Source organism: Paenibacillus sp. plas6 (genome assembly GCF_057221655.1).
Map to the genome: position 1 here is coordinate 1737501 of NZ_CM170151.1, position 57671 is coordinate 1795171.

Annotated in this window: 67 protein-coding genes and 1 pseudogene (1 of these 68 only partly in view); 6 read left to right on the forward strand and 62 right to left on the reverse strand. The window is 39.7% G+C overall.

The features are described 5' to 3' along the window. Window positions 1–24: 24 nt before the first annotated feature. On the reverse strand, window positions 25–657 hold the full coding sequence (locus AC2TDL_RS07730) for a stage II sporulation protein M (protein ID WP_484699933.1): 633 nt from the start codon (window positions 655–657) through the stop codon (window positions 25–27). A gap of 122 nt (window positions 658–779) precedes the next feature. Here AC2TDL_RS07730 and pdaB point away from each other — a divergent pair, with 122 nt between their 5' ends. Next, on the forward strand, window positions 780–1544 hold the full coding sequence (pdaB, locus tag AC2TDL_RS07735) for a polysaccharide deacetylase family sporulation protein PdaB (RefSeq protein WP_484699935.1): 765 nt from the start codon (window positions 780–782) through the stop codon (window positions 1542–1544). A 78-nt stretch (window positions 1545–1622) separates the two neighbouring features. Here the strand turns inward: pdaB and AC2TDL_RS07740 are convergent, their stop codons facing one another. Next, window positions 1623–2243 (reverse strand): KinB-signaling pathway activation protein, encoded by a 621-nt coding sequence (locus AC2TDL_RS07740; protein WP_484699937.1) that lies wholly within the window; start codon window positions 2241–2243, stop codon window positions 1623–1625. A 163-nt stretch (window positions 2244–2406) separates the two neighbouring features. Here AC2TDL_RS07740 and gerD point away from each other — a divergent pair, with 163 nt between their 5' ends. Continuing rightward, window positions 2407–3105: a spore germination lipoprotein GerD gene (gerD, locus tag AC2TDL_RS07745; RefSeq protein WP_484699939.1), complete on the forward strand. Its 699-nt coding sequence runs from the start codon at window positions 2407–2409 to the stop codon at window positions 3103–3105. A gap of 115 nt (window positions 3106–3220) precedes the next feature. Here gerD and AC2TDL_RS07750 read toward each other — a convergent pair whose 3' ends face one another. From AC2TDL_RS07750 to cysD, 4 genes are all read right to left on the reverse strand, one after another. Further along, window positions 3221–4321: a P-loop NTPase gene (locus tag AC2TDL_RS07750; protein ID WP_484699941.1), complete on the reverse strand. Its 1101-nt coding sequence runs from the start codon at window positions 4319–4321 to the stop codon at window positions 3221–3223. Window positions 4322–4408: 87 nt separating this feature from the next. Then, window positions 4409–5167 (reverse strand): N-acetylmuramoyl-L-alanine amidase CwlD, encoded by a 759-nt coding sequence (gene cwlD / locus AC2TDL_RS07755; protein ID WP_484699943.1) that lies wholly within the window; start codon window positions 5165–5167, stop codon window positions 4409–4411. Between the two features lie 231 nt (window positions 5168–5398). Further along, window positions 5399–7000, reverse strand: a complete 1602-nt coding sequence (locus tag AC2TDL_RS07760) for a sulfate adenylyltransferase subunit 1 (protein WP_484699945.1) — start codon at window positions 6998–7000, stop codon at window positions 5399–5401. After that, window positions 7000–7896 carry a sulfate adenylyltransferase subunit CysD gene (gene cysD, locus AC2TDL_RS07765; protein ID WP_484699947.1) on the reverse strand — a complete coding sequence of 299 codons (897 nt, stop codon included), beginning with the start codon at window positions 7894–7896 and terminating at the stop codon, window positions 7000–7002. The genes AC2TDL_RS07760 and cysD overlap by 1 nt, the downstream gene beginning before the upstream one ends. Before the next feature lie 291 nt (window positions 7897–8187). Between cysD and AC2TDL_RS07770 the strand changes: the two genes are divergently transcribed. Next, window positions 8188–9207 (forward strand): LacI family DNA-binding transcriptional regulator, encoded by a 1020-nt coding sequence (locus AC2TDL_RS07770; RefSeq protein ID WP_484699949.1) that lies wholly within the window; start codon window positions 8188–8190, stop codon window positions 9205–9207. A 205-nt stretch (window positions 9208–9412) separates the two neighbouring features. Here the strand turns inward: AC2TDL_RS07770 and AC2TDL_RS07775 are convergent, their stop codons facing one another. After that, window positions 9413–10108, reverse strand: coding sequence for a phosphoadenylyl-sulfate reductase (locus AC2TDL_RS07775; RefSeq protein WP_484699951.1), 696 nt, complete (start codon window positions 10106–10108; stop codon window positions 9413–9415). 194 nt (window positions 10109–10302) lie between these two features. Here AC2TDL_RS07775 and AC2TDL_RS07780 point away from each other — a divergent pair, with 194 nt between their 5' ends. Continuing rightward, window positions 10303–10803, forward strand: a complete 501-nt coding sequence (locus AC2TDL_RS07780) for an NUDIX hydrolase (RefSeq protein WP_484699953.1) — start codon at window positions 10303–10305, stop codon at window positions 10801–10803. A gap of 148 nt (window positions 10804–10951) precedes the next feature. Beyond that, window positions 10952–11485: a hypothetical protein gene (locus tag AC2TDL_RS07785; protein ID WP_484699955.1), complete on the forward strand. Its 534-nt coding sequence runs from the start codon at window positions 10952–10954 to the stop codon at window positions 11483–11485. Window positions 11486–11623: 138 nt separating this feature from the next. Here the strand turns inward: AC2TDL_RS07785 and AC2TDL_RS07790 are convergent, their stop codons facing one another. From AC2TDL_RS07790 to rplM, 10 genes are all read right to left on the reverse strand, one after another. After that, on the reverse strand, window positions 11624–12292 hold the full coding sequence (locus tag AC2TDL_RS07790) for a DUF4956 domain-containing protein (protein WP_484699957.1): 669 nt from the start codon (window positions 12290–12292) through the stop codon (window positions 11624–11626). 34 nt (window positions 12293–12326) lie between these two features. Further along, entirely contained in the window at window positions 12327–13037 is a 711-nt protein-coding gene (locus tag AC2TDL_RS07795; protein ID WP_484699959.1) for a polyphosphate polymerase domain-containing protein, read from the reverse strand. Then, on the reverse strand, window positions 13038–16145 hold the full coding sequence (pelG, locus tag AC2TDL_RS07800; protein ID WP_484699962.1) for an exopolysaccharide Pel transporter PelG: 3108 nt from the start codon (window positions 16143–16145) through the stop codon (window positions 13038–13040). Next, window positions 16120–17559, reverse strand: coding sequence for a GT4 family glycosyltransferase PelF (gene pelF / locus AC2TDL_RS07805; RefSeq protein WP_484699966.1), 1440 nt, complete (start codon window positions 17557–17559; stop codon window positions 16120–16122). The genes pelG and pelF overlap by 26 nt, the downstream gene beginning before the upstream one ends. An 8-nt stretch (window positions 17560–17567) precedes the next feature. After that, the gene (locus AC2TDL_RS07810; RefSeq protein ID WP_484699968.1) at window positions 17568–19409 is read right to left on the reverse strand and encodes a DUF2194 domain-containing protein; all 1842 of its coding nucleotides are present in this window, start codon (window positions 19407–19409) and stop codon (window positions 17568–17570) included. Continuing rightward, window positions 19399–20307 carry a hypothetical protein gene (locus AC2TDL_RS07815; protein WP_484699970.1) on the reverse strand — a complete coding sequence of 303 codons (909 nt, stop codon included), beginning with the start codon at window positions 20305–20307 and terminating at the stop codon, window positions 19399–19401. The genes AC2TDL_RS07810 and AC2TDL_RS07815 overlap by 11 nt, the downstream gene beginning before the upstream one ends. 4 nt (window positions 20308–20311) lie before the next feature. Then, complete coding sequence (locus AC2TDL_RS07820) at window positions 20312–22492, reverse strand: NAD-dependent epimerase/dehydratase family protein (RefSeq protein WP_484699973.1); 2181 nt, start codon at window positions 22490–22492, stop codon at window positions 20312–20314. Window positions 22493–22593: 101 nt separating this feature from the next. After that, on the reverse strand, window positions 22594–25344 hold the full coding sequence (locus AC2TDL_RS07825) for a hypothetical protein (protein WP_484699975.1): 2751 nt from the start codon (window positions 25342–25344) through the stop codon (window positions 22594–22596). A 473-nt stretch (window positions 25345–25817) separates the two neighbouring features. After that, entirely contained in the window at window positions 25818–26210 is a 393-nt protein-coding gene (gene rpsI, locus AC2TDL_RS07830; RefSeq protein WP_484699978.1) for a 30S ribosomal protein S9, read from the reverse strand. Window positions 26211–26230: 20 nt separating this feature from the next. After that, the gene (gene rplM, locus AC2TDL_RS07835) at window positions 26231–26668 is read right to left on the reverse strand and encodes a 50S ribosomal protein L13 (protein WP_484699981.1); all 438 of its coding nucleotides are present in this window, start codon (window positions 26666–26668) and stop codon (window positions 26231–26233) included. 311 nt (window positions 26669–26979) lie between these two features. Between rplM and AC2TDL_RS07840 the strand changes: the two genes are divergently transcribed. Beyond that, the gene (locus tag AC2TDL_RS07840) at window positions 26980–27924 is read left to right on the forward strand and encodes a DUF4097 family beta strand repeat-containing protein (RefSeq protein ID WP_484699983.1); all 945 of its coding nucleotides are present in this window, start codon (window positions 26980–26982) and stop codon (window positions 27922–27924) included. Between the two features lie 14 nt (window positions 27925–27938). On the opposite strand, the gene truA is transcribed toward AC2TDL_RS07840, so the two are convergent. The 45 genes and pseudogenes from truA to rpoC all read right to left on the reverse strand — a co-directional run. Beyond that, on the reverse strand, window positions 27939–28685 hold the full coding sequence (truA, locus tag AC2TDL_RS07845; RefSeq protein ID WP_484699986.1) for a tRNA pseudouridine(38-40) synthase TruA: 747 nt from the start codon (window positions 28683–28685) through the stop codon (window positions 27939–27941). Between the two features lie 339 nt (window positions 28686–29024). Continuing rightward, window positions 29025–29390: a 50S ribosomal protein L17 gene (gene rplQ / locus AC2TDL_RS07850; RefSeq protein ID WP_484699991.1), complete on the reverse strand. Its 366-nt coding sequence runs from the start codon at window positions 29388–29390 to the stop codon at window positions 29025–29027. A 50-nt stretch (window positions 29391–29440) separates the two neighbouring features. Then, window positions 29441–30385, reverse strand: a complete 945-nt coding sequence (locus tag AC2TDL_RS07855; RefSeq protein ID WP_484699995.1) for a DNA-directed RNA polymerase subunit alpha — start codon at window positions 30383–30385, stop codon at window positions 29441–29443. Window positions 30386–30510: 125 nt separating this feature from the next. Continuing rightward, window positions 30511–30906 (reverse strand): 30S ribosomal protein S11, encoded by a 396-nt coding sequence (gene rpsK, locus AC2TDL_RS07860; protein ID WP_484699998.1) that lies wholly within the window; start codon window positions 30904–30906, stop codon window positions 30511–30513. Between the two features lie 19 nt (window positions 30907–30925). Continuing rightward, window positions 30926–31294 (reverse strand): 30S ribosomal protein S13, encoded by a 369-nt coding sequence (rpsM, locus tag AC2TDL_RS07865; RefSeq protein WP_484700000.1) that lies wholly within the window; start codon window positions 31292–31294, stop codon window positions 30926–30928. A 20-nt stretch (window positions 31295–31314) separates the two neighbouring features. After that, entirely contained in the window at window positions 31315–31428 is a 114-nt protein-coding gene (gene rpmJ / locus AC2TDL_RS07870) for a 50S ribosomal protein L36 (RefSeq protein WP_015253313.1), read from the reverse strand. Between the two features lie 41 nt (window positions 31429–31469). Then, window positions 31470–31685, reverse strand: coding sequence for a translation initiation factor IF-1 (gene infA / locus AC2TDL_RS07875; protein ID WP_015847200.1), 216 nt, complete (start codon window positions 31683–31685; stop codon window positions 31470–31472). Between the two features lies 1 nt (window position 31686). Then, entirely contained in the window at window positions 31687–31962 is a 276-nt protein-coding gene (locus tag AC2TDL_RS07880; RefSeq protein ID WP_484700003.1) for a hypothetical protein, read from the reverse strand. A gap of 14 nt (window positions 31963–31976) precedes the next feature. Beyond that, window positions 31977–32735 carry a type I methionyl aminopeptidase gene (gene map / locus AC2TDL_RS07885; protein WP_484700005.1) on the reverse strand — a complete coding sequence of 253 codons (759 nt, stop codon included), beginning with the start codon at window positions 32733–32735 and terminating at the stop codon, window positions 31977–31979. Then, window positions 32735–33385 (reverse strand): adenylate kinase, encoded by a 651-nt coding sequence (locus AC2TDL_RS07890; protein WP_484700007.1) that lies wholly within the window; start codon window positions 33383–33385, stop codon window positions 32735–32737. The genes map and AC2TDL_RS07890 overlap by 1 nt, the downstream gene beginning before the upstream one ends. A gap of 89 nt (window positions 33386–33474) precedes the next feature. Further along, window positions 33475–34776 carry a preprotein translocase subunit SecY gene (gene secY / locus AC2TDL_RS07895; RefSeq protein ID WP_484700010.1) on the reverse strand — a complete coding sequence of 434 codons (1302 nt, stop codon included), beginning with the start codon at window positions 34774–34776 and terminating at the stop codon, window positions 33475–33477. Beyond that, window positions 34777–35217, reverse strand: a complete 441-nt coding sequence (gene rplO / locus AC2TDL_RS07900) for a 50S ribosomal protein L15 (RefSeq protein WP_484700015.1) — start codon at window positions 35215–35217, stop codon at window positions 34777–34779. A 52-nt stretch (window positions 35218–35269) separates the two neighbouring features. Next, on the reverse strand, window positions 35270–35449 hold the full coding sequence (gene rpmD, locus AC2TDL_RS07905) for a 50S ribosomal protein L30 (RefSeq protein WP_484700017.1): 180 nt from the start codon (window positions 35447–35449) through the stop codon (window positions 35270–35272). Window positions 35450–35462: 13 nt separating this feature from the next. Further along, a complete protein-coding gene (gene rpsE / locus AC2TDL_RS07910; protein WP_484700019.1) occupies window positions 35463–35960 on the reverse strand; it encodes a 30S ribosomal protein S5 in 498 nt (165 codons plus the stop codon). A gap of 25 nt (window positions 35961–35985) precedes the next feature. Further along, the gene (gene rplR / locus AC2TDL_RS07915; RefSeq protein WP_484700021.1) at window positions 35986–36354 is read right to left on the reverse strand and encodes a 50S ribosomal protein L18; all 369 of its coding nucleotides are present in this window, start codon (window positions 36352–36354) and stop codon (window positions 35986–35988) included. Between the two features lie 50 nt (window positions 36355–36404). After that, window positions 36405–36947 (reverse strand): 50S ribosomal protein L6, encoded by a 543-nt coding sequence (gene rplF, locus AC2TDL_RS07920; RefSeq protein WP_484700023.1) that lies wholly within the window; start codon window positions 36945–36947, stop codon window positions 36405–36407. Between the two features lie 31 nt (window positions 36948–36978). Then, window positions 36979–37377 (reverse strand): 30S ribosomal protein S8, encoded by a 399-nt coding sequence (gene rpsH, locus AC2TDL_RS07925; RefSeq protein ID WP_484700025.1) that lies wholly within the window; start codon window positions 37375–37377, stop codon window positions 36979–36981. A 33-nt stretch (window positions 37378–37410) separates the two neighbouring features. Further along, window positions 37411–37596: a type Z 30S ribosomal protein S14 gene (locus tag AC2TDL_RS07930; protein ID WP_062490520.1), complete on the reverse strand. Its 186-nt coding sequence runs from the start codon at window positions 37594–37596 to the stop codon at window positions 37411–37413. Window positions 37597–37622: 26 nt separating this feature from the next. Beyond that, the gene (gene rplE, locus AC2TDL_RS07935; RefSeq protein WP_484700027.1) at window positions 37623–38165 is read right to left on the reverse strand and encodes a 50S ribosomal protein L5; all 543 of its coding nucleotides are present in this window, start codon (window positions 38163–38165) and stop codon (window positions 37623–37625) included. Window positions 38166–38195: 30 nt separating this feature from the next. Beyond that, window positions 38196–38546 carry a 50S ribosomal protein L24 gene (gene rplX / locus AC2TDL_RS07940; RefSeq protein ID WP_484700029.1) on the reverse strand — a complete coding sequence of 117 codons (351 nt, stop codon included), beginning with the start codon at window positions 38544–38546 and terminating at the stop codon, window positions 38196–38198. A 50-nt stretch (window positions 38547–38596) separates the two neighbouring features. Further along, window positions 38597–38965 carry a 50S ribosomal protein L14 gene (gene rplN, locus AC2TDL_RS07945; protein WP_484700031.1) on the reverse strand — a complete coding sequence of 123 codons (369 nt, stop codon included), beginning with the start codon at window positions 38963–38965 and terminating at the stop codon, window positions 38597–38599. Between the two features lie 45 nt (window positions 38966–39010). Next, on the reverse strand, window positions 39011–39274 hold the full coding sequence (rpsQ, locus tag AC2TDL_RS07950; RefSeq protein ID WP_484700033.1) for a 30S ribosomal protein S17: 264 nt from the start codon (window positions 39272–39274) through the stop codon (window positions 39011–39013). Window positions 39275–39321: 47 nt separating this feature from the next. Then, the gene (gene rpmC, locus AC2TDL_RS07955; protein WP_484700035.1) at window positions 39322–39522 is read right to left on the reverse strand and encodes a 50S ribosomal protein L29; all 201 of its coding nucleotides are present in this window, start codon (window positions 39520–39522) and stop codon (window positions 39322–39324) included. Continuing rightward, the gene (rplP, locus tag AC2TDL_RS07960; RefSeq protein ID WP_484700037.1) at window positions 39512–39946 is read right to left on the reverse strand and encodes a 50S ribosomal protein L16; all 435 of its coding nucleotides are present in this window, start codon (window positions 39944–39946) and stop codon (window positions 39512–39514) included. The genes rpmC and rplP overlap by 11 nt, the downstream gene beginning before the upstream one ends. A 2-nt stretch (window positions 39947–39948) precedes the next feature. Further along, window positions 39949–40611 (reverse strand): 30S ribosomal protein S3, encoded by a 663-nt coding sequence (gene rpsC, locus AC2TDL_RS07965; protein ID WP_484700039.1) that lies wholly within the window; start codon window positions 40609–40611, stop codon window positions 39949–39951. Window positions 40612–40624: 13 nt separating this feature from the next. Next, the gene (gene rplV, locus AC2TDL_RS07970; RefSeq protein WP_484700041.1) at window positions 40625–40960 is read right to left on the reverse strand and encodes a 50S ribosomal protein L22; all 336 of its coding nucleotides are present in this window, start codon (window positions 40958–40960) and stop codon (window positions 40625–40627) included. A 38-nt stretch (window positions 40961–40998) separates the two neighbouring features. Next, window positions 40999–41280 (reverse strand): 30S ribosomal protein S19, encoded by a 282-nt coding sequence (gene rpsS, locus AC2TDL_RS07975; protein WP_484700045.1) that lies wholly within the window; start codon window positions 41278–41280, stop codon window positions 40999–41001. 67 nt (window positions 41281–41347) lie between these two features. Continuing rightward, window positions 41348–42178 (reverse strand): 50S ribosomal protein L2, encoded by an 831-nt coding sequence (gene rplB, locus AC2TDL_RS07980; protein WP_484700048.1) that lies wholly within the window; start codon window positions 42176–42178, stop codon window positions 41348–41350. Window positions 42179–42195: 17 nt separating this feature from the next. Further along, window positions 42196–42489, reverse strand: a complete 294-nt coding sequence (gene rplW, locus AC2TDL_RS07985; RefSeq protein ID WP_484700051.1) for a 50S ribosomal protein L23 — start codon at window positions 42487–42489, stop codon at window positions 42196–42198. Next, window positions 42489–43112 carry a 50S ribosomal protein L4 gene (gene rplD / locus AC2TDL_RS07990; RefSeq protein ID WP_484700056.1) on the reverse strand — a complete coding sequence of 208 codons (624 nt, stop codon included), beginning with the start codon at window positions 43110–43112 and terminating at the stop codon, window positions 42489–42491. The genes rplW and rplD overlap by 1 nt, the downstream gene beginning before the upstream one ends. A 27-nt stretch (window positions 43113–43139) precedes the next feature. Beyond that, window positions 43140–43763: a 50S ribosomal protein L3 gene (gene rplC, locus AC2TDL_RS07995; protein WP_484700059.1), complete on the reverse strand. Its 624-nt coding sequence runs from the start codon at window positions 43761–43763 to the stop codon at window positions 43140–43142. 46 nt (window positions 43764–43809) lie between these two features. Next, on the reverse strand, window positions 43810–44118 hold the full coding sequence (gene rpsJ / locus AC2TDL_RS08000; RefSeq protein WP_005544556.1) for a 30S ribosomal protein S10: 309 nt from the start codon (window positions 44116–44118) through the stop codon (window positions 43810–43812). 280 nt (window positions 44119–44398) lie between these two features. After that, window positions 44399–45157 (reverse strand): hypothetical protein, encoded by a 759-nt coding sequence (locus AC2TDL_RS08005; protein WP_484700061.1) that lies wholly within the window; start codon window positions 45155–45157, stop codon window positions 44399–44401. After that, window positions 45151–45640: pseudogene (locus AC2TDL_RS08010) on the reverse strand (ATP-binding cassette domain-containing protein). The gene AC2TDL_RS08005 and the pseudogene AC2TDL_RS08010 overlap by 7 nt, the downstream one beginning before the upstream one ends. Beyond that, window positions 45640–46032, reverse strand: coding sequence for a GntR family transcriptional regulator (locus AC2TDL_RS08015; protein ID WP_484700064.1), 393 nt, complete (start codon window positions 46030–46032; stop codon window positions 45640–45642). The pseudogene AC2TDL_RS08010 and the gene AC2TDL_RS08015 overlap by 1 nt, the downstream one beginning before the upstream one ends. Before the next feature lie 40 nt (window positions 46033–46072). Beyond that, complete coding sequence (locus tag AC2TDL_RS08020; protein ID WP_484700069.1) at window positions 46073–46831, reverse strand: ABC transporter permease; 759 nt, start codon at window positions 46829–46831, stop codon at window positions 46073–46075. Next, the gene (locus AC2TDL_RS08025) at window positions 46824–47774 is read right to left on the reverse strand and encodes an ABC transporter ATP-binding protein (RefSeq protein ID WP_484700072.1); all 951 of its coding nucleotides are present in this window, start codon (window positions 47772–47774) and stop codon (window positions 46824–46826) included. Before AC2TDL_RS08025 ends, AC2TDL_RS08020 begins: the two co-directional genes overlap by 8 nt. Before the next feature lie 239 nt (window positions 47775–48013). Then, complete coding sequence (locus AC2TDL_RS08030) at window positions 48014–48808, reverse strand: ABC transporter ATP-binding protein (protein WP_484700075.1); 795 nt, start codon at window positions 48806–48808, stop codon at window positions 48014–48016. After that, a complete protein-coding gene (locus tag AC2TDL_RS08035; RefSeq protein WP_484700078.1) occupies window positions 48809–49717 on the reverse strand; it encodes an ABC transporter permease in 909 nt (302 codons plus the stop codon). Window positions 49718–49824: 107 nt separating this feature from the next. Further along, a complete protein-coding gene (locus AC2TDL_RS08040) occupies window positions 49825–50907 on the reverse strand; it encodes an ABC transporter substrate-binding protein (RefSeq protein ID WP_484700082.1) in 1083 nt (360 codons plus the stop codon). A gap of 170 nt (window positions 50908–51077) precedes the next feature. After that, a complete protein-coding gene (tuf, locus tag AC2TDL_RS08045) occupies window positions 51078–52268 on the reverse strand; it encodes an elongation factor Tu (protein ID WP_484700085.1) in 1191 nt (396 codons plus the stop codon). 96 nt (window positions 52269–52364) lie between these two features. Continuing rightward, on the reverse strand, window positions 52365–54443 hold the full coding sequence (gene fusA, locus AC2TDL_RS08050; RefSeq protein WP_484700087.1) for an elongation factor G: 2079 nt from the start codon (window positions 54441–54443) through the stop codon (window positions 52365–52367). A 30-nt stretch (window positions 54444–54473) separates the two neighbouring features. Beyond that, window positions 54474–54944 carry a 30S ribosomal protein S7 gene (rpsG, locus tag AC2TDL_RS08055; protein WP_484700090.1) on the reverse strand — a complete coding sequence of 157 codons (471 nt, stop codon included), beginning with the start codon at window positions 54942–54944 and terminating at the stop codon, window positions 54474–54476. Window positions 54945–55017: 73 nt separating this feature from the next. Continuing rightward, window positions 55018–55437, reverse strand: coding sequence for a 30S ribosomal protein S12 (gene rpsL, locus AC2TDL_RS08060; protein WP_484700093.1), 420 nt, complete (start codon window positions 55435–55437; stop codon window positions 55018–55020). Between the two features lie 291 nt (window positions 55438–55728). Next, window positions 55729–57671, reverse strand: the 3' portion of a protein-coding gene (gene rpoC, locus AC2TDL_RS08065) for a DNA-directed RNA polymerase subunit beta' (RefSeq protein ID WP_484700096.1). 1684 nt of this gene lie beyond the right edge of the window; the window shows 1943 of its 3627 coding nt (coding positions 1685–3627); the start codon falls outside the window, past its right edge; its stop codon occupies window positions 55729–55731.

Here is a 57671-nt window from a genome sequence, read left to right on the forward strand (position 1 = left end):
TTTTAATACGTTTGATTGATGATTTTATTTTATTGTTGTCGCTAACCATGCTGTAAATGTGCTCTCTATAATCGCTGCAACAAAAAGTAAAATTGTTGCATAGACTGCCATTACTCCGCAACGTTTCAGCGTTTGTACATAGTTTTTACCTACAGTATCTAATTTGTCATGATTAAACATTAACGCTCCCAATGTACTAAAGAGCAGCTTTCCTAAACGTAGACCATATGCTGTAACGATAATTAAAACTGGTATTTCTAAAATACCGTGCGGAAGCAGCAACTTGAAAATTAGATCAAATAAGGAATAGGTCATCGTTCCGTCTAGCGTCAACTTAACAATAAAGCCAATCACTAAGCCATTTACAGCTATAAAAAATATTGGATATACGCCGAAAAACGCACCAAGAAACATTGTTAAAACCGATTTAATGGCATTATTCAAAAAAATAAAGATAAAAATCGTAAATGTAGGATTGCTGCTTTGATCAAGGGTTTCTGATAATTCTTTAATTGCAGAGAGCTGCATATTTAAAAAATTCGAAAAACCATCATTCGTCATTCCCATATAAATGCTAACGGCAAAAATAATTAACGTCACTCCTATAAAACGCGAAGTGCTTACAATATCTTGCCAAACTGCACGAACTTTAAACATTTTGTCCACCTCAACCATAAACCTAGAATAACTTTTTTGTACGAGCATAGATTGTACTAAACCACTTCTGACAAGCCCCATCATCACCAATTAGCAAAATATTAGAGAGGAGAAGAAATAGTATGAATTCCTTTTTTGTATTCTCAGCAAAAAAAATAAAGAAATATTTTTTTCTTGCGATTGCCCTTGTATTTGCCATCGGAGTTATTTACACGGAGCGTGACAATATTTCAGTATTTGCGCCCCAACAACCTGTTGCCATTTACAACGTTCCAACTGACCGCAATGTAGTAGCCTTAACCTTTGATATTAGCTGGGGAGATAAGCGACTTGAACCGATTTTACAAGTGTTGAAAGAAAAAGACATTAAATCAGCTACATTTTTTGTTTCTTCCTTATGGAGTCAACAACATCCTGAGCTTGTGAAAAAGATTCAAGAAGCTGGCTATGAGATAGGCAGTCATGGACATAAGCATGACAACTATTCTACATTAACTGATGAAGAAATACGCAGTCAAATCGAGACAGCACATAGCATCATTTCTGATGTTACAGGAACTAGCCCGAATTTAATTCGACTTCCTAATGGAGACTTTGATAAACGAGTGCTAAAAATAGCTAGCGAATTGCAATATCAAGTCATTCAATGGGATACCGATTCCATGGATTGGTTAGGCATTGGTACAGAAAAAATCGCAGAACGCGTAATATCACGAGCACATCCAGGAGATATTATTTTAATGCATGCTAGCGATTCTGCAAAACAAACACATCTCGCATTGCCAATTATTATTGACCAGTTGCGAGAAAAAGGGTACGACTTCCTGTCTGTATCCGAGCTGCTTACGCAAACAGAAACGCAAGGAAAATCGGTAACAAGCTCATAAGTTAATACTCCGAACTGAAAAGAGCATGCTAGTCAATCCCCTTGCGTTTACCATTTCTGTATAGTTACATAGCTTGTCTTACACAGCCGTTTTTGCTGATAATTGAGCAGAATCGGCTTTTTCTCCTGTAAGCTTAGCCATTTGATAATTTTGATAAAAATTACATGCAAAAAGTGGTACAAGCATAAATAAAACTGTAGGAATGTTATTGTCACCTTGCAAAGCAGGATATCCTTCAATCGCAGTAATGACGAACATTAGGAACATCGTCGGTATAAATGCATTAGAGTTAGTCTGCTTCACCTTAATCCAAGCAGCAATAAGCGAGGAGATAAGTAACCCTAATGGCAATATCCAGTAAAAGTAGTTATTTGCTCGTCCCTCGTATAACAAATAACCAAGCAAAAACACTGCAAAGATCGTCGTATATCCTTGTAAGGCATACCATAAATACTTTTTGCGAAATACACTTAAAGCTATGTAATTCAAGGTTAAATAAGCAAAAAAGCACATATGACTAAACGCTCCTATCGTAGCGCCTGCCAAAAACATCATAAGTAAGTTATACCCTGTAGCTTTAATTCCTAGATAACCAAACTCCTGATCAGTAAGTAACATAATGAGTCCTAAAACCATACTGACCACAGTGCCAGTAGCAATCGTACTCCAAAACAAGAAAAACCATTTTTTAAGTGTCACTGCTATTCGTCCTCCTGAAATAGATTTCAAACCTGACTACTATAAAATGATACATTCTTCTGTATTTTACCACGTTCCCTCAAAAATGCTAACAACATGCATGATAAATCTGAAAACATTGCACATGCTATATATACAATCTTTATCCCAAGGAGGGGGTTTAGTGAAGCAACAGTTATTACGTTTAAGTTTACTTGTGATTTCAACGCTTATTTTATCCAGCTGTGCCATGGGCGGAGGAAGTAGTGAATCCTCTGGTATGACATATAAAGATATGAAATCAATGGTTATCGACATCCTAAAAACAGAGGATGCACAAAAAGCTTTACAGGAATCGATGAGCTCTCAAACCGGTTTAACTGCACAAAGTGCTACAATGCTTACTCCGCAAGACCAAGAGCAAGTTAGGATGGCTGTAAAAGACGTACTGCTATCTCCAGATTACGATGAAGTATTAAAATCATTAATGACTGACACCAAATTCGCTGGAGAATTTGCAAAAGCAGTAAATAAAATGAACAAAGATATTCATATAGAGCTAATTAAAGATCCTGAATATCAGAAAGGATTGGTAGAGGCATTTGGATCAGAGGACTTAAAAAAAGTCATTTTAGAGGTTGTAAAAGGCTCTGATTATCGTAAGGAATTAATGAGCTTAATGCAAGACTCATTAAATAATCCAATTTTTAAAATGCAACTGCTTGAGTTAATGAAAAAAGCTGTAGCGGAAGAGTTATCTGTAAAACCGCAAAAACAAAGCGACAGTGGCGGTGAGGAATCAGGATCTTCAGGCGAAGAATCCAGTTCAGGCGAAGAATCCAGTTCAGGCGAATCATCCGAAGGCGAAGAGTCTTCCTCTTAAAATGTGCTTCATCAAGTTAATGAGCTTCATCAAATTAGCTCAATAAACAGGCTCCTAACCATTATTGTTACGTTAGGAGCCTGTTGTTTTCTTCTAAGGCTTGTTTGGTCAAAAATTAAGCATCTAGATCAGCTTCACAATGTTGAATCACTTTTTGTGCTAATTCTAAATATAATTGTCCTACCTTCGTATCTTCTGCAAACACGCTTGGAGAAAAGTTTGGATCTAATGGGTGATTATCTGGAGAATCCAGCGGAATTTGTGCTAATAGATCACAATGCAATGTTTCAGCCAACTTACCGCCTCCACCACGTCCAAAAACATATTCTCTTTCACCCGTTAGCTTCGACTCAAAATAAGCCATATTTTCAACAACCCCGATGATTTCGTGGCTTGTTTTAATCGCCAAAGCTCCAGCACGTGCCGCTACAAATGCTGCCGTCGCATGCGGAGTGGTGACGATGATTTCTTTGGATTGAGGAATCATTTGATGAATATCTAAGGCAACATCTCCTGTACCTGGAGGCAAGTCGAGTAACATATAGTCAAGCTCTCCCCATTCGACCTCTTGAAAAAAATTACGCAGCATTTTGCCAAGCATCGGACCTCGCCATACAATTGGGCTATTGTCCTCAACAAAAAATCCCATAGACATAACTTTTACGCCAAATCGTTCAATTGGGATTATAAAATTATTAACGACCTCGGGACGCTCTTCGATTCCCATCATATCAGGAACACTAAAGCCATAGATGTCTGCATCAATTATTCCAACTTTCTTTCCGCTTCGCGCTAAGGCTGCCGCCAAGTTAACTGTTACTGTTGATTTACCAACTCCACCTTTACCTGAAGCGATCGCAATAAAAATCGTTTTGCTTTGCTCACTAAGTAAGGAGCTTTGCAATCCTGCTCCATGCCCCTTCACCTGATTAGGTTGCTGCGAAGAATTAGATTGAGCTTGCGGACGCTCATTGCTGGCAGCAGCTACTATATGATCTCTGAAGCGACAATAAACAGCAGAAGCCCCCGCTTCTTTTAAGGCATCGAATAATAATGTTTCAATTGCAGGCTGTTGCTCTTTAGCAGCCCCTACAACGGTAACAGATACTTGCCCGTTACGTACCATCACATCACGAAAGCTAATGTTTGCAGCACCATATTGCGAGGCAAGGATAGTTTCAATATGTTGTATTGCATCTTCACGTGTAATTGACATCGACATTCCCACCTTTTCTATTCTGTCCCACTCTCTATAGCATAGGCGGTTTGCTTTCAGAAGTGAAGCATTTCAATTATATTTTTTCTAATTTTGCTCTAACTCTGCATTCGTCACAACATGCTGAACGATTCCTTTGTAAATCGAAGCAGCAACCATCCGTTGATACTGAGCATCAACAAGTAATTGTGATTCTTGTGGGTTAGATAAAAAACCAACCTCAACTAAAGCTGCCGGTATATCGCTCAACGCTTTTAAAATGTAAATCGTTTCTACAGTCGCAGCCTCGCGCTTTGTATTTTGTAAATTTTCCTTTAGCTGCTTTTGAATGGCTTTAGCTAATTGCTCGCTTTGCTTAATAGCAGTTTTGTGATAAAAAGTTTGTGCCCCAGACCATTTTGCCGAAGGAATACTGTTCATGTGAATGCTAATCAGCATTTCGGGAGACGCCTTTTGTAAAATTTCCACTCGTTTTAATAAATCCTCGGTTTTTCGCTTGCTATAAGAGCGTGTGTCAGCATTAGCGAGGTCATAATCCCCCTCTCTCGTCATCACCACAAGCGCTCCTGCCTGCTGCAAATAATCTCTCAAATATAACGCGATGGATAGACTCAAATCTTTCTCAATCGCTCCGCTTTTACTCACTGCTCCTCCATCGACTCCACCATGTCCTGCATCAATTGCAATCGTCATTCCAGATAGAGGTAAGCTCCAGGTTGACCAAGTGTAACTAACTGGAGTCTTTCTAGTTAAAATCATTGCAGCGATAATCACTAGACAACAGCCAATCAAAAGACGCAGCTTACTTTTAGGCGAAAGCCAAATCACTATTCGTTTTTTACGCATAAAACCACCTCATCGCGTTTTACTCAAATGTACATGCCTAAACAAGCAGGTCTCTCTAAATATATGGGACGAGGTGTTGTTTTATGATTTGATTTATAAGATTTACTGAACAAGTTCGACTTACTCATGAAAATTAAAAAACCTTCCATTCACTTAGGTCAATTCAAAGCATGAGCCTAATAATGAATAGAAGGTTTTGTTATTTACTTATAATGATGTAGTACAAAAAGATTAGGCATTGGTACGAACTAAAATGTTACGATACTTTCCAAAGGCAGCTGCTGGCTCGAGATCGGTAGCCAATCCATTTACATCAACTAACGGCAATTCATAATCATGATCGCCAAAGCCTGCAAATTTGCCTTCCCGTATATTCGCATAACCATCTTCCAGCTCAATATCAAAATTTGCAGGGTAGCTATGATATTCGCTTTGCAGCGGTAATACATCTCCCATAGTAAAGACAGTAGCTGGATAAGTTTGTCGAAGTACCATATTTACAGTTGGATCATACCAGAAGCTATCAAATAAAGTTACCTTTACCTTCGTATGACCATCCTCTAAAAATACGCCTTCTTCGTTATCATCAGAAATTGTAGCCACAACTCCGCATGCTGCTGTAGCATGTGTAACGCGATCAATAAGAATAAGTCCTCCCATTGTTTTATGACGCTTAAATTCATCAACAACAAAAGGTTCAGCGGCAACGATTTTACAACCAACAAGCTCGTTTTTATGTGCAGTAGTCGCTGGAAGTAAAGTGCCATTATTTACATCTACTTTGTGATCAATTTCAGTAACTATCGCAGTTAACAGCTTCGTTCCTACTTTGATCCAGTACTCCTTACCTGGAACAAGCTGTTGCTCATCCATCCATAGTAATGTTGCTGAAATCGTAGTTGCAGTTTGTAAACCGGCATTGCTCGTAAGCACACATCCACGTGAAACATCGACCTCACGATCGAGCTGAATCGTAACTGGTTGCCCCGCTATGGCCCGCTTACTATTGCGATCTCCAATAAGAATTGATTTGACAATGGCTGTCTCACCGCTAGGCAATACAGTTAATGTATTACCAACTTCAATTTCGCCGGCTTCAATTTGCCCTTGAAAACCACGGAAACTATGATCAGGACGACATACGCGTTGTACTGGCATATAGAAGCCTTCTTCTGCTTCTGTAGTAATATCAACGGTTTCCAAATGACCAAGTAATGTTGGACCATCATACCATGGCATATTCGTGGATAGCTTTGTTACATTATCGCCTTCTGTTGCAGACACAGGAATGATTACAACATTTTCTAAGGAAAGCTCATTGCTCAGCTTATCAATATCTTTTTTAATCTCTAAAAAGCGCTGCTCATCATAGCCCGCTAAATCAATTTTATTAACTGCAAAAACAAAGTATTTAATACCCATCAATGCACAAATTCGAGCATGGCGACGAGTTTGAATTAATACACCCTGAGTAGCATCAAGCAAAATAATTGCTAAATCAGCAAAAGCAGCTCCAACCGCCATATTGCGGGTATACTCTTCGTGCCCAGGAGTATCAGCAACGATAAAGCTACGCTTTTCCGTATTGAAGTATCGATATGCTACATCTATCGTAATACCTTGCTCTCTCTCAGCCATCAAGCCATCTAGCAATAAAGAATAGTCAATTTTCCCGTTTCGACTGCCAACTTGACTATCTAAGATAAGCGCTTGCTCTTGGTCAGCGTATAGCATTTTTGAATCGTATAATATATGACCGATAAGTGTTGATTTTCCATCATCAACACTACCACATGTAATAAATTTTAGAAGACCATTTTCTGTATGACTCATTAGAAATAACCCTCCCGTTTACGCCGTTCCATACTACCAGCAGCCTCCTTGTCAATGACACGGCTTGTGCGCTCGGAAGTTGTTGCCGACAATGTTTCTGCAATAACTTGATCAAGTGTGTCAGCCTCTGACTCAATTCCGCCTGTAAGAGGATAGCAGCCTAATGTACGAAAACGTACTTTTTTCATTTCAGGCTTTTCTCCCGGTAATAATCTCATACGCTCATCGTCCACCATAATAATATTGCCATCTCGATAGACGACAGGACGTTCAGCAGCGAAATATAACGGAACAATTTCAATATTCTCTCGTTTTATATATTGCCAAATATCCTTCTCCGTCCAATTGGAGATTGGAAATACTCGCATACTTTCTCCCTTATGAATGCGCGTATTGTACAGCTTCCACATTTCTGGACGTTGATTTTTAGGATCCCACGTATGCTGCTCATTGCGGAAGGAAAAAATCCGCTCTTTCGCACGAGACTTTTCTTCATCTCTCCGTCCGCCGCCAAACGCAGCAGTAAATTGATATTTTGTCAGTGCATCTTTAAGAGCCTGTGTTTTCATAATATCCGTATAAGCTGCACCATGATCAAACGGATTAATCCCTTCAGCAATTGCAGCTTCATTGCGATGAACAATAAGTTGAACACCTAACTCTTTCGCTTTGCGATCGCGAAAGCTTATCATATCGCGGAATTTCCACCCTGTATCAATTTGCAGCAACGGAAAAGGTGGTTTTTCAGGATAAAAGGCCTTCATCGCCAGATGAAGCATCACCGACGAATCCTTCCCAATAGAATAAAGCATGACTGGACGCTCACATTCAGCGGCAACCTCACGAAATATATAGATTGCCTCTGCCTCAAGTTTATCCAAGTGTGTCAGCGACATCTGTATCACTCCTATATTGTCAATTAAATTAACGGTCAACATCATCAAGACTGCAAACCTAGCCTATCCCACAATTATTGCTCATATTTTTTATCATTATATGATTTTCCTGAGTAGATTACTAGGAATTATTACGCAAACGTTTTACTTGATTTCGTCCTATATTTTCCTAAATTTTATGAGAAAATCTTTTGTTTTGCGTAAAAAAGGGATATGATTGACTTGCATTCATTTTTTCGAAAATCGCTATAGGAATGTAATGTCATCTATCTTTATGAAAGGGGATTGTTCATGACATTAAAGCAAATCGCAGCTATGGCAGGAGTGTCGATCTCTACTGTATCACGTGTATTAAACTCCCCTGACAATAGCTTTGCTAGTAAAGAAGTCCGTGACAAGGTATGGAGTATCGCAAAGGAAATTGGCTATGTTCCAAATCAAAGTGCTAGAGAGCTTAAGCTAGGCAAATCTAGCTCTCGCCGCTCATCACCGCCTTCAATTACCTGTATATTAGGGCGGACAAGAGCACTTGAAGATGATCCTTTTTTTGCTCAAATGTCTCGGGCAATTGAGCAGCAAGCTCTGGATTTAGGCTATGCCATTCATTTATCTTATTCGCTGTTTGATATTGATACAGACGCTTTATTAAATAAAATTAAATCGTCACCTTCAGACGGAGCAATTATTTTAGGAAGATTTAGCAATGACAGCATGAAGTTTTTAGAGAAGCACTATAAGAATTTAGTTTATGTCGGACGCAATGTTATTTCTGCGAGCTGTGATCAAGTTATTTGTGATGGCTATGAAGCAACGCAAACTGCTATTGAACATCTCATTGCAAATGGACATAAGCGGATTGGCTATATTGGTGAGACAACAAATGAGGTAAGATTTGAAGCCTATTATGATACTCTTAACAAGCATGGTCTGGAATTTTCAGAACAGCTGGTGAGTCACTGTTCTCAAAATGGTGCCGGCGGCTATCAAGGAGCAGAAGAGTTACTTGCTAAAGCTTCCCCGATGCCTACTTCCGTATTTTGCGCTACTGATATTGCTGCGATTGCTGCTTTGCGCCGCTTTAGCGAAGCAAAAATCAAAGTTCCACAGCAGCTCTCGATTATTAGTATGGACAATATTGAACTTTCTGGCTATGTATCACCAATGCTTACAACAGTAGAAATGCCAATTATTGAAATGGGCAAATGGGCGGTACAGCTTTTAATTGACCGTATGAATAAACGTCACAAGCTGCCTGCAAAAGTATTTTTGCCAAATAAGTTAGTGGTGCGCGAAAGTGTCGCTAATATTTAACCCTCCATTTACAGACAGGTAAGCATTCTTCATAACACTCATTGGACACATAAGAGGCTAGCTGCTATTTTCACTTTCTGTGAGCACAGCAGCTAGCCTCTTTAAGTACTTCCGTATCGTAAGCTCTTGTTAACTCTGCAAAATGACATGTTCATTTATCGCTACAAAACGAGATTACAGTTGCATTCCTTTTCTGACACTACTATTACTTATGCAGACCGCATTCTGTTTTATCTTGGCCAGCCCATCTTCCAGCACGCGGATCTTCTCCTGGCATAACTGGACGAGTACAATATTCACAACCAATGCTTGGATAGTTTTGATCATGTAAAGGATTATATATTACGTTATTGCTGCGAATATAGTCCCATACCATATCATTTGTCCAATCAGCAATTGGATTAAATTTGACAAGCCCAAACTTTGTATCGTACTCAATTTTTTTTGCATTAGCACGTGTTGGTGCTTGTTCACGGCGAATCCCTGTAATCCATGCTTCATATTTTGCTAACACACGAGTTAATGGATCAACCTTGCGGATATTGCAGCATTGATTCGGATCTCGCTTCCATAATTCATCACCATATTGCTCCGCTTGCTGCTCGGGTGTTAGTAAAGGTTTTACTTCAACTAGCGGTATACCAGGATAACGTTCCACTAGGCGATCTCTTGTTTCATAAGTTTCTTTAAAGTGGAAATCGGTATCTAGGTAAAAAATATCGGTTTTGGGACTTATTCGTTGCAGCATATCAACAAGCACAACATCCTCTGCTCCAAAGCTGCAAGCAAAAGTGATATTAGGAAATGTGTTAACCGCAAATCGGATTACTTCTTCAGCACTGGCTGTTTCGAGCGCAACCGCTTGTTCAGCGATTAATTTCTCCTTTTCAAATAAATTCATATTATTCCCCTCGCAGTAATCAACATTATAATGGCATCATGCTGACTACATTATAGCTTTTAACATACATTACTTCAATATTAATAAATAACATTTACTGGAACTAAGTGCTTTACCGATGTAATCTGGTAAACTAATATAATGAGCATCACGCTTAAATTGAAGTTGAGATTTGCAAATAAGGAGAGTTTACTTTGTATATATATACGATATGTTTTATACGTCAAAATGATAATCTGCTGCTGCTAAATCGTTTTAAAGCACCGAATATGGGCTTATGGAACGGAGTAGGCGGAAAATTAGAACATGGTGAAACCCCGCTACAAGGAATTTCACGGGAAATTTACGAAGAAACAGGACTAAGCATTGCTGAGGCAGATATTACCTATGCGGGCATTGTTCGCTGGGTAAGTCCGAACTTTGATTCTGGTATGTATTTATTTTATTGTGAACTTCCATCACATATACAGCTTACTACACCGCTATTATTGATGAATGAAGGCATATTAATGTGGCAGCCTATCGCTTGGGTACTTAATGAGGAAAACGAAGGTGTAGCACATAATATTAAATACTTTTTGCCGCATCTGTTGGCTGGCCACTATCAGTTAGAGCATTTGTTTACATACGATGAACAAGAGCAGCTTATTAAATATGAGTCGCATACATTACAGCCAATTTATCAAAGTACTTAACTAACTCGTTAAATCAAGAAAAATAGATAATTGGTTTCTTTGCCTTGCTGCTTTCATTATTTACCTTTTGCCTGCCGTATGAAAATTATCGCTTGGGGGATGTTAATCGGGGTAGCAAATTTACTCACCTTAAAGGAGGAACTTCATCATGCAAAATCAATATGATCAAAGCAACTCTTTTTCCAATCAAAGCTATAGTACTGCAGGCACTACTGTCGGTAAAACTCAGCAAGTGTCTCAAATTCACCACTTAATTCAACAGCTTATTACACAAACACAGCAAGCTTCTTATCAATATCAGCAGTTGCTTGCGCAAGAACAACAAAACGCTCGTTTGCTTGAGCAAATCGCACAAAAAGAGCATCATGCTGCCCAAGTTATCCAAACTGCATTGCAAGGTCATCAAACTGCAATTCAACAATTACAGCAAATTAATTCATTAGCCCAGCAACTATCTGTCGTAAGTCCAGTTTCAAGCTACACAGCAACTTCTCCAAACTATGCAAGTCCACTTCAATCTAGCAGTCATTTGAGCAGCAACGATTATGGTGGCGGATTTCAAAGCAATGTTCTAAGAAACGAGTCAATAATTAATAACTCATTTCCCAGCAATGTAGGAAAATTCAATAGCACATTTCCATCCAGCAACTCTCTGCACATTTCTAACAACTCAATGAACTAATGTAATATAAAGATTGAAAAAAAAGCTGAAGGAAGAGAGTTAGTATAACTCCTTGCTTCAGCTTTCATCTGAATCGTTTATTTCCTATTTACATTTCAAATCAAAGAAGCATATGTCTTTGAAATTCTAATTTTTCAGCTATTGAGCATAATCCCCCGTATAATTAACAAGTGAAGCGTCGCTTACGCCTTCAATATCAATGATGTTTTGCAGAAATGCTGTATTATCGTCGGATAGCTTTATTTCATAAGTGACTTCAGTATAATTTTTACGAACATTTTTGGATTTTAGTTTACCGCCCAACTTTTTTAACTCTGGCCGTAATAAATTAACTGCCTCATCCGTATGGCGAATAATAAGTAAATATGCTTCTTCTTTAATTTTTCTTTTGCTTAACCAAATAATAATAAGACCAATAATGATTGAACCACCGATCGCTAACGGATAAATTTTAGCTCCAGTTGCAATTCCGGCAGAAATTGCCCAGAACATATAGACAATATCTAGCGGATCTTTAACTGCAGTACGAAAACGTACAATACTGAGCGCACCAACCATACCTAGAGATAGCACGATGTTTGTACTTATTGTCATAATAACTAATGTTGTAATCATCGTCATTAATACAAATGAAACATTATAGTTATAGCTGTATACAACCCCACGAAATGTTTTACGGTAGATAAAATAAATAAACATCCCAATAGCAAAAGAAATGATTAAGCTGACAATTACATCATAGTATGAAACAGTTCTAAAGCTTTCAAGTGTTAGTACACTTTTCTTAATAATATCTTCAAAAGTCATCAATATCCCCCAACCTGTTCTGCAGCAAAATTAATTAATTAGTATGCAGCAACATATGTTTTTCCTTGCAAAGTACGTACTTGGAAATGCTAGAACGATGATGATTTACTGGTGTAATAAGGCTTCTTACTACATTAGGCAGCATATCATCAAATTTAACCTCCATAATCGTAATACCTGGCATAATAATTTCAGATAACATTAGCTCTGGATGGAATAAATCAAGCTGATTCGTTCCAACGGCAAGCCGTTTATCAAAGGTAATTCGTACATTTCCTTCTCTGTAAATATACGCTTCTCGCCAATAATCAACGATCACCGTTGGTAAATACCCGTATGATGTCATAGCTGCATAAAAATCTTGCGCTAACGGTTCACCGCTGTCGTATAGACTACGATAATCTCCGTTTAAAATTTGCTCGTACTGCGCTCTTGTTAATTTGATAGATTCTTTAGCTACATAGTCCCCGACCTTGCTTTTTCGCTCCAAGGCAATGTGATTATCAGACCCGTTATAAATGCGAATCCGGAACTTTTGTCGTCTAAAGACCCCATCATTTTTTGTTTCTAATGAAGTTCTTCTTGGATCATCGAAATATAAACTGCGTATATTATAGCCATCAATATCAATCGAGTTCGGATCAAGTGTTAGAAGCTGCCCAACCTTCATCCTTAGCATCAAATAATCATGCATATGGAGATAATACTTTTGTTCCGTGCGTAGCTGCTTTCCTCTCAGCTTCATTTAATCCACCTCAAAGTCTCTAATGCCATAATACATTTCCTGATCTGCATCAACATAAATTTCAAAATTATGCTGGTGATTTCCTTTACTATCGACGACATCGACCTTCCAGAAATATCGTCCTGCTGGCAGCTTAGGAATAGAATATGTGATTTCTTTTAGCTCAAAATTTTGATGAACGACATCAAGCATCTCTTTATCTCTAGCAATTGTAAGCTGATAAGTTAAATCATCGTCCTGCAGATCAAATGAAACTCCCCAGTTAAAATATAGCCGTCCGTCGTGAACCTCCACATCATTTAAGTAAAACGGCTTAGGCTTTTCCAAATCTTCATAATAACGTTCTAACGAACGCTTAGGTGTATTGATAATGCGCTCAATATCTTCATCATACTCATCTAATGGAAGAGGCAAATATTGAATATCCGGCATCCGCTTAGTAAATGGTTTAACAAGATCAACATATTTCTCGATCTGCTTTTTTACAATATCTTCGTTAATATACTGCTCGTACAACATTTCAATCTTTTCTGTCAAAAGATCAATATTCTCTTGATTTCTGAAAAAACGATTATGAAGCGTAACTCCCCAGTAGTTGCTAATTCCTTGCTGATAAGGTCTAATAAAGTCCATATTACGTTGCAGCTCCCAGGCACCATCATAGTCCCAAGGCAGGAAGTACCATTTATCAATGTTTAGCGGTGAATATAGGAAAAAGTTATTTGCATCTGTATCCATGTTATCCATTAAGATATTCATCGCTGTCCAAGTCAAGAAATTATCAAGATCAAAATACTTCTCCACGGTTTCTTCAATTGGAATGCTATAGTCATTAATCGCATCAAGCATTTCAATTAGCTTTTCGTGCTCTTCACGGCCTTTAATTTCTAAAATTTGTTCAAATGCAGCTTTGTCATATGTCTCGTCATCGGTAGATTTAATGTTTTCCGGATAACGGAAAAACTCAAAAAATTTGACCTTATATAAATATCCATTTGGATCGAGCATATGCGCCTTTAAAAACTTTTTATTAGGCTGTTCAACATGAGTGTATAAGCCATAGTCTTCATATGGAGCATCCTTCTCGCCATTTGACAGATCCTTTACATAAAGCTGTACAAATTGAGTTCTAAGGCTTGTCATATCAGGAATTTTCTCCATAAGATCGAAGCTAAGTTTATTGCGTAAACGTGACATGTCATCAATATGCTTATTCAAATTAAGTCTTTGCTGATCCATATATTGCCCCGCATCAGCATTCAGCTTCAAAGCATAAGACTTTTGCACACGAGACCAAGCGGAGTTTCCTCGTACTGAGATTGAGGCATTCGCTTTAGTCGCCCCATACTCGAACATGCCCGAACGAGGACCTGCCCCGTCAGGCAAGCCCTCCTGTACAATTACATCAAGTGATTGACCAAGATCTTTATCAATTTGTCGATTTAACTCATACCAGTCAAAGCTTGTATTCCCTTCTTCCTTAGGAAGCACTGTAATATATAATGCTTTTAATGAATCATCTTGGTCTCGTTCGTACAAACGTTTATCTTCTGTAAGCGCGTAGCTCACATCACCGGCTAATACTGCTTCTCCTGTTGAACTTAGTTCTTTTATTGTAGAATCTTGTACAGAGCTGCATGCTGACAACAGCAAGCATATTACAAGCAACATTGTCACTGTACCAATCGGTGTATAGCTTTTATGATTTTTTACCATCAGCTTCTCCTTCTTATAGATTGGCTGTGAGCAGAATGTGTAGTAATCGATGTTTCGAAGTACGTACAACAATCTAGCACTAACAATAATAAGTGTAATGAAAGAGGCAACAAATATGCCTAAACCATCAAATCCTAGCTTCATCGTAACAATCGTACAACCAATATTTAATATGAAGAACAACAGTCCAATCCAAAATATTCCTTTTTGATCGTCAAAGTACATTAAAATGTGAGTAAATGAAAACAACATAATAAACAAATAATAAGCTAGCGCTAATATAATGAAGAGATCGAGTTGTTGCATTGTAAATCCAATTTTCGGCAATAATAATATACCTAATCCGATCGATAACACAGTGAACAACAGCTGGATTTCCATTAAGAAGCTAATTTCTCGCATTAATGTTTTTTGCATCTGCTTCTTAGTTGTTTGAATGTCCTGCACCGTACCGTCATTAAGGACATTTAAGTAATAATGGCGAAACTTTTCAAAAAACGAAGTTTCCACTGATACGACAAACGTAACTAACGTTGGAATAACGGAGATAAACGCATAAAATACTGCCACATCATAAAACATATAGACGCGAAATCCATCCGCAATAACGTAACCTTTGTCGCTAAGCCAGTAAACAAAGTTGTGCAAATAAATTCCTGAGTAAATGGTGCAGCCGCTAAAAAACAATAGCGGAAACTTCTTAAAGTAGCTAAGAAATTGATAGTACGCACTCTTATCTGCTTTTGGAAACTTTTGTTGAAAATGAAGTCCTGTCAGCATACAGATCGTAAAGAAACCTGCATCAAGTCCAATAAAAGCGCTAATTAATGTGGAAAGCGAGCTATACGCCATTAACACCCACGCTAACAGTACAGCAATTAATGCTCCTACTAAAAAGCTGCGGGCAATACGCATATAATCTTTCAAGGCAGACAAATAGACACCTTGAATCCAAATGATGACTAGAAAAACAAAGAATAAATATGCGACAATTTTATACAATAGTTCAGCCTGCACTTGGTATAAAAATAGTACTGATGCAATTGACGCCAGTGGAATAATAATGCTAAGCACTCCATAATAGGAAGACATGAGCTTGCGATAGTCCTGAATAAATATGCAATCTGAAACATAACGAGTGACAAGCAATGAAACCCCTGATGTTATAACTAACGAAAATATAAAACAATAGGATACCGTAGCAATGTACAATTCCCAATCCATGTAGCTGCCATCATACGCTGACATCATGTACTGCAAAATAATAATTAACGACATACATAAAATCATCGGGCCGACAGTCGTCATGGAGGAATATGCATAGGCACGTAAATTGTTTAGCAGCCCTTCCTTGCGAAAAAGCTTTCTAAGCTCGAATCCTATCCCTGCCATTAGCCTTGCCCCCTAATTCATGATATAGATTTCGATAATTCGCAATAACATCTTCTTGGCGATAGTATCGACTTACACGCTGATATGCATTTTGTCCAAACTGTTCCCGCAGCTTCTTGCTGCTTGCCAGCTTAATAACCGCTTGAGCAATTTGTTCAACATGCATCACTGGCGCAATAAATCCCGCTTCTCCGATTCCATCATCCAATCCTTCAAGCAATTCCCTACAACTTCCAACATTTGTTGCAACAAATGGCTTTCCTGCTGCCATACCTTCTAAAATCGCTAACGGCTGTCCTTCACTAATGCTTGTTAGCATTAAAATATCCATTTTTCCGATATAATCAAGAATATTGACCGATCCTGTAAACGTAACGTCCTTCAATTGAAGTGAGTTTAATAGCTTCAAACATTCTTCGTAATATTCCTCATCCTCTTCATATGGCCCCATAATGTAAAATTCCGCCTCAGGCACTTCTTCCTTTATAATAGCCATACTTTGCAGCATTGTTTTAATGTCTTTTATAGGAACTACACGAATGATTGCACCGATATACAGCTTGTCAGCGGGCTTCTCGGAATTTAAATTTTCATATCTTGCTATGTTTACACCATTTGGGATAATTTCTATTTTTTCAGGTTTACAGCCCAGTTCAATTTGAATTTCCCGATTACGATTAAACAGTGTAGTCACTTGATCAGCATGATCATAAGCACAGCTTGATAGACGGTAAAAATATTGAATCCATAAATCCTTAAAATAGCCCTTCACCCAATCCGCTTTAATGATTTCTTCTTCTCGCTCACGAGAGTAAATACCGTGCTCGGTTAATAAAAACGGTTTATTGTAGAGTACTTTTGCTAGTGCTCCCACAACTCCTGCATAACCTGTAGATACACTATGATATACATCAGCTTCAGGAATGTCCTCTCGAATAGTAAGAAATAGCGGTAAAATCATCGAACGTACCGTCCAAAACATTTCAGTAAACGGTACTAACGGATAACGGTTCATACATAGCTCTTGCAATACATCATAAAAATCTTTACTTTGCAAAAAGTCAGAAACACGCTGATATTGCTTGCGACGCAGCAGCATAAACAATCGTTCCCATTCAATTGAGCCGCTGTCGCCTAGTAGTCGCATAAAATTTTCACGATCTGTCTCAGAAAGTTTAAATGACTTTCCCCATTTTCCTTCTTCTGTTAAATAGGAATCGAGAAAAGTTTCCTTTATCTCGATAATGTTTTCCGGCAGCGTATATTTGAATTTTCCTTGCTGTGAGCGACTAGCAGCGATCGTATAAATAATAAATTCATGCTCTTTCATCTGTGTCGCAATCTGATGAATCCAGCTAGATACCCCACCCGTTACATACGGATAAGAGCCCTCTGCTATGATGCATATTTTCATTCCTTCACCTACTTTAGCTCAATATTAAAACGTTCATCAGTCGCCTCCACCAAATATGTATGCTCATCAATGAGCACTACGTTACAGTTTGTTAATTTACCAATTTTTTTATCTGACCGAAGAATAAAATATTGCGGCATTGTATATCGATCAATATGAGCGCTGACTTTCTGATCTGTCAGCTCCCTTGTCGTTTGACTATTAAGCACCGCTGCAACCTGCATAGCTGCATCCCCCGAAGTTCGTGCTTTTATCCAAGGATACGTGCTCTCTTGTCTGCCTAACATTTTCTCAAAATCCTCGTATAGCTCTCCCCACCCTTTATCACCACTTCGATGCTCATCAAAAATATCATCTGGATGAATAAAGTGTGAAATAAATCCATGAATCGTTACAATGCTTGCTTCTAGCCACAGCATATCAGGTGCATCTGCATAGCCTGAAGTAATACGAGGCATTTCCAATACTCCGTCATCAGCAATTTCAAATTCCTGCACATACGAAAATCCCTGCGGATCCGTTTCATAAAGACTTGCCACAACGCGTAAACTTTCCCAGTTTTCGGCTAATGCTCTTCTTCCCTCAGCACTTAGAATGTTGGACGGCGGCACATAACTTACAGGATCATAGCTTGGAAATGCTTTATCAATATACGAAACCACTTCTTTAATTGAGGCTACGATATCGTCATAGGAACGCCAAGTTACGTAATCATACTCTTTCGCAATATCCTCACGGAATTGTAGCGGCTGATGATTGTATCCATGAATCCCTATTTCTCCGCCCGTTTTCAATACCTCACGACCATAAACAATTAAATTCGTCAAATCCTCTTGACGATAGGAAGGCAGCGGCGCTTCTACAACATCGTTGTAGTCTTCAATCGCCACAGCAGTATACTTCAGATCGTAGTTTTTAGCAGCCCGAATCATATCCGGCCACCATATGTCTTTGAAGAACGAAGAAATGTTTCGATTGTATTCGGCTGTAATTTTAGGATTATAACCTGTGCTCATTGGTGCTGGATAATCATCGATATAGAACAGCTTTGCATTGAAGATAGGATAAATATAATTCGGAATAAGCATGCTGATCGAGCCCACGATTAAACCGCGATTGGACTTCGTAAATAAATTGTTTCCGTTGTATACAACAACAGCCCCATCCCCATATTCAAACCGCCAAATAAGTGGAGAACTTTTTCCCTTTGCTAACAACTCACTATTATGATCGAGTTCTACTGAAATGGAATCATTGTAAAAATAGTCATCAGAAAACTTGACTCCTTTTTGACCAATCAGCAAATTAGAGGTGAACTCTATGTCATCATTGCCAATAACATACCAATAGTTTACAATTCCTAACTTACGATAGATTTGAGTAAATACCGGACCAGGATGATCCATTCTTGCAAAAAAGGCATAGCCTCCTCCCTCAATATAGCTTTCTAATTGGTCGATGGAACTTGTTAACTCTTCTACACTACTCAAAATAATGACAGCTTCACATGAATCAAAGCTAGGTTTCTCCTTAGTCACATCGAGCAATGAATATGGCTGCTGAATATAACGATAAACTTGTTCGAAATTGTCATAATAGTTAACACTCAGTTCATCAGTACTGTCGTACAACATACAATGCTTCCCTGACATATCAGGCTCTTCAACAAGCATGCTGGCTTGGGCTGTATTTAGCTTAAATTTATTCCATTGATCAACAGACATCTGATGATTATTGGAAACGTATTGTAATACAAAATCCGCCCGCGCCAGCTGTGAAATAATACCGAAAACTAAAATGCCAATTAATATAATATATACATTTCTTCTAAATTTTACGTTATTGTTCATTTCCGACCCCTTTTGACCAGAAGCGCACTGTTGTCAGCCCCTCATTAGATAGCCGAATAGGGGAGCTTTTTAAGCGATTCAATGCTTGCTCCAATTTTTGATATGAACGAACTAGAAAATAATAGCGCAGTACAGATAAATGAGCACGCTCGCTCAATGGAAAATGCTCAACATATTGCAATGCAGTTTGCTCGGCGTCTGCATAAATTCCGAGCTCGATTTCTATATCCAGCTTAGCTGCAAACAGCCATTCTTCCTTTTCATAGCGCTGCATATAGTGAGTTAGCACGGACAAATACGTATATTGATATTTGCGTTTTGTGCGTTCATCGAGAAATCCGCTCTTTAAGTAAACTCCAAGTACTTCAATATAGGACTTAGCTATTTGTTGATCATCATGCTTCTGCTCATATAGCACTTCCAGCTCTTGCAGAGATATAAGCAGTTTACGCTTAAGTTCCATAATCGCACTTACCGCGTAATGAGACGTTTCAGTATCCTCATTACTTATTGCATTTTGAAGAACCTCAATGTATTGAATGGTATCCTGCTTTAACACGTCTATAAGCACTTGACGGCGATCACGATGCTGACTGACAATCAATGCATCCTCAATCGGTACAACATTAAGCTCTTTCTCTTTTTCAACCTTGTTAAAAACACCAATCCTGCGCACTTGATGCTCCTTCATCTGACTTTCAATATACTCCTCAAACTGCTGCTCTGAACGCTTTGTTGGTTGTTTAATCCACATCATAGGAAATAGCCAGCCGATTAGCGGAATACAGCCAACAATAATCAGCTTAATGATAATCGTTTGTAAAGACTGTCGATTCAACAGCCAAAGTACAGCGGCACTTACTAGAAGATATGCTGCATAGATATACCATAGTTGCATACACTCACCCCTCGTTCATGACCATAAAAGATATTCGCGGATGAGACAGTCTTGACATAATAACATCAATATCTTGCTCACTCGTATTCGACAAAAGCACTTGCAGTTGCTGCTCCTCATTTATTCCGATGTAGTCAGTTTCACGCAGTAGTGGTGTAATAAATTGTGCGGCTTCTTTTAATGAGATATTGTCGAGCTTGCTTTGCAGCAACAAATAAGGAACTTGATGCTGATGCTTAATTTCATTTTTAGAGGTTAATATCTCTTGGAAGATGGAAGGCTGTAAAATTGTTGTTCCCTCTACATAACGATTGTTTTCAGTAGCATCTATAAATGTGAAGGCTTTGCTTAATGCTGAGGCAATCAAATTAGTTGTAATTTGGAATAGGTTTTGATGATAAAGTGAAAAACTTTCAAACTTCATACCATCAATTGCAACGATCGCTGCTACTTGATCTTTATGATAAATAGGGGCGATCATTAATGGTACGTCTGCTATTAGCTCTTTATTGACATATATTTTTCCTTCCTCCAGTACTTGCTGCAAGTAAGGATAATCTTCGACACGCAACGACTTTTTCATTTCATCATTGTTATAACCTGAACTTGCCAGTAAGCGTAAATAGCTTTGATACTTATTTACTCGATAAATCGTTACCTTCTCAACTCTCATAATCGATCGAACTACATTTACTGCAGAATTAAATACAACTTCTGGCTCAAGGCTTTCTAATTCCTTAGTTGCATGATAAATTTTTCCGTAACTGTCACCAGAATTTAGAATTCTAAGCTGCAGTTCATCCTTTACATCACGCACTTCTTTATATATTTTTTCAAGAAAATCATAGCGATCCGTTGCTTCTGAAACCTTTTGCTCTTGCTGAGCGATTCTTGCATTTTTTCGCTCAATTGCATAACCGACAACCAAGCCAATAAATAAGTAAATTGCAATATGAAAGAAGAAATCTGTATCGTAGGTAAGTGATAATAAATCTCGTCCTGCACTTAACTGCTGATATGTATGTAAAATGATAGACAGCACGACCGAGATTAATGCTTGACGATTGCCATATAATATACCGATTATCGTGATATAAAATAACTTCACATCAATTACGCCGTACATATTATTCACTAGGCTCAAGCTAAGCCATGCGGTTAATGCAAATGCTATGAAGTTTTCCAAAGTTGGCAGCAACCACTTTCTCGTTTTCGATTGCGGTTTAGGCGGTTTAAGCGCTGCGGCAGCAGAAACAGCTACCTCGGCTTGTGCTTGTTGCTTCACAAAATATGAATATGTTCGCTCAAGACCTTCTTCAAAGCTATACAACGGCGCCCAATCCAGATCGCGCATAATTGCTGAGTTATCTAGACGAGAGTGTTTAATGTCTTGCTCGCGAGGTGGATTTTTTTGAACTTTAATATTAGGCTCAAATTTTGATAATGCCTGAATAAGATCATTAACAGAGTTAGCTTTGTTCGTGGATAAATTGTAAACACCTGTTATATCCGAGTTGACACTGCGATAGACAGCATCCGCAACATCCTCTACATAAATAAAATCTCTTGTTTGCTCACCGTCTCCATAAAGTTTTAATGTCTTTCCTTGCAGCATGTCATTAATAAAAATCGACACGACTCCGCCTTCACCACTAGAGTTTTGTCTTGGTCCGTATACATTTGAAAATCTAAATCCAATAGTCGATAAATTATAGAGCTTATTCCATTTTTCTGCGTAAATTTCATTTACTAATTTGCTAATACCATATGGAGAAATCGGATCTACAGCCTTTGACTCATGATGCGGTATATTTTCATCAAGACCGTAAACTGCAGCGGATGAAGCATAAATAAATCGCTTCGCACCATATTTTACAGATAAATCAAGCATATTAACTAATCCGAGCACATTGCTTTCCGTATCTAAATGCGGATTAACTACAGATTTGCTGACGCTCACTTGCGCTGCCATATGTACAACGACATCAAAACGATAGGCTCTAAATATTTCCTCACATTGCGGATCTTTCACATCCAGCACATAGCTGCGATGTTTTACCTGTACATTGTTCTTATTACCCGTCGACAAATTGTCAATAATGTAGATTTCATGCCCCTCTTTAAAAAACCGTTCGGCAATATGCGAACCTATGAAGCCATATCCACCAGTAATTAATACCTTCATCCATTCTCCTCATTTCTAACTTAAATTCATACTAAGCCATGACAGACACCTAATGACACAAATAGAGATGTGTGTCAAAAGGTGTCTGCACGCTCTCATTATCACTTCAAGTCGTATTGAACAAATGCACCTGCTTGTGGTAGCTTCAGAGATGTTTTATCATCAAGCATTACACCGACTGTAATCGACTTACCGGTCTTTAATCCAAGAGCAGATAAAGGTACTTTCATTTCTACAAGCTTAGAAGTACTGATATAAGATGACTTATCAAATGTTAACTGCTTTTGGAACGACCAGCTTTTCTTATCCCCTGTATAGCGGTATAGGAATCCGTTCTCGATTAAATAATCTACACCAGATCCATCCCATTTGGAGGACTGATAGCCGGTACTGCTTTTCAGATCAGTGTTTAAATAAATTTGTGCTTTCTTGAATGAAGTTTTTGATTGAACAGCAAAATAGAGATATTCAGAATCGTTTGTTACATATGCCGCAAGTGACTTATCTGATTTCGCCGATACAGCTTGATAACTACTCCACTCCTGTAAATCCCCATCTACCACTATTGACGGTAAAGCGGTTGGGGAAGGAGAAGATGTTGGCTGAGGCTGTTCTCCTAATGTTGTAATTTCAACCATCGATCCACCTGCTGGCAATTGATTGCTTTTGCTATCCTTCCATATATAACCTATGTGCAATCCACTATAATCTTGACTGTTGAGATCTGATAATGGAATTGCCATTTCAATTACAGAATTGTTAATTACAATCCCTTGATTGCGATAGTCCTTAACTTCCTTCCAGCTCCAATCCTTTCCTTTGCCAACGTACTGATAAAGAACACCGTTCTCTATTAGATAGTCTGCCTCTTGATTAGACCAATGTGGAACTGCAAAATAGCTGCCACTTGCATGATTACTTCGAATAAACAATTGACCTTTTTCCTTTAACAACTGACCTTTAATCAACACATACAGTGTATTTTTATCAATAACAGCTTTTAATTCTTTGACGTTAGAACTGCTTGTTGCAAGACTAGGATAGCTTTGCCATTCCTGATCAATACCATCGATTACAAATGGTGAATCGTTTGGAGTTGGTGATGGTTTGATTGTTGGTGTTATGGTTGGCACCGCTGTTGATGTCGGCTCAGGAGTTGGCGCTATTGTTGGTACCACCGTTGATGTCGGCTCAGGAGTTGGCGCTATTGTTGGTACCACGGTTGATGTCGGCTCAGGTGTCGGTTCAATTGTTGGTTCTGTTGTAGGCAATTCAGGTGTCGGTGTTTCCGGCTCAAGCGTTGGTTCGAATATTGGCGGCTCGCCTTCACTTAAAAATTCCGTCGCACCAATATCAATGCTGTCTCCTATTACACGAGCAGATGCGTTATAGTCTAATTCTCCGAATAGTTTATATGACATCGTACCTGCATCTATGGTCGGTGAGTCTAGATGAAGTTGAATAACGCTAAATTCATCGATGTCCATCGAATCTACTACAATTGAATGTTTATCTTGCCCTGTCACTTTTTGTAATTGTGCAATGTCATCATATTTCTTACCGCTTAATCTCCAATAGGAGATATCATTTTCAAGTCCAGCATATAGATTGTAATCTATTGTATTCTCGGTATTGCTTGTCTTATTATCATAAAAATACGGTGTTTCTGATGACGTTATAAAAAGATTATTAACGAAAACATTTTTCTGCACATTATTTTGAAATGTAATTTCACCGTCACCAGTGCGGAGTTCGTTATTACTGTAGAATGTATTATTAAGGATGTAATTTTCGTTTGCCCCGCCATTACTTGTTGAGGAACCACCCATAATTAAGCCTGACATATGATTATGGTGGATGTAGTTGTTCCGAAGTATTATCTTTGTTGCTGCTTTACCATATTTCTCACTAGAAATTTCAAAGCCATAATTACTATAGGACACTTCATTGCGTTCAATAATTGTGTTTGTGCCACCGTCAACATAGATGGCTGCTGCTGCTCGATTTCCACGGTATGCTGGATTATCTATCGTATCAACATAGGAAACTTTATTGCCAGTTACTGAACCATTTCGTGCCTGATCCGTACAACTTCCTGAACAAGTTCCAAAAAAACCAGCAATGTCAATTCCAATATTGTTTACACGCTCGATTACATTATCTTCTACTGAAAAACCATCAACATTGCCTACTACCGTTACGGCTTCACTGGAACCTAGAACAAGATCATGCAAATAGTTGTTGGCAATCTTTATATTTTGAATTGCTTGTTTATTATTGCCGTAAACGACTATACCGTTAGCATTGCCTTTCGACCCAGTATGCGCTATAGAATGTATATGGTTATTTTGAATAATGATATTAGAAGAAGCGTCTGTCACTTTAATCGCTGCTAGATATTTAGAACTATCGCTAGTTTGGAGATCTGTTAATTCAAATCCGTCAAAAATGATGTAATGCGCATTGTAAAACTGTACTAGCGTTGAACTACTGCTATCCTCCCCACTAATTACAGGTGTTTCTCCAGGATACGCCTGAATCGTAATATATCCTTGCAGTAGCGATCCAGAGTTTTTAACTGTAATGTTTTCCTTGTAAATTCCGCCATGCACAAGCACTGTGTCACCTGGTTTTGCCATGTTAGCACCATGCTGTATGCTTTGCCAAGGTGAATCTTCACTACCATCACCTTCATCCGAGCCCCATGTAGCAACATAGAAAACATTCCCTAGTACATGTACATTAGCCTTTGCAAGACCTGGCAAATTGGAGATAAGAATCATAATACTTAATAGCATGACAAAGCTTATCTTGATGACTTTCACCGACAGTTGCCTTGTACCTATCATCATGCATTCCCCTCCGTTCACATGTACCGCAACTATTTTACTAGTCAGATCTATACAATTTCTAAACAACCTATTCTAGTATTATATGGTAATTTTAACTCAAATTTTTAAAAAATCCATAGGACAACCATATATTTTTTTCGGTTTGCTTAACTTTTTTTGAACTTTTTTCGTTCATATTGCCTATGTCGCCTTAGTTAGGCCGAATGATGGGGAATCATAAATAAAATATAATGAAACTGAGGTTCTAATGAGCGTAACTAGTTAAGTCCTTGTATTAACGAATAACTTAAATATCGGTAAAGGAATGAATGGAAAAGGAAAGATAAATAAACCTCCGTAGCCTAAACAACTAGTTTTGGAGGCATATTGTTTAGTTATGGAGACTATTGAACTGACAGGACTTTAGGAGTAATAAAAAAACAACCCACTTCCAAAAGTTGAAAGTAGGCTGTTTGATTCGAAATTCCAAAATATTAACGTTTTGAGAACTGAGGCGCACGACGAGCCGCTTTAAGACCGTATTTTTTACGTTCTTTCATACGAGGATCACGTGTTAAGAAGCCTGCACGTTTCAATGCTGGACGGAACTCAGGATCTGCTTTTAGAAGCGCACGGGAAATACCATGACGGATTGCACCCGCTTGTCCAGAAATTCCTCCACCTTGAGCGATAACCAATACATCATATTTATTTAGAGTATCAGTAAGGTTCAAAGGTTGTTTAACGATAAGTTTTAGAGTTTCTAAACCGAAATATTCATTAATATCGCGTTTGTTAATAATGATTCGTCCTTCACCCGGCACAAGACGTACGCGTGCAACAGAGTGTTTACGACGACCAGTTCCATAGTATTGCACTTGAGCCATGAAACATGTCCTCCTCTTTATTACCCGCGAAGTTCGTAAACTTCAGGGTTTTGTGCTTGATGTGGATGCTCCGCACCTGCGTATACTTTAAGTTTAAGTTTCATTTTGTTGCCAAGACGGTTTTTAGGCAACATACCGTGTACTGCTAGCTCAACCATACGTTCTGGTTTAGTTTTAAGCATTTCGCCAGCAGGTGTTACTCGCAAACCGCCTGCATAGCCAGAGTGACGGTAGTATTTTTTGTTCGCCAACTTATTACCAGTCAATACAACTTTGTCAGCATTAATAATGATTACAAAGTCACCAGTATCAAGATGTGGCGTAAATTGTGGCTTATGTTTACCGCGAATTAGCGCTGCTGCTTCGCTTGCAAGACGACCAAGAGTTTTACCCTGAGCGTCAATCAAAAGCCATTTACGTTCTACTTCATTTGGCTTAGCCATATAAGTGGTACGCATGGATGTTCCTCCTTGATTCTCAACCATTATTTTCGTTTATAACAACGGAATCGTGTGATTTTTCATTTAATTGCTTCATTCTTAAATGGCGATCTTAGTCGGGGCTGTGGGAGAGCCACTAAGAAAGCACAAAATTTATTTTACTATACGAACAACTAATAATCAAGTAGTTTTACCAATAAAACCGCGTATTTATCAGAATTTTCTTCTCGGTCTTAAGTCTGAGAACAACTTACAGCAGAGGGCTGATTTTTTAAATCTGCTGATATGTTATACTGGTCTCACAAATAACATATAAGGAGAAAAATTCCATGAAAAAACAAACCATTATAGGTTGTGTCATTATTATTATCGGTCTATATATCGTACTTACGAATATAAATATGTTTAACTTTGGAGACCGTGCCAAAAACGATGAACAAGCAATTCAAACTTTTAACGCTAGAGGACTAGAAGACCTAGTCATTCAATCCGATTCAACAAATGTAAAACTTTTACCGAGTGAAGATAACCAAGTAAGAATTAAACTTTATGATTCTTCTAACAATCTGCTAAAAATTGATAAGTACGTAACTAGTAAACTCGATAAAAATGAACTAACTATAAAAGTAAAATCTAAATCAAGTTCCTTTTTAATCTTTAGCTTCAGTAATAGAACGTTAGAGCTTGAGCTTCCAAGTGATTTGCTTCATGAGCTGTCTGTCGATAGCAGCAGCGGTAATATTGATGTAAGTGATATTACTACAACGAACACTATTACTCTCGAAGCAAGCAGTGGAAATATTAAAGTTGATAATAGCAGCTCACCTTATTTCTCCTTAGAAACGACCAGCGGTAACATTACTGTTGATCAATTAATTGCTAAAGAGACTGAGTTGGAAGCATCAAGCGGTAATATTAAGCTGACCGATTTTACGACTGAAAAACTTGATTTAGCTAGCACGAGCGGCAACATTACTGTTGATGGAGATAGTGCCAGCATCGAAGCTGAAGCTACTTCTGGCAATATTACACTAGATTTGGAACAGCTTACTGCAGACAGTTATTTGGAAAGTACTAGCGGTAATATTAAGCTTAATCTAAAGAAAGCCGATTCACTTCATGTCATTCATGAAAAAACATCCGGTTCTAGCTCAATTACTAAAACTGGCTTTGAAACTCGGCAACTGGATGGCGATACAATTGAAGGTATTATAGGAAAAGGAGAAGTTAGACTAGAGGTGAAAACAACATCTGGAAATTTCCAGTTAAGATAACATAATATAAATCTTTATTGTTCCTCATAGCTAACATCCATTAACATAAGCCCGACTGCCTGCGCTGTTGGTCCTGCGAGACTTCGATCGCAACCAGCTAAAATAGTGCGCATCTGCTCGGGCTTTATTTTATTATGCCCAATTTTTATTAATGTCCCCGTAATAATCCGCACCATATTATACGTAAAACCGTTACCTGTTAGTTCAATATGAATAAACGGACCTTCCTCAATTAGCTTTGCCTCATATATCGTACGAACATGATGTGGCTTCACTGAGCGAGTCGATGTAAAGGACGTAAAATCATGTGTGCCCACAATATAAGTCAATGCCTCTCGCATTGCTTGACAATTCAACTTAACTGGTACATGCAGTCGATATTGTCTGCCAAATAAATCTGGAAATTTACCATTATCAATGCTATAACGATATGTTTTTCGCTTAGCGCAATGTCTGGCATGAAAATCTAAAGGCATTTCTTTTGCCTCAAGAATAACGATATCATTAGGCAAGCGCGTATTCATTGCAATTGGAAATCGATCAATAGGAATCTGCGATGATGTTAAAAAATGAAACACTTGTCCTCGTGCATGTACACCGGCATCTGTACGGCCAGAAGCATGAATGACAATATCTTCATTCGTTAGCTTTTTTAATACAGACTCGATTTCCCCTTGTACTGTACGGTCCTTAGGCTGAGCTTGAAAACCGTTAAAGTTTGTTCCATCATAGCTTACCTTCATACAAATGTTTCGCATCATTCTTTTTCCCTTTCAACGCTCCGTAGTTGTTCGTTACTTCAGTCGCGGTTTAAATTCCGTCTCATCTCTATCTTTCTCTATGGTCGAGTCGGAACTTAAAAGCGACTCGCTTTGCTTTCCACAATCGAATAACTCCTCCGCGGATGCTTTTTTCTTAGTTATTCTAGATATAACTACTGCTTTCTCAAGTTGACATCTATCTGTTAACTCGATGTAGAAATTTGCCATCTAGCGCTCTGTTGTTGTTCGTTGCTCCAGTCGCGGTTTAAATTCCGACTCGCCTGCACATAAAAAAAGGTGGTACCGGTTGGTCCACCTTTTTTATATCACTACTTCGAATTAATCACGATCAACTAGCTCTAAGTACACCATAGGTGCAGCGTCACCACGACGTGTTCCTAGTTTAAGGATACGTGTGTAACCACCGTTACGGTTAGCATAACGAGTAGCCAACTCAGAGAAAAGCTTTTGAATTGCATCCTTCTCGCCATCTACAGTTTCACGACGTACGAATGCAGCTACTTGACGACGTGCATGAAGGTCACCCTTCTTCGCTTTCGTGATTAGCTTTTCAGCGATAGAACGAACCTCTTTCGCTTTAGCCTCTGTTGTTTGAATACGCTCATATAGGAATAAGTCTGTTACAAGATCACGGAAAAGAGCTTTACGTGCACTTGAATCACGACCCAATTTTTGGTATGCCATTTTGATTTCCCCTCCCTTGCTGTGTTCTAAACCGATTTAAGTAGAGAGTTTTACTCGTCTACGCGCAAACCAAGACCAAGTTCTTCAAGCTTCTCTTGAACTTCTTCTAAAGATTTACGACCAAGGTTACGCACCTTCATCATATCTTCTTCAGATTTCGTAATTAGCTCTTGAACTGTGTTAATGCCTGCACGTTTCAAGCAGTTATAAGAACGAACAGAAAGATCAAGTTCTTCGATCGTCATTTCAAGTACTTTTTCTTTCTTATCTTCTTCTTTCTCTACCATGATTTCTGCATCTTTGGCTTCATCCGTTAATCCAACGAACAAGTCCAAGTGCTCTGTCAATATTTTAGCTCCAAGGCTTACAGCCTCTTCTGGACGAATACTGCCATCTGTCCAAACTTCAAGCGTTAGCTTGTCATAGTTTGTAACTTGACCAACGCGAGTATTCTCTACGCTATAATTAACACGAGTAATGGGCGTGTAGATCGAATCTACAGGAATGACGCCTATCGGTTGATCGTCGCTTTTGTTCCGGTCAGCTTGCACATAGCCACGTCCACGATTAGCGAATATTCTCATGTGCAAACGCGCACCAGATGCCAAAGTCGCAATGTGAAGATCAGGGCTCAAAATCTCGACATCACTATCAGCACGAATATCACCAGCTGTTACGACACCTTCTCCTTCAGCGTCAATTTCCAATACCTTTTCTTCATCGGAGTGGATTTTTAGCGAGAGTCCTTTTAAATTCAGGATGATCTCTGTTACATCTTCAATCACCCCTGGAACTGTTGAAAATTCGTGCAGAACACCATCAATTTGCACCGATGTTACTGCAGCGCCAGGCAGAGAAGATAACAAAATTCGACGAAGCGAATTTCCCAGCGTAGTGCCGTATCCGCGTTCTAGCGGCTCAACAACGAATTTACCGTAAGTGCCTCCGTCGTTCAATTCTACGGTTTCGATTTTCGGCTTTTCGATCTCAATCACAATAGTACCCTCCTTCAAACGTCGCTCCGTTACCTAGTCGTTTTTGTGTCAAACCTCGTAGTATGCCAAACCTTCACAACCATTATTCACAGATTGTTACCATTTGATACCACCAAGTCTACAAATTATACGCGACGACGTTTTGGTGGACGGCATCCGTTATGCGGAACCGGTGTAACGTCCTTAATTAAGTTAACTTCTAGACCAGCAGCTTGAAGCGAACGGATAGCTGCTTCACGACCTGCTCCAGGACCTTTAACCATTACTTCAACCGTTCTCATGCCATGTTCCATTGCAGCTTTTGCAGCAGCTTCTGCAGCCATTTGTGCAGCGAAAGGAGTGCTCTTACGAGAACCTTTGAAGCCAAGGCCACCAGCGCTTGCCCAAGAAATTGCATTACCATGTGGATCTGTAATTGTAACGATTGTATTGTTAAACGTCGAGCGGATATGTGCTACGCCGCTATCAATATTTTTACGATCACGACGTTTTGTACGAACGACTTTTTTAGCTTTAGCCATTATCGTTTATCCTCCCTTCTTATTTCTTCTTGTTAGCTACAGTACGACGAGGACCTTTACGTGTACGAGCATTAGTTTTAGTACGTTGACCGCGAACAGGAAGTCCTTTACGGTGACGAAGACCGCGGTAGCAACCAATTTCAGTCAGACGTTTGATGTTAAGGGAAATTTCACGACGAAGGTCGCCTTCCACTTTAACGTTTTTGTCGATTTCATCACGAATTCGACCTAGCTCATCTTCTGTTAAATCACGAACACGAGTGTCCGGATTTACGCCAGTAGCTGCAAGAATCTTCTCAGCCGTAGCTTTTCCGATACCGAAAATGTACGTCAAAGAGATAACAACGCGTTTATCACGCGGAATATCTACACCAGCAATACGTGCCATTTACTTTGTTCCTCCTCCTTTTATCCTTGTTTTTGTTTGTGTCTCGGATTTTCACAAATCACCATAACATTACCTTTGCGACGAATAACTTTGCATTTCTCGCAAATCGGTTTAACCGAAGGTCTTACCTTCATTGTGATTACCTCCCGAATCTGTCGAAATAGAACAATGAAGTCTATTTACGATAGGTGATACGCCCTCTTGATAAATCATAAGGCGATAACTGAATGACTACTTTGTCACCAGTAAGAATACGAATAAAATGCATTCTTAGTTTGCCAGATACATGAGCAAGAATTTGATGTCCGTTTTCTAACTCAACCTTGAACATAGCATTTGGCAATGGTTCAATAACCGTACCTTCAACTTCAATAACATCTTCTTTAGCCATATTAAATCTCCTTTCCATGTGCATACTTCTGCACTGCATAACGTAACTTGGCATTTGTAACTTTACCTGTTTCTTGCAAGCTGTTAGCGACCTCTTGACAAATGATAGGCAGCAGCTCGAGATGCAGAACGTTTTTCTTCTTAGGTGCATCAAACTTGCGTTTATATCCATCTGCAATCAATACAAAGCGCTCATCAAGCACCTCTACGATAACAGCATAACGCTCCTCATCTTTACCTTTAAGAACTTTGATTAATTGTCCGACTTGTGCTTTCATCGTTATCGTTTCCTTTAACTTTGAACTGGCAACTTCGTCAATATCTCAAATCCGTCCTCTGTAACAGCAACAGTATGCTCGAAATGAGCGCACCAAGAACCGTCCCGAGTAACTACAGTCCAATTATCCTCAAGTGTCCGAACATATCGTTCACCCATGTTAAGCATAGGTTCGATAGCTAGCACCATACCAGGTTTCAGCCGCGGTCCTCTGTCCGCAAGTCCAAAGTTCGGAATTGATGGCTCTTCATGAAGATCTGTACCGACTCCATGACCACAATATTCTCGAACGACAGAAAAACCGGCTGCTTCAATCACCTCTTGAATGGCGTGCGATATCGTATATAGTCTGACATCAGGCTTTACGAGCGCAATTCCTGCATACAGTGATTGCTCACCGACTGTTAATAGTCGCTGTACCTCAGGCGTTACAGTTCCAACTGGATAGGTCCAGGCAGAATCACCGTGGTAGCCTTTGTACTGTGCGCCGATATCAAGACTAATAATATCGCCCTCGTTCAGCTTGCGTGAACCTGGAAACCCATGCACAAGCTCGTCATTAACAGAAGCACAGACGCTGGATGGGAAACCATTATAACCTTTAAAAGATGGAATTGCACCTTGACTTCGAATGTACTTTTCAGCTATCGCATCGAGCTCACCCGTCGTAATACCAGGCTCAATCGCTTGAGCCAATAGTTGATGCGTCTCGGCAACAATTCGCCCTGCTTCTCTCATTAATTGCAGTTCCGATTTGGATTTGCAAATGATCATTACAAGGAACCTCTCAAAGTTGAAATGATCTCAGCAGTAACAACATTGATATCTTGTTCACCGTTCACTTCGCGAAGCAAGCCTTTTGCTTTATAAAAGTCAAGCAAAGGTGCTGTTTTCGATGTGTATTCATCAAGACGTGTACCAACTTTTTCTTCTGAATCATCAGAGCGTTGATACAATTCTCCACCACATTTATCACAAGTACCTTCTTGTTTAGGTGGATTGAATACAACATGATATGTTGCTCCGCAAGATTTGCAAATACGGCGACCTGTTAGTCGAGCTAACAAACGATCACGATCTACACTTAAGTTTACAACATGATCAATATTGCGACCAAGCTCTTGAAGCATCTCATCTAGTGCTTCGGCTTGCTGAATCGTACGTGGGAAACCGTCAAGTAAGAAACCTTTTGCACAATCATCTTGTGCAAGTCTTTCTTTAACGATTCCATTGGTAATTTCGTCTGGAACAAGTAACCCTTTGTCGATATACTCTTTCGCTTTCAACCCAATAGGTGTACCTTGCTTCATTGCTAGACGAAATGCATCACCAGTTGATATATGAGGAATATTAAACTCCTCAACGATTTTCTCCGCTTGCGTTCCTTTACCTGCTCCCGGAGGACCCATAAATAAAATGTTCATCAGTGACTTCCTCACTTTAAGCACAATAGGTCCGTCAGGGCGCGCCGCAAGTTTTATCTTGTTACGGCAGCCCTTATGCGAACCTTTTGTTATTTATTGATAAACCCTTTGTAATGGCGTTTAATCAATTGGCCTTCGATTTGTTTCATCGTATCAAGTGCAACACCGACAACGATAATCAATGAAGTACCACCAAGTTGAATTGAGCGGTCTAAACCAGCAAGTGTTCCGAACAATACTGGGAAAATGGAAACAAATGCTAAGAACAATGCACCTGTCAATGTCAATCGAGTTAATACTTTTGTCAAATAACTTGAAGTTGGCTTACCAGGACGAATTCCTGGAATATAACCGCCATTTTTCTTCATATTATCTGCCATTTGCACTGGATTGATTTGAACAAAGGTATAGAAGAACGTAAATGCAATGATTAGCAATACATAAAGCACCATACCAAGTGGTTTATCGTATTGCAAATTGTCAATGATCCATTTAGCCCATGCCTTGTCCGCCCAGAAGTTCGCAATAGTAACTGGGAACATCAAAAGCGAAATAGCAAAGATTACTGGGATTACTCCTGCACCATTAACTTTCATTGGAATATGAGTGGATTGACCACCATACATTTTACGACCAACTACACGCTTAGCATATTGTACCGGAATTTTACGAATCCCTTGCTGAATAAAGATAACACCGACGATCATTGCTACAACAACTAATGCGATCAGTATTACCTTAACAATGTTAAGGAATAGGTTAACATCTGCTCCAGCAAGTTGAGTACTATACAATGTACGAATATGACCAGGCAAGCTAGCCACAATCGCAGCAAAGATTAGAATTGAGATACCATTACCGATACCTTTCTCCGTGATTTGCTCACCAAGCCACATCAAGAATGCAGTACCTGCAGTCAAGATAATCGCTACAACAAGATAATCAACGAAGTTAGCATCTGGAATAATCTCAATACCATATATACGGTTGAAACCAATACCAGTCGCCAAGCCTTGGATTAAACCAAGAATTACAGTACCGTAACGTGTAAATTGAGCAAGCTTACGCTTACCCTCTTCACCTTGCTTTGCCCACTCTGCAAAACGAGGAATTACATCCATAGATAGAAGCTGCACGATAATCGATGCAGTAATATATGGTGTAATCCCGATTGCAAAAATTGAGAAGTTGAAAAGTGCTCCACCAGAGAATGTATTAAGCAAGCCAAACAGGTCTTCACCGCTTGAACCTGCTTCTTTCAAAAGCTCTGTGTCAACACCAGGTACCGGGATAAAGGCACCAATACGATAAATCAAAAGAACGAAGAGAGTAAACAGAATCTTGTTACGAAGTTCTGTTACTTTCCAAATATTGGACACGGTCGTAAACAATTAGATCACCTCGGTTTTACCGCCGGCAGCCTGGATTTTCTCTACCGCAGATTGAGAGAACTTATTCGCTTTTACAGTAAGTCCTACGTTCAATTCACCATTACCCAAGATTTTAATTCCTGCTAGCGCATTTTTTACAATGCCTTTTTCAAGAAGAACTTCTGGAGTGATTTCTGTTCCTGCAGCAAAGTTGTTCAAGTCAGAGATGTTTACAATCGCATATTCCTTACGGAATGGGTTATTGAAACCACGTTTTGGCAAGCGACGATACAATGGGTTTTGACCGCCCTCAAAGCCAGGACGAACACCGCCACCAGAACGAGCATTTTGACCTTTATGACCTTTACCTGCTGTTTTACCATTTCCGGAACCAATACCACGACCTTTGCGTTTTGGCGCAAATTTGGAACCAGGAGCTGGAGCTAATTCATGCAATTTCATCGTTCGTGCACCTCCTTATTTTTTTCGTTATCATCTATATCCCGAGCTTAGATTAAATTTCTTCAACTTTAACCAAGTGCTTAACATGGTTTACCATGCCGCGAATAGCTGGGCTGTCGTTAAGAACGACCGATTGACGAATTTTGCGAAGGCCGAGCGACTTAACAGTTGCGCGTTGTTTCTCGTTGCGGCCAATCAAACTGCGAACGAGGGTGATTTGCAATTTTGCCATCGATTTTCCCTCCTTAACCTAGTAGCTCTTCAACAGTTTTTCCACGAAGCTTAGCAACGTCTTCCGCACGTTTTAGGCGAGAAAGACCTTCAAGCGTCGCGTTTACCATGTTTAGAGAGTTAGAAGAACCAAGTGATTTCGTTAAAATATCGCCAACGCCAGCAAGCTCAAGTACTGCACGTACTGGGCCACCAGCGATAACTCCTGTACCTTCAGATGCTGGTTTCAATAATACTTTACCAGCTCCGAAACGACCTTCAATTAGGTGAGGAATTGTAGTTCCTACAAGTGGCACATGGATTAGGTTTTTCTTAGCATCTTCAATACCTTTACGAATTGCATCAGGTACTTCACTTGCTTTACCGATACCTGCACCAACGTAGCCTTTTCCGTCACCGACAACTACAAGTGCGCTAAAGCTGAAACGGCGTCCGCCTTTTACAACTTTTGCAACACGGTTAATATGAACTACTTTTTCAGTAAGTTCTAACGTATTAGGATCTACACGCAAAGTCGTTTACCTCCTTATGAGTTGATTAGAATTTCAAGCCAGCTTCACGAGCTGAATCTGCTAAAGCTTGAATTCTTCCGTGGTATAGATAACCGCCACGGTCAAATACTACTTCAGAAATACCTTTATCTAGAGCACGTTTAGCAATCAATTGACCTACTTTAGTAGCAGATTCAACGTTACCGCCGTTGCTGATAGAAGGTGCAAGCTCTTTATCTTTAGTTGATGCAGAAACGATTGTTACGCCAGCTACATCATCGATTAGTTGAGCATAGATGTGTTTAGATGAACGGAACACAGACAAACGCGGACGTGCTGCTGTGCCGTTGATTTTTTTACGAACGCGGAAACGTCTTTTTAGACGTGCTTTGTTCTTATCACCTTTAGTAATCATGCAGGTACACTCCTTTCCTTTGCCTTAAGACGCAAGATTAAGCGAGTAACTTATTTCTTCTTACCGGCTTTACCTTCTTTACGGATGATACGCTCGTCTTCATACTTAATACCTTTACCTTTATAAGGCTCAGGAAGACGTACAGAACGAATTTCAGCAGCGATTTGACCTACGCGCTCTTTATCAATACCGTGCACAGTAATTTTGTTTGTACCAACTACCTCAAATTCAATTCCCTTTTCTGGAGAGAATTCAACTGGGTGAGAGTAACCAACGTTCAAAGTAATTTTATCGCCAGATTTATTAACACGGTAACCAACACCTACTAGCTCAAGATTTTTCTTGTAGCCTTCAGTAACACCTGTCACCATGTTCGCAATTAGCGAACGAGTCGTTCCGTGTAGGGAACGATGTAATTTATTATCAGAAGGACGCTCAACAGAAATCTCGTTTTCAGCAACCTTAACGATAATATCGCTATGAATTGTACGAGAAAGCGTTCCTTTAGGACCTTTAACCGTAATAACTGAGTTATCCAATGTAACAGTAACACCTGCTGGAACTGGAATCACTTTACGACCGATACGTGACATTGTTACACCTCCTGTCTTCGTTACTTCAATCTTACCAAACGTAGCAGATAACTTCGCCGCCAGCTTTAGCTTGACGAGCCTCTTTATCTGTCATTACACCTTTAGATGTAGAGATAATCGCAATTCCAAGTCCACCAAGGACACGAGGAATTTCGTTAGATTTTGTATAAACGCGTAAGCCCGGTTTAGAAATACGTTTCAAACCAGTGATAACACGCTCTTGGTTAGCTCCGTATTTCAAGAAAATACGAATCATACCTTGTTTGTTATCCTCGATGTATTCAGCATCACGGATAAAACCTTCACGCTTCAAAATTTCAGCGATCTCTTTTTTGATCTTTGAAGCGGGCATTTCTACAGTCTCATGACGAACAACATTCGCATTGCGAATGCGTGTCAACATATCTGCAATCGGATCAGACATAACCATTTCGTGTGAACCTCCTTCCCGAACTTAGGCTGATTACCAGCTTGCTTTTTTAACGCCAGGAATCTGGCCCTTGTATGCTAACTCGCGGAAACAAATCCGGCAAATTTTGAACTTTTGCAAAACAGAATGCGGACGACCACAACGCTCACAGCGTGTATAAGCACGAACTTTGAATTTAGGTTTGCGTTGTTGTTTCACTTTCATCGAAGTTTTTGCCACTCGGTATTACACCTCCTAGTAGTGGATTACTTCGCAAATGGCATACCCAATTGGGCTAGCAATTCACGAGATTCTTCGTCTGTTTTTGCCGTCGTGACGATGACGATATCCATACCACGTGTTTTGTCAACTTTATCATACTCAATCTCTGGGAAGATAAGTTGCTCTTTCAATCCAAGTGTGTAGTTACCACGGCCATCAAATGATTTTGTAGAAACCCCTTGGAAGTCACGTACGCGAGGCAACGAAATATTGAACAATTTGTCAAGGAAATGATACATACGCTCACCGCGCAATGTAACTTTAACCCCGATTGGCATGTTCTCACGCAATTTGAAACCAGCGATTGATTTTTTTGCGCGTGTTACAACTGGTTTTTGACCAGCGATAAGTTGCAGCTGCTCAAGTGCTGCATCAAGTACTTTAGAGTTAGAAACTGCTTCACCCATACCAATGTTGATAACAACTTTCTCTACTTTAGGTACTTGCATCACTGAAGTATAGTTAAACTTCTGCATTAATGCAGGAGTGATTTCATTAAGAAAGCGACTTTTCAGTCTTGCTGTCATGCTTGTAGACCTCCTTTCCTACTTTGACAATTAGTCAATCTCTGCGCCAGAACGCTTAGCGATCCGAACTTTTTTACCATTTACAGTTTTATATCCAATACGCGTTACTTTGCCGCTCTTAGGATCGACGTGCATCACGTTAGATACATGAATTGGAGCTTCTTGCTCGATAATACCACCTTGCGGATTTGCTTGAGATGGACGAGCATGTTTTTTCACAATGTTTACACCTTCAACAAGAACACGATTTTCACGTGGGTAAGCAGCGATAACGCGACCTTTCTTACCTTTATCTTTACCAGAAATAACGATAACAACATCGTCTTTCTTAACGTGTAGCTTATTGTTATGTGATTCCAATACTTTTTTCACTTTTGGCATTTATTACACCTCCTGCTCGCTTGTGCTTTCAGGGCTATCACCTAATGAGCTTAGATTACTTCTGGAGCCAAAGATATGATCTTCATGAAGTCTTTATCACGAAGTTCACGAGCAACTGGTCCAAAAATACGAGTACCGCGTGGGCTCTTATCTTCTTTAACAATTACTGCAGCATTCTCATCAAAAGAGATGTAAGAACCATCTTTACGACGTACAGAACGTTTAGTACGTACGATAACAGCCTTAACTACATCACCTTTTTTGACAACTCCCCCTGGTGTTGCTTGTTTAACGGAGCAAACGATAAGGTCACCAATCGCACCTACACGGCGGCCAGTACCACCAAGTACACGGATACACATTAGTTCTTTCGCACCAGAGTTGTCAGCAACTTTAAGTCGCGTAAACGGTTGAATCATTTCAACGTCCTCCTTTCAAGAAAGCATGTAAAGCACAAACGTTCATTAAAGAATGACAGCTTCTTCAACAACTTCGACCAGTCTGAAGCGCTTGTCTTTAGATAGCGGACGAGTCTCCATGATTTTTACAATATCGCCGACTTTTGCAACATTGTTTTCATCATGTGCTTTATATTTTTTCGTATATTTAATACGTTTATGGTACAAATCGTGTTTTTTGTAAGTTTCAACAGCAACAACGATTGTTTTGTCCATTTTGTCACTTACCACTTTGCCGATCTCTACTTTACGGGCATTGCGTTCGCTCATGTTTGGCCTCCTTCCTGACCGTGATCAAGATGATTCATCAGCAACGATTAGCTGCTAATTCCAAGTTCTCTTTCACGAAGAACTGTTTTTGCGCGAGCAATTTCTTTGCGTACATCACGAATACGAGTCGGATTATCCAGTTGACCTGTTGCCAATTGGAAACGAAGGTTGAACAGTTCTTCTTTGAAATCAGCGATTTGTTTTTCGATTTCAGCAGAGGTTAGGTTGCGAAATTCTTTAGCCTTCATTTACTTCACCACCCACTTCTTCTCGTTTCACAAACTTACATTTAACTGGCAACTTATGAGAAGCTAGACGCATTGCTTCACGAGCAACTTCTTCAGATACCCCAGAAAGCTCAAACATAACTTTACCTGGTTTAACAATAGCTACCCATTTCTCAACGTTACCTTTACCACTACCCATACGTACCTCAAGAGGCTTTTGAGTAATTGGCTTGTCTGGGAAAATTTTAATCCAAACTTTACCACCACGTTTGATGTAACGTGTCATCGCGATACGAGCCGCTTCAATTTGACGGTTCGTAATCCATGATGGTTCAAGTGCTTGTAAACCGTATTCGCCAAATGCAACAGTAGTGCCGCCTTTAGCACGACCTTTTAAACTACCGCGTTGTTGTTTGCGGTGCTTTACGCGTTTAGGTACCAACATGATTAGTTGCCTCCTTCCTGTGGAGCTTTCTTCTTAGTAGGAAGGACTTCACCACGGTAAATCCATACTTTTACACCAAGACGACCATAAGTCGTATGTGCTTCAGCTGTACCGTAATCGATATCAGCACGAAGAGTATGAAGTGGAACTGTACCTTCACTATATCCTTCAGTACGAGCAATCTCAGCGCCGCCTAGACGACCAGAAACTGCTGTTTTAATACCTTTCGCACCAGCGCGCATTGTGCGTTGAATCGCTTGTTTAAGCGCACGACGGAAAGATACACGACGTTCAAGTTGTTGTGCGATGCTTTCTGCAACAAGAATTGCATCAAGATCAGCATTTTTAATTTCAGCAATATTGATATGAACCTTTTTATCCTTAGCGATTTTACCTAGTTGAACACGAAGGTTTTCAACTTCAGCTCCACCTTTACCGATAACCATACCAGGTTTCGCAGTATGAATCGTAACGTTCACGCGATTAGCTGCACGTTCGATTTCGATGCGGGAAACTGCAGCATCTTTCAGCTTGCTTTTAAGGTATTCGCGAATTTTTACGTCTTCTAGAAGAAGATCGCCAAAGTCTTTTTCTGCGTACCATTTGGATTCCCAATCACGGATAATCCCGACACGCAATCCGACTGGATTTACCTTTTGACCCACTCGTTATCCCTCCTTATTTTTCTGATACGACCAAAGTGATATGACTCGTTCTTTTATTGATTCTGCTTGCACGACCTTGTGCACGTGGACGGAAACGTTTCATTGTTGGTCCTTGATTCGCATATACTTGCGATACAACCAAATTATTTACATCCAGCCCATTATTGTGCTCAGCGTTAGCAATCGCAGAGTTTAATAACTTCTCCAAAATTGGGGAAGCAGCTTTTGGAGTATGACGCAGAATCGCAATCGCTTCGCCAACTTGCTTACCACGAATAAGATCACATACCAATTGAGCTTTACGAGGAGCAATACGAACGAAACGTGCGTGTGCTTTAGCTTCTGCCATGTTGAAACCTCCTCTCATTCATTAGAAAGTGATAGGCATTAACGTCTGCCTGTCTTTTTATCATCAGCTGCATGGCCTTTGTATGTGCGTGTTGGAGCAAATTCGCCTAGTTTATGACCAACCATATCTTCTGTCACATACACTGGTACATGCTTACGACCATCATACACTGCAAAAGTATGACCGATGAATTGCGGGAAAATCGTAGAGCGACGAGACCATGTTTTAATTACAGTCTTTTTGTTTTGCTCATTCAATTCCTCAACTTTTTTCAAAAGGTAGCCATCAATAAATGGACCTTTTTTCAAACTGCGACCCATGTGAGATCCTCCCTTCACGTAAGAACTACTGCATAGCTTACGCTATGCGACCTGTATCAAGCACTTATTACTTCGTACGACCACGAACAATATATTGACTTGATGCTTTTTTCTTCTTGCGTGTTTTGTAACCAAGTGTTGGTTTGCCCCAAGGAGACAATGGAGATTTACGACCGATAGGAGCACGACCTTCACCACCACCGTGAGGGTGATCATTAGGGTTCATTACTACCCCGCGAACTTCAGGACGTTTACCTAACCAGCGAGAACGACCAGCTTTACCGATCTTAACAAGCTCGTGGTCTCCATTACCAACTGAACCGATTGTTGCACGGCAAGCACTTAGAATTTGACGAACTTCGCCAGAGTTTAGACGAACAGTTACGTAATTACCTTCTTTACCGAGCAATTGAGCTTCTGTACCAGCAGCGCGAACAAGTTGTCCACCTTTACCTGGTTTTAGCTCAATGTTGTGGATAACAGTACCAACTGGGATGTTAGCAAGTGGCAATGCGTTACCAACTTTAATATCCGCATCTGGACCAGATTGAATTTGATCGCCTACTTTAAGACCTTTAGGTGCAATAATGTAAGCTTTCGCTCCATCAACATAATGAATCAAAGCGATATTTGATGTACGGTTTGGATCGTACTCAATTGTTGCAACTTTACCGATAACACCGTCTTTATTACGTTTGAAATCAATAATACGGTATTTACGTTTATGTCCACCGCCTTGGTGACGAACTGTAATTTTACCTTGATTGTTGCGACCAGCTTTTTTAGGAAGAGGCGCAAGCAACGATTTCTCCGGAGTGCTTGTCGTAATCTCTTCGAATGTAGATACGCTCATATTACGACGTGCAGGAGAGGTCGGTTTATACTTTTTGATTGGCACGAATGTTCCCTCCTTTTCTATACTGACGTTTCAAAGAACTCAAGTTCTTTGCTATCTTCGCTCAATTGAACGATTGCTTTTTTCCAATCAGGTCTGTAGCCGCTATAACGACCATAACGTTTGAATTTGCCAGCTACACGCATTGTGTTAACACTAACAACTTTTACGTTAAAGATTTCTTCGATAGCGGATTTGATTTCGGTTTTGTTCGCGCGTAGGTCTACTTCAAAAACATAACGTTTAGAAGCCATGAAATCGCTCGTACGTTCCGTAATAACCGGGCGCTTGATGATATCGCGTGGATTTTTCATTACGCAAGCACCTCCTGTACTTTCTCTACCGCTTCTTTAGTGATGATCAATTTATCATGAACAAGCACGTCACGAACATTGATGCCATCAGCAGCGACGAATTTAATTCCTGGGATGTTACGTGCAGATAGAGCAACGTTATCCTCATAATTTGCTGTTACAACTAGAGCTTTGCGATCTACTTTTAGATTGCTAAGCACTTTTGCAAATTCTTTAGTTTTTGGAGCCGCAAAAGTTAGCTGATCCAAAACGATAATGTTATCTGCTTTTACTTTAGAAGAAAGTGCAGATTTAATCGCCAAACGACGAACTTTCTTAGGAAGTTTGAATCCATAAGAGCGAGGTGTTGGACCAAATACTGTACCACCACCAACCCATTGTGGAGAACGGATACTACCTTGACGAGCGCGACCTGTACCTTTTTGTTTCCAAGGTTTACGTCCACCGCCACGTACTTCGGAGCGTCCTTTAGTTTTGTGTGTCCCTTGACGCTCAGCAGCATTTTGCAAAAGGACAGCACTATGCATAACATGAGCGTTAGGCTCGATACCGAACACGCTATCAGCTAGTTCTAGTTCACCAACCTGTGCACCACTCACATTGTATACTGTTACTTTAGGCATTATTGTTCCTCCTTTCTTTAGCAACGATTAGCTTTTAACCGATAGTTGTACTTTTACAAAGCCATTTTTAGGACCTGGAACAGAACCTTTAACAAGAATCACATTGCGTTCAGCATCAACGCGAACAACTTCAAGTCTTTGGATTGTTACTTGTTCAGTACCCATATGTCCTGGAAGGTGTTTACCTTTTGGTACGCGGTTTGCTTGAATAGAACCCATTGAACCAGGTCCACGGTGATAACGAGAACCGTGAGACATAGGACCTCTGCTTTGTCCCCAACGTTTAATTACACCAGCAAAACCTTTACCTTTAGAAATACCTGTTACGTCAACAAATTCACCTTGTGCGAACAGATCAGCATTAATGATTTGGCCAACCTCATACTCGCCAAGATTAATTCCGCGAATTTCGCGAACGTAGCGCTTAGGAGTAGTGTTAGCTTTCTTAGCATGACCAACTTCAGGTTTGTTGGAGCGAACTGCTTTTTTATCAGCAAAACCAAGCTGTACCGCTTCATAACCGTCGTTCTCAATGTCTTTCTTCTGAAGTACAACGCATGGACCAGCTTCGATAACTGTTACCGGAATAACATTGCCTTCAGGAGTAAATACTTGAGTCATACCAAGTTTTTTACCTAAGATACCTTTCATGTTGACACCTCATTTCCTCTCTATACTATCTTTCGTTCATTCATTATTACAGTTTAATTTCGATATCTACACCGGATGGTAGATCCAGACGCATCAAAGCATCAACCGTCTGTGGCGTTGGATTCACGATGTCGATTAAGCGTTTATGAGTACGCATTTCGAACTGCTCGCGAGAATCCTTGTACTTATGCACAGCACGTAGAATAGTGATGATTTGCTTTTCCGTTGGCAACGGAATCGGCCCGGATACTCCTGCACCGGAACGTTTTGCAGTTTCTACGATTTTTTCTGCGGACTGGTCAAGAATTCTATGATCGTATGCTTTCAAACGGATACGAATCTTTTGTTTTGCCATTTTTAGTCCCTCCTTCTATCGCCCAATTTTTTAATCGGACATACTCCGTAAGAAAAACCCGTCACACGCCCCATGGCAAAGGAGCCGGGTGTGTCGGCAACCTCTTACATCATCGCAACGTCAGACCAACATTCAATATTATACATGAGTAGGCGACTGATTGCAACTTAATTTATTCAAAATTTTAATTGTTATTTTAATGAAAAAAACAAGAGAAATATGCCGCAATTATTTTATAATTTGCAGCTTTTCTCTTGTCGAAATCTTGCTCGTTGCTATCTTAAATTTGAAGTCGCTTCTTCATTATATATTGTATTGCATAAATTTCAAGCATAATTACAACAGCATCAATTAATGCAGGCATCGACCACAGATCAATATAATTTGTAATATGAAAATTTCCTTGCAGTTCTGCATCAGCTTCAAGATTAATTTTAATAATGGAATAATACTCGCTTGCAACATCACCTAGTAACCAATTTCTAATCAATTCTACGGCCAGCGGAACTGCAAGGTAAACAAGAACTGCAATCCATGCACGATATTTTCCTCTAAAACAATAACAGCTGCTCATCGCAAGCATTAGCAATGTTATAAATGAGACAGCATTCCAAATGACTACACCGAGTATCGTCATAATCGAATCAAACGTGAGTAACCCATTTAACGCATCATTTACCTCTGTATTACTAAAATGAAAGTTTGCCACAAGCATGTGGAATATAGATAATAATGCTCCTAACAAACTGTATACAATCGCCAGCAGAATCATCGACAGCACTTCTTCAATAGGAGTTAACGGAATTAGCCGTCGATGATAACTTTTTAAGCTATGATTAAAGGTTATACCTAGCAGTATAAAAATGATTAACGCACTTAATGCAGAAACCAATGTACTAAGCACAAATGTTGCCTCATCTAACCAGCCGTAATAATTTTTGCCTATAAGGAGCAATGCATATAGCAATACTGTAGCTGTAATCGCAATATAAAATCTCATGCTATTCAGTTTCCAGTTATATTTGAACAGCTTCAGCATTCCGCATAAAACTCCTTAAATAAATCATTAATGCTTTTTCCGTGATTGAGACGAATTTGCTCCACATCCTCATGCATAATGATTTGCCCTTGTTTGATTAATATAACTTCGTCAAATATACGCTCAATATCGGTAAGTAGATGAGTCGCAATCAGCATACTGCTTTCGGGATTGTAATATAAAGTCACGTTGAAACGCGATGGCATCTTTAATTTTCATCCACGATTCTGTAAGAGGTACATCTGGCATAAAAGAAACATATTTTTTTGAAGCAGTGCCTACTGACGTCCCTGCTATCATAATAGTACCAGAGCTAGGTTGATTCAGCCCTGCAATCAGCTTCATCAAAGTTGATTTACCGCTTCCATTGTTACCTAACAAACCAACAATTTTTCCTCTTTCCAGCTTAAGTGATACGTCCTTTAATGCCTGTTTTCTCCAATAGTTTTTGTGGACATTTTGCATTTCGAGTAAGATGCTCATTATTGCTCCCTCCACTGTGGCTCGCCTTGTCGATGCTCCATCGCATCCTTTACGATAGAGAGAATTTCGTTACTGGCAAAACCAAGCTCAACCATTCCTTGAATAAAATGTTCAAGCAACTCCCCAGCCATCTCTTTTTTTATATCCATAATGACCGACTCCTCACTTGTTACATATCTGCCAAGCCCTCGTCTTGTTTCTACAATGCCTTCCCGCTCAAGCTCTGACAGTGTTCGCTGGACCGTATTTGGATTAATTTGGAGATTCGTTGCCAATTCACGAACAGAAGGTACCTTGTCACCGGGTTTTAGTTTGCCGCTAACTATTTCTTTTTTTAAGTAATTCATAATTTGAATATAGATCGGCAGATTATTGTCAAATTGGATCATCAACCCTCGTTCTCCTTTCCCCCTGTTACCTCACGCACTAATTCTACGATACATCGCGTTTTTTGAAAACATAAAACGAGAGTCCTACGATCACAATCATATATAATAGAAGAATTACGCTTGAAAATCCTAAGCTCATTCCTTCTATCATCGGCTCGCCATCTTCATATATTCCTAGATCAGTGTTGAAATACAAAATGTACTTTGCAAATGAATAACGACTTAGCAGCATAATTACAATATCTTCAATAAATACGAGCAAAAATGAAATACCGATTGTAGCGCCAGTTGACTTCGTCAAAATGCTAAACATAAAAGCAATTGATGCGTAGATAAGCGCATAAATAAAGGTATAACCTGAGTATTTCAACAAATCGCTCAAACCCATTTCACTGCTGTTGAATCCAAAGAACAGAACATTAATAATCGTTCCTATAATTAGGGTAAAGAGCATTAAGGCAAGCAAAAACAAAATTAACGTCATATACTTTGATGCAAGAATTTTATTTCTACTATGAGCACGGATCAAAAGCAGCTTTATCGTCCCTAATTGATGTTCACTCGATACAAGACCAGCCATATAAATAATGCAAAGGAAAGTAAGTACTTTACCGCCGCCTTGAACACTCATACTCGACTGTAAGAAATCAAACAGTCCTATTTCTGTGCCAGGGGAAAACTTCTTCACCACTAATGCAATACCTAGTGGAATAAGCATCATAATTAAAAACGGAAGGAAAAAGCTGCGCTTCTTCATTATTTTTAGGCATTCGTTTACCGTTAATTGATAAAAACTATACAATTTGATTACCTCCTGTCCAAGCCAAGAATTGATCCTCTAAAGAACGTTTTACCTCTGTAATTCGGTAAACAGCAATTTTTTGCATACTTAATTGCTGTACGAATTGAGCAAGCAACTCATCAGTGCAACACACAAGGATTTCTTTGGTAGCATCATGATGATTAATCAGCTTAATTTGCTCAAATAATTTGAGTACTTGCAGCGCTTGCTGGATATTGTTTACACGCAGCATCAACTCATGCTCTTCAGTTGCCGATTGTACTCCACCGATGATTTGCTCACGTACAAATTTACCTTGTTGAATAATGACAACTCTGCTGCACATCAATTCCATTTCAGAAAGCAAGTGACTCGAAACAAGAATTCCGATGCCTTCTTTCTGTGCCAGCTCTTTCAAATAATCGCGCATTTCTCGAATACCTGCTGGATCAAGACCATTGGTCGGCTCATCAAGAATAAGTATGTCAGGAGAATGGAGTAGCGCCTGGGCAATTCCTAGACGTTGACGCATTCCTAAAGAATACGACTTCACTTTCTTCCCCATTGCTTCCGATAATCCGACAATATCAACGACCTCTCTTATCCGTTCCTCTGTAATACCGTCAGTCATACGTTGGTACTGCTTTAAATTATCCCAACCTGTCATATATGGATAAAACTCCGGATTTTCAACGATCGAACCAACATGAGCAATCGCTTTAGTAAAATTGGATTTAATACTATGTCCTTGAATAAACACATCGCCGCTTGTCATCCCAATTAATCCGACAATCATCCGAATTGTTGTTGTTTTACCAGCACCATTAGGTCCAAGCAAACCAACAATTTCCCCTTTTTTTACCTCAAAGCTTAATCCATCAACAATTAGCTGATTTCCTGCCTTTTTCGTAACGTTATTCAGCCGTAAAACTACATTTCCATTCCCTATACTCAATGTAATCACTCCAATCCATTTACGTGTACCTGTGTACTAGTTAAATAATACACTATTACATTATGTTTGTAAATATAACTTGCTATCGATTTTAAAAGAGTTAATGATATTAGTTTTGCCTAAAGCTTGTTAAACTGAACATAACAAAAAATGCACAGAGACTAGCTACTTCCACTAATCTCTGTGCATCCTGTATTGATACTTTATTCCGCTTTCTAACTTACTAAGCTTAGCAGCATTACTTTTTGCTAGCCAAGCACAACACGATCATCTGCCATTTTCTTACCGCTTATTTGTTCAAATTCGCCAAGCAAACGTTCAACGGTTAAATCGCTTTTCCGATCTTCATTTACTTGCAATATGATTTGACCTTTGTCCATCATAATTAATCGATTGCCAAGACGAATAGCTTGTTCCATATTATGTGTAACCATTAATGTGGTAAGGTTCATTTCTTTAACAATCTTTTCTGTCAAATCTGTGACAAGCTCTGCGCGGGCTGGGTCCAATGCTGCGGTATGCTCGTCCAGTAATAAAATTTTTGGACGTGTAAAAGTCGCCATCAGCAAACTTAGTGCCTGGCGCTCCCCACCAGAGAGCAAACCAACCTTCGCACTCATCCGATTTTCTAATCCTATGCCAAGGCGAGATAATTCTTCTCGGAAAAGTTCTTTTGTCTTTTTCGTTACACCAAAGCCAAAACCTCTTGCTTGTCCTCGCTTATAAGCAACTGCCAGATTTTCTTCAATTGTCATGCGTGGAGCTGTACCTGCCATCGGATCCTGAAACACTCGTCCAATCCACTTACTTCGTTTATGCTCAGGCAATGAACTTATATCATTACCATCAATATGCACACTGCCTACATCTGGTTTTAGAACTCCAGATATGATATTCATCAGCGTAGATTTACCAGCACCGTTACTGCCAATAATCGTTACGAAGTCGCCTTCCTTTAAATGCAACTGAGCTTTCAATAGAGCAATCTTTTCATCAATTGTGCCAGGGTTAAATAATTTAGAAACATTGTTAATATGAAGCATCTACTTAACACCCTCCCTCGCATCCAACTGATTCAATACTTCAACCGCTCGTTTTCGTGAAACTTGTTTTTCACGAATAGCTGCGCGAAGTGTTGGAATAATAAGTGCTCCAACGATAATTACCGCAGTAATTAATTTCATATCCTGCGCATCCATCCATTCAATACGAAGCGCTAATGCGTAAATTAAACGATATACAATTGCACCCAAGACAACTGCTAAAGTTGTACGGAAAATCGTTTTTTTACCGAACAACGCTTCCCCAATAATTACAGATGCTAAACCGATAACGATCATTCCTACACCCATATTATTGTTCGTTTGATTTGTAGAAAAAGCGATTAAACCGCCAGAAGTAGCTACTAGGGCATTCGATAGAGAAACACCAATAACTGTTGTTAATTCCGTATTTGCACCAAAACTTTTAATCATCCGCTGATTGTCGCCAGTTGCTCTTAAACTTAAACCAATGTTTGTCTTAAAAAATAAATCTAGCAGTAGCTTTACCCCTATTGCTAAAATTAAGCCGATTAGCAATACTGAACCGCCATCAAAAATATTAGGTTGACCACGAAGCGATAAATTAGGTTTACCCATAATTCGAAGGTTAATCGAATATAATGCGATCATCATAATGATTCCTGAAAGCAATCCATTAATTTTCCCTTTAGTATGCAGCAAACCTGTCATTAAACCAGCTAATGCTCCGCCGGCAAAGGCACATAATAAAGATAAAATTGGAGCTACGCCATGAAGCGTCATCACCGTCGCAATTGCTGCACCTGTCGTGAAGCTACCATCTACTGTTAGGTCAGGAAAATCAAGTACGCGATACGTAATGTATACGCCAAGCGCCATTAATGCATATAGCAAACCGCTTTCAATCGCGCCAGTTAAAGCTGTAACCACAACGAATCTCCTCCTTCAATGAATCATTCCGTTTTAAAATCTTCTTCAATAAAAATAGGGATCAGTATCTGACTGACCCCTATGAACTGCTAAACTACGTCACTTCATTATTCAATAATATTGGTCGCAGAATCCTTAACGTATGCTTTCATCTCATCTGTTACTTCGATACCCATTTCTCCAGCAGCACCAACATTGATAATGAAATCAAGATTTTGCGGCTTGCTGACATCTAGGTCACCAGGATTTTTACCTTCAACTAAAATTTGTAGTAGCATTTGTCCTACTTCATAACCATGGTCATAATATTTAAATCCAACTGTTGCAAATGCTCCAGCCTCTACTGTGTCACGATCAGATGTGAACAGCGGCAAATCATTTTCGTAAGCTGTATCGATTAAAATATCAACTGCTTCTACAACCGTATTATCTAGTGTGACATAAAGTGCATCAACTCTACCAACAAGAGACTGTGCAGCTTGCGGAATATCTGAGCTATTTGCAATTGGCGCTTTAACTAGCTCAATGCCATGCTCCTTTAAGCGTGCTTGTGCCGTTTCTGCCATAACGACAGCGTTTGGCTCACCTTCATTAATAACAAGACCGACTTTCTTTACATTAGGAAATTCATTTGCAATAAAGTCCATCAACTGATTAATTGCATCTGGGTTAGAGTCAGACGCTCCTGTAACATTACCACCTGGTTTTTCAAGTGATGGAACCAGTTTTTCTCTTAATGGGTCAGTTACAGCAGCAAATACAACTGGAGAATCTGTAATTTCGTCTACTAATGCTGCTGCACTAGGTGTTGCAATACCAACTGCAACATCCGGCTTTCCTTCTTTAATTTTTTGAGAAATTGGCTGCAAGTTATTGAAATCAGCTTGCGCATTTTGATAATCAATTGTTAAGTTTTGACCTTCAACTAGTCCACCATCTGCAAGTGCTGCAATAATTCCGTCTTTAACCGCATTCAATGATGGATGCTCAACAAACTGAGAAATCGCAACCTTATAATTTTTTCCGTCAGTTTTAGTCTCTTCACTACTACTTGCATTTGATGAGTTAGTTGTGTTTGTTGAATTACCTGAGTTAGCTGAACTATTGCTTGAGTTTCCACTATTACCACAAGCAGATAATAAAAGAACAAGCGCTACTAGTAAAGTAACAAATAAACTTTTTCTATTCATCGAACGACCCCTCCAGTGCATATTATATCTTACAATACTTATAAAAAACATATTAATTTAAAGAGACAAGGTCCGTCAACACAATATAGTAATAAGGTAAAATTTTGTTTATAAAATACAAAAAAAGCTCCCAGAAAACTGGGAGCTTTTTTATAACGAAAGCTAATAAATTAAGCTTCGATAGAAGTAACCGCACCTGCACCAACTGTACGACCACCTTCACGGATAGAGAAGCGAGTACCTTCTTCAACCGCGATTGGAGCGATCAATTCAACAGAAACAGTGATGTTATCACCAGGCATAACCATTTCAGTACCTTCTGGAAGGTTGATGATACCAGTTACGTCAGTTGTACGGAAATAGAATTGTGGACGGTAACCAGTGAAGAATGGTTTATGACGTCCACCCTCTTCTTTAGTTAGAACGTAAACAGAAGCAGTGAATTTAGTATGAGGCTTAACGGAACCTGGTTTAGCCAATACTTGACCACGCTCGATTTCTTTACGATCAACACCACGAAGAAGTGCACCGATGTTATCACCAGCTTGTGCGAAGTCTAGCAATTTACGGAACATCTCAACGCCTGTTACTACAGACTTACGAGTTTCTTCTTGAAGACCGATGATTTCAATTTCGTCACCAACTTTGATTTCACCACGTTCTACACGACCAGTAGCAACTGTACCACGACCAGTGATTGTAAATACGTCCTCAACTGGCATTAGGAAAGGTTTGTCAGTGTCACGTTGTGGAGTTGGGATGTAAGCATCGATTTGCTCAAATAGCTCAACGATTTTATCAGCCCAAGGACCATCTGGGTTTTGAAGTGCTTCACGAGCAGAACCACGGATGATTGGAGTGTCATCACCAGGGAATTCATACTCAGAAAGAAGGTCACGAACTTCCATTTCAACAAGTTCAAGAAGTTCTTCGTCTTCAACCATATCACATTTGTTCAAGAATACAACGATGTATGGTACACCTACTTGACGAGAAAGTAGGATGTGCTCACGAGTTTGTGGCATAGGACCGTCAGTTGCAGATACAACTAGGATCGCGCCGTCCATTTGAGCAGCACCAGTGATCATGTTTTTAACGTAGTCGGCATGCCCTGGGCAGTCAACGTGTGCGTAGTGACGGTTAGGAGTCTCATACTCAACGTGTGCAGTAGAGATTGTGATACCGCGTTCGCGCTCTTCTGGAGCTTTGTCGATTTGATCGAAAGCTACTGCAGCACCGCCGTACTTGTGAGAAAGTACAGTTGTGATAGCAGCAGTAAGAGTAGTTTTACCATGGTCAACGTGACCGATTGTACCGATATTAACATGCGGTTTAGTACGTTCAAATTTAGCTTTTGCCATTGAACAAAATCCTCCTCAATAATTCTATTATAGTTTATGTGTAGGCCCGATTTGAGATCATTGTATCTCTAAATCGAACCAAAATCAAATATTGGATTATTCGCCTTTGTTTTTAGCGATGATGCTTTCAGCAATGTTCTTAGGAACTTCTTCATAGTGAGATAGCTCCATAGAGAATACACCGCGTCCTTGAGTACCAGAACGAAGAGTTGTAGAATAACCAAACATCTCAGCTAGAGGCACTTTAGCACGGATAACTTGTGCACCAGCACGAGCGTCCATACCTTCGATGCGTCCGCGACGAGAGTTAAGCATACCCATAACATCGCCCATGTACTCTTCAGGAACAGTAACTTCAACCTTCATGATAGGCTCAAGAATTACTGGATTACATTTATCTTTAGCAGCTTTAAGCGCCATTGATCCTGCAATTTTAAATGCCATCTCAGAAGAGTCGACATCATGGTAAGAACCATCAAAAACAGTCGCTTTAATATCCACAAGTGGATAACCAGCTAGGACACCGTTTTGCATAGCTTCTTCAATACCAGCTTGGATCGGAGCGATGTATTCACGAGGAATCGCACCACCGACGATTTTGCTTTCGAAGACGAAGCCTGTACCTGGCTCAAGTGGTTCAAATTCAACCCAGCAGTGACCGTATTGACCTTTACCACCGGACTGACGAACGAATTTACCTTCAACTTTCGCAGCAGAGCGGAAAGTTTCACGGTAAGCAACTTGTGGAGCACCAACGTTTGTTTCTACTTTGAACTCACGACGCATACGGTCAACGATGATATCAAGGTGAAGCTCACCCATACCAGCGATAATTGTTTGACCTGTTTCTTCGTCAGTGTAAGCACGGAAAGTTGGATCCTCTTCAGCAAGTTTAGAAATCGCAACACCAAGTTTATCTTGGTCAGCTTTTGTTTTTGGCTCAATTGCGACTTCGATAACTGGCTCAGGGAAGTTCATGGATTCAAGAATTACTGGATTCTTTTCATCGCAAAGTGTATCCCCTGTAGTAGTATCTTTTAGACCTACAGCTGCTGCGATATCACCAGAGAATACTTCTTGAATTTCTTCACGGTGGTTCGCATGCATTTGTAGAATACGACCGATACGCTCACGTTTACCTTTTGTTGAGTTCAATACGTATGAACCAGAGTTAAGAATACCGGAATATACGCGGAAGAACGTCAAACGACCAACGTAAGGGTCAGTCATAATTTTGAATGCAAGTGCAGCAAATGGCTCTTCGTCAGATGAAGGACGAGTAACTTCAGTTCCATCATCTAGAGTACCTTTGATTGGTGGAATATCAACCGGAGAAGGTAGATAATCTACTACTGCATCAAGCATTGGTTGTACCCCTTTGTTACGGTAAGAAGAACCAGCAACAACTGGGAAAATTTTAGTTTCACAAACACCTTTACGAAGTGCAGCTTTGATCTCAGCAACTGAGATTTCTTCACCTTCAAGGTATTTCATCATTAGATCTTCGTCAATTTCAGCTACTTTTTCAATTAGCTCATTGCGAAGCTCTTCAACTTTGTCAGCATATTCAGCAGGTACTTCGCCAGCAGTTGGCTCTTTACCAAGATCATCTTTGTAAGTGTATGCAACACGTTCAATGATATCGATTACGCCCACAAAGTCAGATTCTGCACCCATAGGCAATTGAATAGCAACCGCATTCGCTTGCAGACGATCGCGCATATCTTGAACTACGTTCAAGAAATCCGCACCGATAATATCCATCTTATTTACATACGCAATACGAGGAACGCGGTATTTATCTGCTTGACGCCATACAGTTTCAGATTGTGGCTCAACGCCTTCTTTCGCACTAAATACACCAACTGCCCCGTCCAATACGCGTAGGGAACGTTCAACTTCAACTGTGAAGTCTACGTGACCTGGAGTATCAATGATATTGATGCGGTGACCTTTCCATTGAGCTGTTGTCGCAGCAGAAGTGATTGTGATACCACGTTCTTGCTCTTGCTCCATCCAGTCCATTGTTGCAGCACCTTCGTGTACCTCACCAATTTTGTGAGTACGTCCAGTGAAGAACAGGATACGCTCAGTTGTAGTCGTTTTACCCGCATCGATATGCGCCATGATACCGATATTACGTGTATTTTCCAAGGAGAATTCTCTTTTACCCATTAGTGATGTTCTCCTTTCAATCAAAAAATTCTACCAGCGGTAATGAGCAAACGCACGGTTTGCTTCCGCCATTTTGTGTGTATCTTCACGTTTTTTAACAGATGCACCAGTGTTGTTAGATGCGTCAATAATTTCAGCAGCTAAACGCTCTTGCATTGTTTTCTCACCGCGGCTACGGGAGTAGTTTACAAGCCAACGTAATGCTAGTGCAGTACGACGCTCTGGTTTTACTTCGATAGGTACTTGATAGTTTGCACCGCCGACACGACGAGCTTTAACCTCTAGTACTGGCATGATGTTTTTCATAGCTGCTTCAAAAACTTCCATTGGATCGTTTCCAGTACGTTCTTGAATCAATTTGAATGCATCATACAAAATTGTTTGTGCAACGCCTCTTTTACCGTCAATCATAATACGGTTAATTAAACGTGTTACCAATTTGGAGTTATACACCGGATCTGGTAGCACATCGCGTTTAGTTACAGGACCTTTGCGTGGCATTTACAAGTCCCCCTTTCTTAAGTTTTGAAATTGTTGGTTGTTGGTCTAACGTTGCTCTTTGGGGAGCATACGATTATTTTTTAGCTTTAGGACGTTTTGTACCGTATTTAGAACGACCTTGCATACGGTTGTTTACACCTGCAGTATCAAGCGCACCACGAACGATGTGGTAACGAACCCCTGGTAAGTCTTTAACACGACCACCACGAATTAGCACTACGCTGTGCTCTTGAAGGTTATGTCCGATACCTGGAATGTACGCAGTAACCTCAACACGGTTTGTAAGACGTACACGGGCATATTTACGAAGCGCAGAGTTTGGTTTCTTAGGAGTCATAGTACCTACACGAGTACAAACACCACGTTTTTGCGGAGAGCTAATGTTAGTAGCTTCACGTTTCAATGCGTTATAGCCTCTTTGCAAAGCTGGAGATTTTGATTTCACAACTTTTGCTTTACGTCCTTTACGAACTAGTTGGTTAATTGTTGGCATTTGAGCCACCCCCTTCCCATAGTTATGTCATTTATATTGGTAGACATTTCACCCAAATTCAAGCCCACAGATCCAGGCGAGTCATAAAATTTCGTGATAAAGCCCTGCCTGATCCTTAGGCGCACTCAGATATAATATCACTTCTTGCTAGGCAATGTCAAGGTATCTTTATGCAATCCCTATAAATTTGTTTGAAAAAAGCGATAAATTTCTCAGTAAGAAACTAAGAAATTTATCGCTTAATTTATAAACTCAGCATTTCATAATGATTAACTCAATTACGAACGCCTTTTATTCAACCGCAACCACTTCTTGTTGTTCATCGCTATTAGAATCCGTATCAGTAGCGTCTTCTATCCCTTTGAAACGAATGTTACGATAACGCTGCATACCAGTACCAGCTGGGATCAGCTTACCGATAATAACATTTTCTTTAAGACCAAGAAGTTGGTCAACTTTACCTTTAATCGCTGCATCTGTAAGAACACGTGTTGTTTCTTGGAATGAAGCAGCAGATAAGAAGGAATCTGTTTCAAGGGATGCTTTCGTAATACCTAGCAACACTGGTTTCGCAATTGCTGGTTCTTTACCGGCAAGAATTGCTTCCAAGTTCGCAGCTTCATATTCATGAATATCAACGAAGGAACCAGGTAATAGGTTTGTATCGCCTGAAAGCACGATACGAATTTTACGAAGCATTTGTCGAATCATAACCTCTACGTGTTTATCGTTGATTTCTACACCTTGGTTACGATATACGCGTTGAACCTCTTGAAGAATGTAGTTTTGAACGCCACGAACCCCTTTAATGCGAAGCATTTCTTTAGGGTCAATAGAACCGTCTGTCAACTCATCTCCAGCTTCAACATGTTGACCTTCGGAAACGCGGATACGAGAACCATAAGTTACTGCATATTCTTTAGATTCAGCTTCACCTTGAATTTCGATGACACGACGATCTTTCGCCTCATGAATTTTCTTCACGACACCATCGATTTCAGAGATAAGCGCTTGACCTTTTGGATTACGCGCTTCGAATAGCTCCTGGATACGCGGAAGACCTTGTGTAATATCGTCTCCTGCTACGCCCCCTGTATGGAACGTACGCATTGTCAACTGTGTACCTGGTTCACCGATTGATTGCGCAGCGATAATACCAACTGCTTCACCAATCTCAACATGCTTACCAGTAGCCAAGTTACGACCATAACATACTTTACATACGCCATGACGTGCACGACAGCTAAGCACAGAACGAATTTGAAGTTTTTCAACGCCAGCAGCAACGATTTTTTCAGCTTTTTCCGCATCGATCAATTCATTACGGTTAACAAGGATTTCGCCTGTTTCCGGATGACGAACTGTTTCGAAGGAATAACGTCCTTCAATACGGTCAAACAGATCTTCGATAACCTCTTTACCGTCATGAATTTTGCTAACGATAAAGCCTTTGTCTGTTCCACAATCCTCTTCACGTACAATGACATCTTGCGCAACGTCAACAAGACGACGAGTCAAGTAACCAGAGTCCGCTGTACGAAGTGCCGTATCGGCAAGACCTTTACGTGCACCGTGCGTAGAGATAAAGTACTCTAGGACGGTTAGACCTTCACGGAAGTTCGACTTAATCGGCAACTCGATGATACGACCAGATGGGTTGGCCATCAGACCACGCATACCACCAAGCTGAGTAATCTGTGATTTGTTACCGCGGGCTTTGGAATCTACCATCAACATAATATTGTTGTAGCGATCCATTGATTTCATTAGAACGTCAGTGATACGTTCTTTACATTCACTCCAAATCGCGATAATACGGTCGTAACGTTCTTCGTTAGTAATCAAACCGCGACGGTATTGATTCATAACTACTTTTACTTTGTCTTCAGACTCACGCATAATTGTCTTCTTCTCTTCAGGAACAACAACGTCAGCCACACCGATCGTAATACCGGCTTTTGTAGAGTAAGTGAAACCAAGCTCTTTAATTTTATCAAGAATCATTGAAGTTCTTGTTGTATGGTATTTACGGAAACATTCAGCAATAATTTGACCAAGATAATCTTTACCAACAGCAGGTGCGATTGGCAAATCATTTAGCACCTTGAGCAAATCAACGCCTTTTTCAAATATAAAGTATTTATCCGGAGTACCATTAATCAAGTTGGATTTTGAAGCCTCATTGATATATGGGAATTCCGGCGGGAATATTTCATTGAAAATAATTTTACCAA

What these genes read in the sequence shown, in the direction of transcription:
- AC2TDL_RS07730 (WP_484699933.1), bottom strand. Translation starts at nt 657, where the DNA reads ATGTTTAAAGTTCGTGCAGTTTGGCAAGATATTGTAAGCACTTCGCGT.
- pdaB (WP_484699935.1), top strand. Translation starts at nt 780, where the DNA reads ATGAATTCCTTTTTTGTATTCTCAGCAAAAAAAATAAAGAAATATTTT.
- AC2TDL_RS07750 (WP_484699941.1), bottom strand. Translation starts at nt 4,321, where the DNA reads ATGTCAATTACACGTGAAGATGCAATACAACATATTGAAACTATCCTT.
- cwlD (WP_484699943.1), bottom strand. Translation starts at nt 5,167, where the DNA reads ATGCGTAAAAAACGAATAGTGATTTGGCTTTCGCCTAAAAGTAAGCTG.
- AC2TDL_RS07760 (WP_484699945.1), bottom strand. Translation starts at nt 7,000, where the DNA reads ATGAGTCATACAGAAAATGGTCTTCTAAAATTTATTACATGTGGTAGT.
- cysD (WP_484699947.1), bottom strand. Translation starts at nt 7,896, where the DNA reads ATGTCGCTGACACACTTGGATAAACTTGAGGCAGAGGCAATCTATATA.
- AC2TDL_RS07770 (WP_484699949.1), top strand. Translation starts at nt 8,188, where the DNA reads ATGACATTAAAGCAAATCGCAGCTATGGCAGGAGTGTCGATCTCTACT.
- AC2TDL_RS07775 (WP_484699951.1), bottom strand. Translation starts at nt 10,108, where the DNA reads ATGAATTTATTTGAAAAGGAGAAATTAATCGCTGAACAAGCGGTTGCG.
- AC2TDL_RS07785 (WP_484699955.1), top strand. Translation starts at nt 10,952, where the DNA reads ATGCAAAATCAATATGATCAAAGCAACTCTTTTTCCAATCAAAGCTAT.
- AC2TDL_RS07790 (WP_484699957.1), bottom strand. Translation starts at nt 12,292, where the DNA reads ATGACTTTTGAAGATATTATTAAGAAAAGTGTACTAACACTTGAAAGC.
- AC2TDL_RS07795 (WP_484699959.1), bottom strand. Translation starts at nt 13,037, where the DNA reads ATGAAGCTGAGAGGAAAGCAGCTACGCACGGAACAAAAGTATTATCTC.
- pelG (WP_484699962.1), bottom strand. Translation starts at nt 16,145, where the DNA reads ATGGCAGGGATAGGATTCGAGCTTAGAAAGCTTTTTCGCAAGGAAGGG.
- pelF (WP_484699966.1), bottom strand. Translation starts at nt 17,559, where the DNA reads ATGAAAATATGCATCATAGCAGAGGGCTCTTATCCGTATGTAACGGGT.
- AC2TDL_RS07810 (WP_484699968.1), bottom strand. Translation starts at nt 19,409, where the DNA reads ATGAACAATAACGTAAAATTTAGAAGAAATGTATATATTATATTAATT.
- AC2TDL_RS07815 (WP_484699970.1), bottom strand. Translation starts at nt 20,307, where the DNA reads ATGCAACTATGGTATATCTATGCAGCATATCTTCTAGTAAGTGCCGCT.
- AC2TDL_RS07820 (WP_484699973.1), bottom strand. Translation starts at nt 22,492, where the DNA reads ATGAAGGTATTAATTACTGGTGGATATGGCTTCATAGGTTCGCATATT.
- AC2TDL_RS07825 (WP_484699975.1), bottom strand. Translation starts at nt 25,344, where the DNA reads ATGATGATAGGTACAAGGCAACTGTCGGTGAAAGTCATCAAGATAAGC.
- rpsI (WP_484699978.1), bottom strand. Translation starts at nt 26,210, where the DNA reads ATGGCTCAAGTGCAATACTATGGAACTGGTCGTCGTAAACACTCTGTT.
- rplM (WP_484699981.1), bottom strand. Translation starts at nt 26,668, where the DNA reads ATGCGTACCACTTATATGGCTAAGCCAAATGAAGTAGAACGTAAATGG.
- AC2TDL_RS07840 (WP_484699983.1), top strand. Translation starts at nt 26,980, where the DNA reads ATGAAAAAACAAACCATTATAGGTTGTGTCATTATTATTATCGGTCTA.
- truA (WP_484699986.1), bottom strand. Translation starts at nt 28,685, where the DNA reads ATGATGCGAAACATTTGTATGAAGGTAAGCTATGATGGAACAAACTTT.
- rplQ (WP_484699991.1), bottom strand. Translation starts at nt 29,390, where the DNA reads ATGGCATACCAAAAATTGGGTCGTGATTCAAGTGCACGTAAAGCTCTT.
- rpsK (WP_484699998.1), bottom strand. Translation starts at nt 30,906, where the DNA reads ATGGCTAAAGCTAAAAAAGTCGTTCGTACAAAACGTCGTGATCGTAAA.
- rpsM (WP_484700000.1), bottom strand. Translation starts at nt 31,294, where the DNA reads ATGGCACGTATTGCTGGTGTAGATATTCCGCGTGATAAACGCGTTGTT.
- rpmJ (WP_015253313.1), bottom strand. Translation starts at nt 31,428, where the DNA reads ATGAAGGTAAGACCTTCGGTTAAACCGATTTGCGAGAAATGCAAAGTT.
- infA (WP_015847200.1), bottom strand. Translation starts at nt 31,685, where the DNA reads ATGGCTAAAGAAGATGTTATTGAAGTTGAAGGTACGGTTATTGAACCA.
- AC2TDL_RS07880 (WP_484700003.1), bottom strand. Translation starts at nt 31,962, where the DNA reads ATGAAAGCACAAGTCGGACAATTAATCAAAGTTCTTAAAGGTAAAGAT.
- map (WP_484700005.1), bottom strand. Translation starts at nt 32,735, where the DNA reads ATGATCATTTGCAAATCCAAATCGGAACTGCAATTAATGAGAGAAGCA.
- AC2TDL_RS07890 (WP_484700007.1), bottom strand. Translation starts at nt 33,385, where the DNA reads ATGAACATTTTATTTATGGGTCCTCCGGGAGCAGGTAAAGGAACGCAA.
- rplO (WP_484700015.1), bottom strand. Translation starts at nt 35,217, where the DNA reads ATGAAATTGCATGAATTAGCTCCAGCTCCTGGTTCCAAATTTGCGCCA.
- rpmD (WP_484700017.1), bottom strand. Translation starts at nt 35,449, where the DNA reads ATGGCAAAATTGCAAATCACCCTCGTTCGCAGTTTGATTGGCCGCAAC.
- rplR (WP_484700021.1), bottom strand. Translation starts at nt 36,354, where the DNA reads ATGATTACTAAAGGTGATAAGAACAAAGCACGTCTAAAAAGACGTTTC.
- rplF (WP_484700023.1), bottom strand. Translation starts at nt 36,947, where the DNA reads ATGTCACGTATCGGTCGTAAAGTGATTCCAGTTCCAGCAGGTGTTACT.
- rpsH (WP_484700025.1), bottom strand. Translation starts at nt 37,377, where the DNA reads ATGGTTATGTCTGATCCGATTGCAGATATGTTGACACGCATTCGCAAT.
- rplE (WP_484700027.1), bottom strand. Translation starts at nt 38,165, where the DNA reads ATGACAGCAAGACTGAAAAGTCGCTTTCTTAATGAAATCACTCCTGCA.
- rplX (WP_484700029.1), bottom strand. Translation starts at nt 38,546, where the DNA reads ATGCCAAAAGTGAAAAAAGTATTGGAATCACATAACAATAAGCTACAC.
- rplN (WP_484700031.1), bottom strand. Translation starts at nt 38,965, where the DNA reads ATGATTCAACCGTTTACGCGACTTAAAGTTGCTGACAACTCTGGTGCG.
- rpsQ (WP_484700033.1), bottom strand. Translation starts at nt 39,274, where the DNA reads ATGAGCGAACGCAATGCCCGTAAAGTAGAGATCGGCAAAGTGGTAAGT.
- rpmC (WP_484700035.1), bottom strand. Translation starts at nt 39,522, where the DNA reads ATGAAGGCTAAAGAATTTCGCAACCTAACCTCTGCTGAAATCGAAAAA.
- rplP (WP_484700037.1), bottom strand. Translation starts at nt 39,946, where the DNA reads ATGTTGGTACCTAAACGCGTAAAGCACCGCAAACAACAACGCGGTAGT.
- rplV (WP_484700041.1), bottom strand. Translation starts at nt 40,960, where the DNA reads ATGGCAGAAGCTAAAGCACACGCACGTTTCGTTCGTATTGCTCCTCGT.
- rpsS (WP_484700045.1), bottom strand. Translation starts at nt 41,280, where the DNA reads ATGGGTCGCAGTTTGAAAAAAGGTCCATTTATTGATGGCTACCTTTTG.
- rplW (WP_484700051.1), bottom strand. Translation starts at nt 42,489, where the DNA reads ATGAAAAATCCACGCGATATCATCAAGCGCCCGGTTATTACGGAACGT.
- rplD (WP_484700056.1), bottom strand. Translation starts at nt 43,112, where the DNA reads ATGCCTAAAGTAACAGTATACAATGTGAGTGGTGCACAGGTTGGTGAA.
- rplC (WP_484700059.1), bottom strand. Translation starts at nt 43,763, where the DNA reads ATGAAAGGTATCTTAGGTAAAAAACTTGGTATGACTCAAGTATTTACT.
- rpsJ (WP_005544556.1), bottom strand. Translation starts at nt 44,118, where the DNA reads ATGGCAAAACAAAAGATTCGTATCCGTTTGAAAGCATACGATCATAGA.
- AC2TDL_RS08005 (WP_484700061.1), bottom strand. Translation starts at nt 45,157, where the DNA reads ATGCTGAAGCTGTTCAAATATAACTGGAAACTGAATAGCATGAGATTT.
- AC2TDL_RS08030 (WP_484700075.1), bottom strand. Translation starts at nt 48,808, where the DNA reads ATGCTTCATATTAACAATGTTTCTAAATTATTTAACCCTGGCACAATT.
- AC2TDL_RS08040 (WP_484700082.1), bottom strand. Translation starts at nt 50,907, where the DNA reads ATGAATAGAAAAAGTTTATTTGTTACTTTACTAGTAGCGCTTGTTCTT.
- tuf (WP_484700085.1), bottom strand. Translation starts at nt 52,268, where the DNA reads ATGGCAAAAGCTAAATTTGAACGTACTAAACCGCATGTTAATATCGGT.
- fusA (WP_484700087.1), bottom strand. Translation starts at nt 54,443, where the DNA reads ATGGGTAAAAGAGAATTCTCCTTGGAAAATACACGTAATATCGGTATC.
- rpsG (WP_484700090.1), bottom strand. Translation starts at nt 54,944, where the DNA reads ATGCCACGCAAAGGTCCTGTAACTAAACGCGATGTGCTACCAGATCCG.
- rpsL (WP_484700093.1), bottom strand. Translation starts at nt 55,437, where the DNA reads ATGCCAACAATTAACCAACTAGTTCGTAAAGGACGTAAAGCAAAAGTT.